A 57,671-nucleotide genomic window follows, 5' to 3' on the forward strand; every position below is an offset into this window, starting at 1 on the left:
TAATTAAAAACAGGCCGATAATTTTAACCTGATCCCAGGTCCGGGCATAGGTACTCCCTGTTAGCCAGATGTATCCACTACTACCGTATACCGCACCACGGACAATCAGAATCTGAATTCCTGCTCCTGCAATGGCAGACATCGCAATTCCCAGCAGCACAACCGCAGATGGGTTCAGCCCTTTTTTCCAAGAGAGGGAGAAAACAACTACTGCGGCGATGGCTGCACCGATGATTGCCGCGATCGGCAGCAAATACATAGGAAGACCCGGGAACAAAATGATGACCATCATTGCTCCAAGCCCTGCACCAGAGGATACCCCAACAATTGAGGCATCCGCCAGCGGATTACGTACCGCCATCTGAATGAGCACACCGCTGATCGCCAGTGCAGCCCCTGCACCTGCGGCAACTAGCGTACGCGGAATTCGAAGTTGAACCAACGCAGAGAATAGTCCATCTGATTGGAATAGACTTGGTAACAGATCAGCCAGCGGAATTCGCATACCGCCAAACATGGTACTTAGCAAGATCAGCACTACAGTGATGACCGAAAATATGACAGCCACTGGGCCGAATGCAAAGCGACGTGAAGGTGTTCCTGTGCTCATTGAAGTGGACATGCCCGACCCGTTCGCTGCCTTCATGCGTGTGAGTACAAGCCAGATCAGCCACGGTGCACCAATAATCGCCATTACAGCACCTGTCGGCAGCTCCATGCTGGAGTTATGCACCATCTTGGCGAGTACGTCCGCACCAACCAGGAGAGCCGCTCCCCATATAAAAACACCGGGCAGCACTAACCGATTGGAGCGTACTCCACTCAATCGGACTAAATGTGGTGCCACTAGTCCCACGAAGCCAATTGGCCCGATTACACTGACAATCACCGCAGCCAGCAATACCGCGATAATCAAACCACCGGCACGAGCGAGTCCAACCTTTTGTCCCAATGAGGACGCCGTTGATTCATCCAGCTCCAGCATATCCCACTGTCTGGACAAGATTAGCGCGAGAATAGTAATACCAATCACCCATGGCCATGCATAAGCTACGCCACTCCAGTCATTCTGGACGAGTGTTCCTGAACCCCAAAGAAACAGCCCCTGCGTTTCCATGGAGAAAAAAATATGCAGTGCGCTTGTAAATGAACCAAGCACCATAGACACAATCATACCGGACAATGCAAGTCGTACCGGGCTGGATCTTCGTCCGCCACCCATGAAATAAGCTGCGAATGCTGCCACCAGACCACCAAGAGCTGCAAATAGAAAAGGTGACTGACCGAGCAAGCCCGGAAAAAGAATGGTTCCCAGCACCACGATAAAGTACGCTCCTGCATTAATGCCCAGCGTGTCTGATGCAGCGAGCGGATTTCGAGTAATCGTCTGTAACAGCGCTCCCGCTACAGCCAAAGCCCCTCCTGCAATAATACCAATAACCGTACGTGGCATACGCAAATCCCAAATCATATTGTGCTCTAAAGTATTCTGTCTGCCAGTAAGTGCGTCCCAAACGGTGTGTAATGAAATGGCTGCTTCACCATAACAAAGGCTTACAAAAAAAAGCACGATGAGAGCGGATAGACCGCCCCCATATATGCTTATTGTACGCCAGTTCATTGCTGGCCTAGTTGCCTGAACCGAACTCATTTGGTAATCGCCTCAACAACGCCATCAACCAACGCTTTGGAGGAAATGGGTCCACCAAATGTCCATGTCGTGCTATCCAGTTGATATGTGCGTTTTTCCTTGACAAAGTTGAGTCCGTTCCACACCGAATTATCTTTCATTGCTGTGCCAAAAACATCATCGTCTGGCTGTGTAATATAAATGAAGTTACTATCCTGTACATCAGATAAGGATTCAATCCCCACTGTAGAGAAACCATAACCTTCTAATTTTTCCGGCTGCCAATCGTTAACCAAACCAATCTTGTTCAACGTTCCAATCACGACCGAGTTATCGGTAAACATGCGCAGACTGGCCGCATTTTGATACGTGAATGCCTGTGTCAGAGCAAAGTGGAAATTATCTTTACCTGCAGCAGCCAGTTTTTCTTTGGCTTCTGCATAATGCTGATCCAGTTCATCTAGTACTTGCTTCGCTTTGTCCTCTTTACCAAGGGCAGTTGCGATGTTATTAAAGATCTCTGTCATTTTGTCATAATTATAGCCATCGCCATCATACGGGTCGTATTCGATCGTTGGTGCAATTGCATTAAGCTGATCGTAAACCGCATTATTATTGTCTGCATTGGCAATAATGAGATCCGGCTTCAATGCAGCGATGGCTTCCAGATTCGGCTCACTCCGAGTTCCAATATCCGTTACACTGTCATCCAGCCCTGCTTCGGATGATACATATACTTTGTAATTGGCGTTATCTGCATTACCAACTGGTTGAACGCCCAATGCAACCACATCTTCGGTGTATGTCCATTCCAACGTAACCACTCGCTCTGCAGGCTTGTCCAGCGTTAGCTCTCCGCGTTTATGCTTCACCGTCACAGGACCTGCTGTCTCTTCTGCCGGAGCACTACCGGAATCAGCATCCTTACTTGCATCTGTAGTAGTATTGGCTTTACCGCATCCTGCCAGGACTAGCACAAACGTCAGCATGATCAAAAGTCCTTTTAATCCTTTTTTCATATCTCTTTTCTCCCCTATTTATATGTATTTATATGATAACAATTATCATTATCACTAATGGATTATCCAGTAGAATTGCGATTTTGTCAATTCAAAAGAGTTATTATTTTTCATGTTCAAAACCTTCCCTGTCATCGCATGAACAGGAAAAAATGAAAGAACCCGCAATTCAAGGCGGGTCTGGATCACATCGAAAGTTTTGAAAAGATGATAGAATGCACCGTACGACGTTTTAACTCAACTGCATCGTTGTGATGCACGTATTATCTTCTTCATAGGTAGATAGCTGTGTCTCTGCAACCTTTCCATCATGCACCACACGAATGAGGTATGATTTATCTCTGGCTAGCCAAAAATCCATAAAACCGTTGGAGCCGGCCTTCATCTCAGCATCCTTCATGAGCGTATTCCCTTCGGAATCATGAATCGTCACAATGAACTTCTTATTTTTCATTTCGCCCTGACATCCGGTTAGGCTATGAATTGCACAAGGATGAGTCTGTTCCACATAGGGTGCAATGGAAAGGAAAAATTCATTTTGAGGCAAGTCGTAGGTTGTCGTTTGGTTACCTTTATCCGTGACGATTAACTGGGTGGCATTAATGGAGGCCGATTCCGGTGTCTCCTTGCCTGTACTGATATCTTCTACTATTTTCTTGATATTGGGCGCTTCCGCCTTATCTGCTTCTTCTTTCCCCACAAGGTTTGCTATCAGATAGGCCCCCAACACAATTACAACTACAAAGCCGGTAATGATCCACATTTGTTTTTTCAACTGGAGTTCATCTCCTCGTCCGTTTTGGTTTATTATAATGTAGAACGAACCATCATGGACTGAAAGCGCATGTAATTCACCATTTATTCACATATTTGTATGCTTCTTTCGCATCATGTTAGATGTATCATTGATCAGCAAAGGAGGATGTGTATAATGCATAAATCCCTATCTATACCCGACATGGATCGCAGAGTCCACAGATCCAAACAGGCCCTGAAAGCCTCATTGTTAGAATGGATGTCGCGTAAGCCGTTCGAGAGTATTACCATCACCGATATCGTGAAATTGGCCGATGTGAACCGCAGTACCTTTTACAAACATTATGTATATAGAGAAGACTTGCTCAACGAAATTTTGAAAGACGTGATGGCAGATCTGATCTTCGCCTACCGTGCCCCTTACCAGCACTACCGGGATTTCGGAATCATGGACCTGAACGCTTCAGCTATCAAAATTTTCGACCATGTTCTTGGCCATGCCACCTTCTATGCCTTGCTGGTTAACACAAACATGCTTTCAGGTTTTCGGGATACACTCTATGAAACGCTCAAAACTCTGTATCTGGAGGATGTAACCGATATGTCGCCAGACCCCCGAGTGAACAAGGAGCTTCTTGCCTGTTACCAGGCCAATGCAGTTCTTGGTTTAATTACAGGATGGGTGCAAAGCAACTTCAAATACAGTGCCTCCTATATGGCGGAGCAGCTGCTGGAATTTACACGCATGAATCGCTCCAATGAAGTTTACCGTTCGAATTTGAATCCATCATTGGATGAAATGGAAAGAGGCACCGCCTCTCATGACAACTGAGAAACCAGTACCTCTTTGAATGCTTCGATCACTTTGCTATTAGTTGCTGATCCAGCCACCATCCACTGGCAGCTCCACACCTGTGATAAATTTGGATTCATCAGAAGCTAAGAACAAGTAGGCATAGGCGATATCCATGGACTCTCCGGCATGCGGAGGCAGTGGGGCGAGATTTTTGTAATGCTCTCCCATCTCCACTTGGGACTTGATGCCCGCTTTTTCCACCATGCCGGTAAACACAGCCCCTGGATGTACAGAGTTCACACGAATGTTATCTTTGGCGAACCATTGTGCACCATGTTTGGTCAGTGAACGCACAGATCCCTTGGAAGCACTGTATGCTGCGCCCTGGGCATCGGCGATTCCGCCAATGATGGCAGCGATGGAGGACGTATTTACGATGGAGCCTTGTCCATTTTGCTGCATATAAGGGATAACCGCCTTCATTCCCAGCCATACACCTGTACCGTTAATGGACATGACCTTGTCCCAATCTTCCAATTCTGCTTCCAGAATGCCTTTGGCGATGTGAATGCCGGCATTGTTGACCAGAATATCAATTTTTCCATAGTTTGCGATGGTTTCTTCCACAACTGCATTCCATGATTCCGGACTGGATACATCCAGCTTTACTGCAATCGCTTCGCCGCCGTCAGCTTCGATCTGTTTCACTTGCTCCTGCAAAGCGTCAATCGCTACATCGGTAGCAACTACCTTCGCTCCTTCTCTGGCAAACAATTGAGCCCCAGCCAATCCCATACCACTCGCGGCACCGGTTATAATTGCAACTTTTCCAGTTAATCTTCCCATGTCCAATCATCCTTTCCAAATGAAGATGGATGCTCTATAAGACACATCCGACCTTGTTGACACCTTTAGTATACGGATGAAATGAAAGCTCTTTCAATCAGCAAACGAGCAGGCTTTTGTAGGATAACCGATAGTTGTGTGCGGCTCTGTTCATTCCCTGTAAGTAATCCCACAGATGAAGGGTTATTTGTTGTTTAACATCGAGGTGATCCTTCTGCATCTTGGTGACATTGTAAACCTATCATGGCTTGTCCCTGTGCAATCCTATATAATAGACGTAAATTATGGGAATCATTTTGAATATTTGAATTCATTTTACGAGTCTAACTCATTCTAGCTTGAGGATCAGGAGGAAGTGCCATTGAAATGGAACCGTATACATAAAGAAAAACCTAATACCATCCATTCCATCGACTGGAACGGATTCATCCCGAAGCATATCGCAATTATGATGGATGGAAATGGAAGATGGGCGACGAGAAGAGGACTGCCTCGAAGTGCCGGGCACTATGCAGGAATGCAGACGATGCGGGAAACGATAAGCATGTGCCACAAAAACGGGATTGCTTCGCTCACTCTTTACGCCTTCTCTACGGAAAACTGGAAAAGGCCCAAGGATGAGGTCGACTACATCATTAGTCTGGTGGTCGAATTTGTACAGGATACAACTGTTCAGGAACTGAATCAGAATAATATCAAAGTTAATTTTATTGGAGATATCTCAAAATTCCCAGACGAAACACAGGAAGCGATGCGCAAAGTGGTGGAACTAACCCAAACGAACAGTGGGATGGCTGTGTATTTTGCGATGAATTATGGGGGTAAAAACGATATTGTGCAAGCGATCAAAACGTACATCGTTGAAAACAATGAAGAAAACAAAGAAACCCCGGAAATCTCCGAGGCGGAATTCGAAAAGTTTTTGTATACCGGACTCAATCCTGCCCCCGATCTGCTAATCCGAACCAGTGGGGAGAAACGGTTAAGCAATTTCCTATTATGGCAAGCCGCTTATTCCGAGCTCTGGTTTACGGATGTGATGTGGCCGGATTTCAACGAGCAATTGTTATACGAATCCATTCTGGATTATCAGCAGCGCAAACAAAGAGCATTAGACGATGTAACGCAGTAATCCAACATTGTTTCTGCTGATCCTCAGCTTAAATGAGCTTTTAACCAGGGAAGGATAATAGGGAGAACGGTACTGGGCTGCATCGCTTTGGTGTGATCCATATCCGCTCCCTTGATGATGTCGACGGTCCAGCCGAGGTTTTCAAGAACGGGTTTATGCTTTTGCAATCGTCCAGCGATATCCACCGTCACACTGCCAAATTTCTCACCATACACAATCGTATCTCTCTCTCCTGCAAAAGCCAATCTGGGGATATTCAACTGAGTTTGAATACGTTGGTCATCGAAATCAATTAAACCTTGATACAAGGTCGCAAATTGTTTCGTTTGAGCCGGATCGATCTTTAACTCCACGTTGTCCCAATCCAATTGATCCGGACTCAATTCTTCTACTTTCATTAGAGCTTCTGCTGAGTGTATTTCTCCCGATTCTTCATGCTGCTTCAATGCTCCCTCATATGTCTTTGTGGTCACTACTCGCATTTCATCATACGGCCCTTCGTATGGCGGGAATCCTCCCATAATGAGACTTTCCATGCGGTCAGTCCGTAGGGCTAACTGAAGCCCGACAAGAGCCAGCCAGGAGTATCCATAATAACTAAATCGATTCACATTCATCTGATCCGCAATTCGTAACAAATCCTGAGCGATATATTCAGGCGTAAAATGTTCCGGATGGGGATGTGCCATGTAGTGGCCTTCATAATCAAAATGCAGGATCTGAAATTCACCGGAAAGTCCGTCGATAAACTTTGCACTCAATTCAGGATCAACCCCCCATAACTTTAGGGTTTCGGCTTCTTGTCCGGTTACGGGCTTTTTGGCTGTGGGCAGCATAATGACGCTACGATCTTGCGCTCCCGTCAGACCCACTTCAAGCTGCGAACCATTTAACAAAGTAATCATTTTCTGCAATTGAACCAGTCCTTTACTGTTGATATCCTCAGTGTATAACATGGATGCAATCTTCCGGTTTTCAATATAAAATGTGGATAAAATATGGACTTTGGCGGGTTGTATGTTAGTGTAGCACTTGAAGGTTTTACTTGAAGCATGAGGAGAAGAAACATGAACCGAGCATATACACCTGGGCAGATTGCCACAAGGCTGGATGTAAGTACGACTACACTGCGACGGTATGAAAAGGAGAACCTCATTCCCGACGTTCCACGGACCGTCAGTAATCACAGGTACTATACCCCTGTTCATCTTCAGTCTTTTGTTGCCATTCGTTTATTATTGAAAGGATATGAGATTCCCGTTGTATACGAGGTTATGAGAAAAGTAAAACAGGGCGATACGATGGATGCTCTCTGGCTTATGAACCAGCAGCTGTACAACAGCCAACTGGAGAAGCAACGAATGGAAGACATATGGAAGATGGTGCAACAGGTGGATTTTGCTAACGATCAAAAGAGGGGAACGACGGAGGCGATGACGATTGGAAAAGCTGCCGAAGCAGCCGGGGTCAACACTTCTGCTATCAGGCATTGGGAAACCGAAGGCTTAATTTGCTCCGAAAGAGACCCTAACAACGGTTATCGAATGTATACCCGAGCCGAGTTAAGAAAGATATTGGTCATTAGCAGTTTAAGAAAATCCGTCTACTACATTGAACATATGAAAGAGCTTCTGAACACTGTCGGCACGCAGGATTATACACAGATCAATAAAGCCTTCCAGCTGGCCCTGCAAAAGCTTAACAACCAACTGACTCTGCAATTTGCAGGCGTGAAGGAACTTATGACATATATTGAGTTACTTCAGGAATCACAAGGATAACCTATTGGTTAGTTCTGGTTGGAAGTTTTAATGAAAGAAGCCCGACCATATCCGAGAAATTCTCAACACGGGTCGGGCTTCTTACTATTACTTCACGTTCTACACATGCTGATTTACAAGGTAGAAATAGCTTTGTTTTTCTCAAAGAACCTTGCATTATGGGACGATACCCCTGCCATATCGGAAGCGGTCGGCTCCAGATAGAGCTTGGCACTGTTTACTGCCAGTACGGCATCATTAAATGCACCAGCAATCAGACGGACTTTGCTTCCATAGGTAATGAAATCACCTGCTCCGAATATTCCCGGCTGACTTGTGCACATTCGCGGATCAACCGAGATACCGTAATCTTCACGTTCCAGTCCCCAATGGACCAAGTTACCGAAATCACGATCGTATCCATGGCTTACAACCACTTCATCCACTTCAATTGGCATGATTTCTTCATTGTCTACATGGACCAGTTCAACACGGCCTATTTTGTCTCCTGTACCATATAGGCGCGATATGCTGTAAGGGGTCAAGACTTGGGCAAAAGCTTTCATCTGGGCAACAGGCAGCTCATGTGCCGTAAACTCCTGTCGTCTGTGCACTACGATGACCTCTCGTGCCAATCCCTCCATTTCATTCGCCCAATCTATTGCGGAATCCCCGCCTCCAGAGATCAGCACACGCTTATATTTGAATCTGGACAGATCCGTAATGGTATAGTGCAGGTTCGTCAGCTCATACCGATTTGCGCCCTCAATGTCCAGCTTCTGAACCTGCGTCATGCCTCTGCCTGCACATAACAAGATCGTACGCGTGTAATGACGCTCTCCTGTCTTTGAGGTGAGTACAAACACTTGATCATCGCGTCGTTCCATCTGAGCAATTTCCTGGCCGAATACAATGGTTGGATCGAAGGTTCTTGCCTGTCTTTCCAGGGAATCGATCAATTTCTCACAACGAATCGGATCAACTCCACCTACATCCCAGACCAGTTTCTCCGGGTACGTACGCATAAATCCGCCCAATTCCTGTTTGGCTTCAATGATTTTGGTACGCATGGCTCTCATCCCGCTGTAAAATGCAGCATACATTCCTGCAGGTCCACCACCAACAATCGTAATATCGTAAATGTCCAATTGCTGCTCCGCTCCAGTATTCATTTAGGGCACCAACTTTTCAACGACATAATCCAACAAATTGGCCGACCCAATCGGACCCACACCTGTTACAAAATCACTCGTTTTCAGCGGAAAGACATGATTGTCTTTCACTGCGTTCAAGCTTGCCCACACTTTGCTTTCTTTCAGATTATCCATGGATTCCTTCGTATCATAGCCTTTCAGCGTCCTGTCTTCTAGAAAAATATAATCCGGGTTCATTTCCGGCAAAAATTCCAGGGAAAACTGGCTAAACCAATCTGTAGTGTCTTTGATGACTTCAGGGCTGTTCAGACCCAAGGTTTCATAGAAAAAGACACTGCTGCTTCCTCCTTTGGGACCCATGAAACGGTAACGATTGTGCTCCACTCGAAGAACCAGCACGGTTTTGTCGCCGATGGCTTGAGAAATTTTCTCCTGTGCCTGCTTCGCCTTCTCATCAAATTCAGCCAGCACTTTGGCAGATTCCTCTGTCTTGTCAAAGACCGCAGCCAGCTTCGGCATGGCCATCTGCATTTCACTGTTGGAATCCAGAGCGACCGTTGGAGCAATCTTGGATAGTTCATCATATACGCCTTGTTCCATGCCTACGCCCGCGCTAACAATCATATCAGGTGACAACGTGAGCAATTGTTCATAATTATATTGATATTGTTCCGCTTCAATCATTTGGACCCCATGTTCCTCAAAATAAGACGCACGATATTCCGGTTCAATCTCCGGAACAAATATAACCATCTGCGGTGTAACGCCCATCTCAATTAAGTACTCGGCATAGATAGAATCCAGTACAAGCATATTTTGAGGATTCGTAGGAATCGTCACCTCTCCAAACTGATCCCGAACAACCTTCGTTTCATTTTTCCCTGCCGTTTTTGCTGAAGCTTCCACTTCCTTATCAGAAGTACCGGAACAGGCGGAAAGCACCAAACTTAGCGCCAACAGCACCATTCCAAAACCCTTAAACCTTCGTGACATGGTCTACTCGCCCCTTATGTAATATTGATAATGATAATTATTATCAAATACTAGCAAATAGGAAGCGTTCCTTCCATAGGAGATGGTGCGTATTCCGTTGGATTATTGTGCTCTATCATACATTGGTGACCAGACTATTCACAATTTCATTCAAAATCATTTGGTGTCCGATAATTCCACGGCCATCCACCCACAGGCGAGTATCCACGAGAAATACCCTGTTGTTTTTTACAGCCTTCAAGTCATTCCATTGGAAGCTCTCCACCAACTTCTTCATATTTTCTTCAGCACTAAAGTGCTGCATGACTCGTTTCTCCACAAAGAGGTAATCGGGATTGGCTTTGGCCAACAAGTCGAGTGAGCAAGGATTAAACCACGCCTCCCCTGATTGCAATGGCTGCGGCAGAGTTAAACGGAGCTGTTCGTACAGTAAATGGGATACCCCATTAGAATGACCACCCATATAACGATAACCAAACGGTTCTACCCTCAGTACCATCACGGTAGTGGAAGATTGGACAAGATGCTGTAGTTGCTGCTGTGCTTTGTTTACTTCCAATTTCATCTGCGTATGAAGTTTATGGGCAGTATCTTCTCGATGAAACACGCTTGCCAGTTGATGGAGCAGAGCCTCCACATCGTTATTTAAACCGGTTATAATAGGCGAAATTGTGCGCAGTCTTTGCTTGATCTCTTCTGTCCAAAAGTTTCCCACAATCCATTCGGGCTGAACTTGCCGAATCTGTTCCACATCCAGCTCATATTGCGACACTTCCATCATCTTCACCTGATGCATGTCAAATAGTTCATGTTGATGTTCAGGCAAAAGCAAAGGAGTTACCACAACGGCATGTGGAATAATCCCCAAGTGAATCATCATTTCCGCACAAAGCGGGGAAAGACATACGATTTTACGCTGGGGCAGCGTTTGTGCATAATTTCTCGGGGACACACCCGTTAACTGCTTGAAACGACGACTGAAATAATGTGCATCCTCGAATCCAGTCTTCTTCGCAATGTCCTGAGATGTCGCCGTTGTTAACAACAGCTCCTCTTGAGCACGATAGATTCGATAATAAGCGAGGTAATCCAGAGGCGGCTTTCCATAACGCTCACTGAATTTGCGGGAATAATGCCAGGGACTGATGCCTGCGATCTCAGCCAATTGCTTTCGTGTGATGACCTGTTCATAATGCTGCTGCATGTAATCCACAGAACGAAGAATGCCTTGTTCAACAGTCGGCTCCTCTTCCATCAACTCCCGGTATACATGTTGCAGCAGTTCATACACCAAAAGCTGATTTCTAACCCGGATGGCATTGGGATCAGGAGAACCCGCTTCACTCCAATGTAGGCTGAGACTCGCCAGTGTGCCACCGGTTAATTTCACTTTTTGATACGTGTCTCCTGACGGTACATGCCATTCATATTTTTCCACTTCACCTCGATCTGGGAACATCGTGTATGTATCAAACTGAACATGCCATCCGGCCAGATCCAGATTGCCACCCTCAATCACTTCAATCACAGAGTTTTCTTGTACAGCAATTAACTCCCCATAAGATACCTGGACCCTATGACCATTAATATTCCAGATCGCTTTCCCGTCGAGGATAAGTAGCAAGGCATGACTTGAAAAGTGATGCAGCTTGCCCCCAGTCATCCATTGCTCTGTCAGTGGCTGGGTTGACTTCCATTGAGCCATCCACTCTATGTTGTTGGGCATTTTTGTTATCCTTTCTGCGGCCGTCGTGTTATTAACTCTACAATACACGAAAACCCGCACCATCAGGTACGGGCTTTTCTTAATTTATACGTGTTTCCGTTCCTTTCCTAACATCCAGTAGGTGAATACACCTGACACACAGAAGGAAACAATTATACCCACACAGACATGCAGCAGATTCAGACTCCCTACTTCCATAAATAGCGGAAGTTCCAGTAGACTTCCGGACCCACCCAATGCAACTGCTTTGACGGACAACAGCCCGAAATACAGCCCTCCTGCAGCACCGCCCAGCAATGCCGAATAAAATGAAGCCCTCTTTCTCATATTGACCGCATACATCGCAGGCTCTGGAACACCTAATAGAGCTGTTCCTGTTGCCCAGAAAGCCAGCTTCCTGAATTCCCGCCGTTTGCTTCTCAGCCCAGTAGCCAGTGAAGCTCCTGCTTGTGCAACGAAGGCAACTAACATGACAGGAAGAATGAGGGAGTAACCATTCACCATCAATTCATTGATTATCATAGGTAAAAGCCAGTAATGTAATCCAGCGATCATCATTAGGGAATAAACCGCTCCCAGTAGCATAATGGCAACAACCGGGGCATCATTCAGTAATGAATCGACAACATCCGGTAACTGCTGATCAATCCAAGTACCGATTGGACCAAGTATGATTAGAACCAGTGGAACGAGAATCAGAAACGTCAACAATGGAGCAAGAATTCCTTTAAAGACTCTTGGGCTTATTCGCTCAACGACTCTTTCCAGATAGGACAACGCACATATCGTCAAAATCACCCAAATGGAAGCTGAAAAAAAGAACGCTTGTGACACGATGGGTACTCCCATAAAGTGAACATCCTCTTCACCTGACAATAAAGCGGTCATTTGCGGGTAGAACATTAGTCCACCAATCGCTGCGGCAACATAAACATTGCTTTTTAACCGATAGGCTGTACTGATGGCTACCAGGATGGGCAACAGATAATACACACTATCTCCAATGGATTTAAATATCAGGAATGTCTGACTGTCCATCAACGAAGAGGAATCTGTAGAACTGTAAACGTTAAATAACGTAATGATGGCTAGCACAATCTTGAGCACTGCAGCGCCCAGGATGGCGGGCATCAGAGGCCTGAACACATCGGAAATAAAATATAACAATGATTTTTTACGGGTACGCCTTATTTCTGGCAGTGCGCCCCCTTCTGCTTTCCCCACTCCCATGCCCTGTAGCGTATTATATAGTTGGGAGGATTCGTCCTCATGTGATATAGAGCAATACTCTCCTGTTATACGAATATCGACGCCAAGATCCAATACATCAGATACTGATATATCCATTCGATTGCGGTCACGCAATATCAACGTAGTGGTATCCATGTCACGCTGCACTTGACGAATATTTTCCTTTCCCCCTGCGAGTTTCAACAGTGCTTCGATTTGCTTGTCATTCATATGTACCTTCTCCTTATGCTGCGGTAAACCCGAGTTTTATGATGTGCCCTTTTCTATATACACATTTCCATGAAAAAACTTCAATAGGATAAAAAAACTAATTCCCCTTTTATTTCATGGTTTTTGCGCAAGGTATATTAGCCTAAATTCCTCATGGTACAACAAAGAGCCCGTTCAACGGGCCTCTTCATCTCACCTCTCAGAAGTTATAATTCCTTGTTTTGTTCACTACTGAATGCTGCTTCCTGAGTATCTAAACCATGTTGCGCCTTCGACTCCAAAGCACTAAAGAAATTATCCAATTCCTCATAATTTTGGTTCTCATTTTTCTGTACAAGTTCCCGATAAAAGCTAACAACATCAAGAGTGATATCTGAATTGGACTCCATTAAACTTTTTATTTTCTCAAAGTTATAAGTCCTTTCTTCATCTTCGCTGGAAACAAAGTATCCTTCGATATAATCTTTTACTGCATCCAAAGGTTTATCCATTTCTTCCAACACACCTGCCCGATTATTGAGAATAACTCTAACTGATGGTTCCCATTCAAGAGCCTTCGAAAATGCTGCCAAACTTTCTTCCAAATAATTCGAATGTTCCGTTTCGTTCGTCGAATTTTTCATAAGTTGTGAGTAACAAATACCTTTATTATTATACAACCATGCCAAATTTTCTCTATTTTTATCTTGTATAAATATTCTTCTGGCTATTGATTCTTCTAATAGAGAAAGGCTTTTAAGTAACCAACCATGCCTTTCTTTTTTACTGCCTTTCGATATTTTAGCTTGCTCTAGATATGCTGTTCCAGCGTTTCCTGTATACAAAAAATCATTACTCGTGTCAATCTCAATCGCAGTCTCAAACATAACGGTAGCATCCATAAGAAGTCCTAAATGAAAATAACAGACTCCCCTCCAATTATGATATTTAGCCGGAATAAACGTATTCCCGGCTATACCAAAGGCTTCATCATAATACAATCTGGCTTTATCGTATTTTTGCTTCGATCCAAATTTTTGTGCCAAACTCATAAGCGGCTGAAAATCTGTTTTTTTGAGTTTCAGCAACTGTCCTTCTTTTCTCTGAAGCAATAAATCACGCTCAGGTTCCTCACGTTGGTCCAATACATCAATGATCTCCTCCACAAGATCCAGCACCTTCTCTTCATCATCAAACGATGGTATCACATCAATCATGCCATCCTCTGATATAATTACAATTACACATTTCTTTCCTTCTGACTCCAATTTGGAATAATATCTATAGGCAGAATTGAATCTTGCCCCTCGACTTGCATCTCCGAGTTCCGGCTGTGCAATCCCATCAAGAATGACTCCAATCGCATGACACTTAGCCTCCGTGTCGAAATAAATTGCGCCATCAATAGCGGTGAGGAACTTGATATGATCGGGATGTACTACACACGGTTCAATCAGAGTAGATTGTTTTCTCAGAATATCAAGCTCTTTCTCTGCAGTTGTAGAATCCGTTATGACTACCATCGTTCCATGACGCTGCTCACGTGCTTTTCGTATAATCTGTTCTAACATGGGAATATTGTCTGAAGCTAAGGGGGCACCCTCCCCCTGAAACGTCTCTCTCAAAATGGCGACCATACGCTCAGAAGTATACCCTTCTTCTCCAATTTTAGGATTTTTAAACATAACCGAAACCAGAGTTTGGTAAGTGAGTTCATAGTCTGTATTGGAACGATATATCGTCTTTTCACCTTCAAGAATAAGTTCCCCAGCAACATTTGGAGATTGATCAAAATTGATCGAGACAAGATTGTATTTTGAGATCCCTTTGAAATCAATACGGAAACTAGTTGTTTCCTTGAGTTTGTCCCACTCGATTTCTCCCACACCATACACCCAGTTTCCATCGGAAATCAGATATAGATGTTTCTTCACATTGGTCATTTCGAGCAATTTTCGAATTCTTTTAGCATCTTCTATACTAATTAAATCATCAGCTTTGAATTCGATTGCAAATTTAACAGGTCCTTGCTTTACTTTGATATCGGAATTCCTCAAAAACAGCATGGAACCAAATGGACTAGCTCCTTCATAAGTTTGTGTGGAAATGTCGTCAATGTTCTCTAATAAATTGTTGATATAATATTCACTTTTTACTGTATTTGAATACTCACTTACAATATTACTACTGCTTTGTTGGAGGATCATTTGCATTTTCCCAAAAAATAAACGGTTAATTCTCCTTAAGAATTGGACTTCGTTCTCTTGATATTTCCTTATAAGTTCATACTTACTACTATTTTCAGATAGAACCTTTAGCTCAAGTTTACCTTCTGTAAAAAAATCCAAAAAGAAATAGTCCAGGACCATTCGTATAAACGAAACCTCTGGCTTGCTGTAATACGTATGCTGCACATTTGGCTCCAGATTTCTGATTCCCAACAAATAGATAACAGTATACGGACCCTCTGTCTGCTGGCTAACTTCGAAGGTTCCTGCGTAAAGTAAACGATGATCTTCTATGTATTCCTTTGTGAGTTGAGCAGATTCGTCATTTGAAGCAGATTCTATGGACCCGGATGAGATTGGTACCGAATGAAACTGCTCAGTATATTGCTGAACATAGCTTTGCTTGCTTGCAGTGATGAGTTCATGCAGACTTTCCTTCGTTAATGTGTCTTCCTGCTGCACAAGTAATCCAAGCTCACTGTATACTTGCTTAATCTCTTGCAAAGGATCATTTACATACTCATATCTGGTAGTACATTCTGTTGGGTTCTTGTCGTTTTTAGCTTGAGTAGATATCGTTTTTTTGACTCTGCGAATTTCATCAGCTTTGTTATTATTATCAATGGCAATCGAGTATAACCGAAAATGAATCCGGTGGTTTAACCTTTTCAAAATAGCTTCAATATGTTGATAGATGATCGTGTTGATCTCTTCAAGTTGATTATATTGCATTTCACAACTCCTATTTTGGTTTTTTAACCCATACATCCTATCACGTTAATCGTAACCTCCGCAAGACATATCACATATGCACCTTTCTCTTAACAATGTAAAAAAAACACCATTTGACGGGTATCATTCTAACATTGATCCGTTCGTCTTACGACAATGCCAGCATGGCGCTCATGTCTTCCTTTGCCGTTGTAATCAGCTTCAAGCCAAACATATCCACAAATACATCCAACACACCGGGCGATATTAACTCAGGAGGTTTTGGCCCAATCCGGATATTCTGAATGCCGAGACTGAACAGGCCGAGCAGGATGGCAACTGCTTTTTGCTCAAACCAGGACAGGACAATGCTGACTGACATTTCTTTCACAGTACAGCCAAAAGCATCAGCTAATGCCATCGCAATTTTCACTGTAGAACCAGAGTTGTTGCATTGCCCCAGATCGATAGGCCATATCCAGATGTTCCTGCACATTAAAGTTGGAATTGGTCAACGACATGTACGAAGCCTCATGTGTAATGCGATCGACCTCTGGATCGTGATAACCGAACTGCCGTGCATGTGTTGGTGCAACGCACAGAAGATACCACACGTAATCATAGCAAACGAATGAGATTCACCAGACGCGGAGATTCTACCTATGGAGTTCATCAATTTGATAAAGTTTCACTGATTCTTAGCCGCCTGCAAGGTTATATAGACAAAGAAATCTAATATCCGAAATCTATGATCCAAGGAGCTGGTCATTTGCAATATTACAGACACAGTGCAGAGGAGACGCTTCAGGACGTTCAGAGTTCCACGGATGGGCTCACAACTGCTGAAGCTGCGAAGAGACTGGGGACGGAAGGCTATAATGAGATAAAAGGAAAAGCTGCAACACCCGTCTGGAGACTGTTTATTGAAAATTTTAAAGATCCCATGGTGATCGTGCTGCTGATCGCAGCCGCTGTTCAGATCGTCCTTGGACACCTGATCGAATCGCTAATTATTTTTCTCGTCATTCTGTTAAATGCGGTAATCAGTGTTGTACAGACCAAAAAAGCCGAAAGTTCTCTGGATGCACTCCGGCAAATGTCTGCTCCCGAAGCCAAAGTCATTCGTGACGGGCAGAAAAAAACGATTCCCGCGCGGGAACTCGTTCCCGGCGATATTGTCTTGCTGGATGCAGGGGACTATGTCCCGGCAGACGGCCGCATTTTGGAATCAGGCAGCTTGCGAATCAACGAAGGCATGCTGACAGGAGAATCCGAAGCAGCGGAGAAACACGCAGATGCCATCCCGGAAGAAGCTCCGATCGGTGACCGTCGCAATACGGCATTCAGTGGATCACTAGTGGTGTATGGTCGGGGTACGCTCGTCATTACGGGTACAGCGCTGAAAACGGAAATCGGTAAGATTGCCGAATTGATTGAAAATGCAGAAGCGAAGGAAACCCCGCTGCAACGCAAATTGGAATCGTTTAGTAAGAAGCTGGGCTTCTTTATCCTGGGCTTGTCGATCTTGATTTTTGCCATCGAAGCAGGACGTGTCTGGTTAACCGAAGGGACGGAAAATATCGGGCCATCTATTGTGAATGCTCTAATGTTCGCAGTTGCCGTCGCTGTCGCCGCCATCCCGGAAGCCCTTTCCTCCATTGTAACGATTGTATTGTCTCTGGGAACGAATAAAATGGCCAAGCAGCACGCCATCATCAGACGTCTTCCTGCCGTGGAAGCTTTGGGTTCTGCCAGCATCATCTGTACCGACAAAACCGGAACGCTTACTCAAAACAAGATGACTGTGGTGGACTATTACATTCCCCATGGCACCAAAGACCAATTCCCCGATGATCCCAAACAGTGGTCTGCAGAGGAACGCCGTTTGTTACATATTGCAGTACTCTGCAATGATTCGAATATTAATCAGGAAGGCAAGGAACTTGGTGACCCAACCGAGGTGGCGCTCATTGCCTTCAGTAACCGGGTGAACAAGAATTACAATGAAATTCGTGACCAGTTTCCGCGTGAAGCCGAGCTTCCTTTTGACTCGGATCGGAAATTGATGAGTACCGTGCATACATTTGAAGGACAGACGGCTTTGCTGACCAAAGGTGGCCCGGATGTCCTGTTCAGTCGCTGTAGTCATGTGTTTATGAACGGAGAAGTTCAGCCATTGACACCTGAGATTCGCACCCAGTTTGAAGAAAAGAACGAAGCGTTCTCCAAACGCGCCTTTCGTGTGTTGGCCTACGCCTACAAAAAGTTTGATGACAAAGATCAGCTCACGATCGAGGATGAACATGATCTAACGCTTGTTGGTCTGACAGCCATGATTGATCCACCGCGTGAAGCGGTATATGGTTCCATCGAAGAGTCCAAAAAGGCGGGCATTCGCACCATCATGATTACAGGCGACCACAAAACAACAGCCCAAGCGATCGGTGTGGATATCGGACTTGCAGGCCCGGACGATCTGGCCCTTACCGGAGCAGAGCTGGACAAACTTTCCGATGAAGAACTCGATCAGCAGCTCGAACATATCTCGGTGTATGCACGTGTATCTCCTGAAAATAAAATCCGCATCGTGCGTGCGTGGCAGCGCAAAGGCAAGATTGCAGCCATGACCGGAGATGGTGTCAACGACGCACCTGCACTGAAACAGGCTGACATCGGCGTAGCGATGGGCAGCGGGACGGATGTCGCGAAAGACGCGGCAGCCATGATTTTGACAGATGATAACTTTGTCTCCATCGTGAATGCAGTCAGTGTCGGGCGGATGGTATTTGATAATATCAAAAAAGCCATTGCGTATCTGTTTGCAGGAAACCTCGGGGCAATTATCGCCATTTTGTTTGCACTAGTGGTCGGTTGGGTCAACCCCTTCACGGCTCTCCAGCTGCTCTTCATCAATCTGGTGAATGACTCCCTGCCTGCCATTGCACTGGGTACGGAAAAAGCTGAACCGGATGTCATGCGGCGCAAACCGCGGGATATCAACGAAGGCATTTTTGCCGGCGGAACGTTGCAGGCTGTTATCACACGTGGTGTTCTGATCGGGGTGGCTGTCATCGTGTCCCAATATATTGGACTTGGGATCTCGGAGGAAATGAGTGTGGCAATGGCCTTTACAACCCTAATTCTGGCACGGAGTCTGCAAACTTTTGCAGCGCGCTCCAACACACAGACGATTTTCCAGGTCGGCTTCACCACTAACAAATATGTCCTCGGCTCCATCCTGGTTTGTCTCTGCCTGTATGGAATCACGCTGATTCCAGGGGTTCGCAGCATCTTCGCCATCCCGGCAGCCTTTGGCTGGAATGAGTTCTTCATCGCAGGAGGACTCGCTCTTGCCGCGGTCATTCTGATGGATATGATCAAATGGATTCGCAATCGTGGCACACAAGCTACCGCGTCCTAAAATGAATACATGCAAATGGTCATATGCAAAAAACGGCGTCCTGGTCAGGACGTCGTTTTTGTATAGCCACTCAATGAATCCGTATGACATTATTGCCATATACATAGATTGAGCGTAAAATGGTTTATTGAATTCATAGACAGGAATGGTTACGTGAAAGATAAAATTGTAATGCCTCTCTGGACTTGCTGCCTGTTCATCGTTGTGATGAACACCACCATGTTTAACGTCTCTTTACCCGTTATTATTCATGATCTTCAGATTACATCGGACCTGGGATCCTGGGTCATTTCAAGCTACTCGATTGGTTATGCCTTGTCCACGGTGATTTACAGTCGATTGTCTGACCGTATTCCGATACGCAAACTGCTGACGGTGGGCTTGCTGATCTTAGGCTTGTCTTCATTACTCGGACTATTTGCGCACAGCTTTGCAATCCTTTTGCTGACACGCATTTTGCAATCTGCGGGTGCAGGGGTCATGGCCGGACTTGGGCTTGTCATCGCGAGCCGCTATATTCCAGTGGAGCGGCGCGGAGCTGCCATCGCACTGATCTCATCAGGCAGTGCCATGGCGTTTGGGCTTGGCCCCATTGTAGGTGGACTCATTAGTGAATACTGGGGCTGGAATGGACTTTTCGCCATTACGGTGCTTGTCCTGCTTGCACTGCCCGTACTGCTCTATTTTCTCCCGCGCGAGACGGCCAAACCAGAGAATCCTTTTGATATGATTGGTGCAGCATTAACCGTGATTAATGCAACCACCCTTCTGGTTGCCATCACTCAGCAGTCTTGGTTATGGCTGGCCATCGGTGTCATTTCACTTGTTGTGCACATTGTGTATATTCGCAGGGCGAGTCTTCCTTTTGTGAATCCACATGTATTCCGAACACCCGGGTTTACCCGGCTGCTGATCATCGGCTTCTGTGTTCTGGTCGTAAATCTGGGCAATCTGTTCCTGATGCCGCTAGTGCTCGCTGATCTGTTTGGCCGTTCGTCGCTGGCTATTGGTCTGCTGATTGCTCCTGGAGCTATCGTCTCGGCATTCTGTACCCGTTTCGTAGGTCGCTGGATCGACCGGTACGGCAATATGCGTTTTCTGATGATCGGGCACATTTTGCTAGCCGCAGTCCTTGCTCTGTTCATGCTGGGTCTGAATCAGTCTGCCTTGATTATCACCGGAGGATATCTCTTCTTCTCCCCGGCACTCTCTGCCTCGATAGCTTCACTGAATAATGAAGCGTCTCGGGTGCTGCCCAAAGCGCAGATCGGTTCCGGTATGGGCTTGTTACAGTTGATACAGTTTTTTGGCGGTTCGGTATCCGTGGCTGTCTGCGGGCTATTGCTGCACAGCATTCCGGGTGTTCGAGTAGAAGAATCCTATCATGTTGTATATGGATGTCTGCTCATAGTCTGTCTGATTTCGCTTGTCATCGTGGTCTGGCATAACAAAGCTGCACGATCAACTTCTACGGCTACAATGACTGAGACTGGATCGGTCGCAAACTAGGATGTATTCTATATATCATTTAATCAAAACATTCATGTATTCGATTGAGTAAAAGGCCCGCGTATAGCGCGAGCCTTTTGTCGTTCACGAGGATATTCAAACGGTGAATCACTCCACTGAATCACTCGGTCTGGCTTTTAAACAAGCTATGAACGCATTGAAATTGGAAGCGATCTCTCGTACATTTTCCTCCAGAAGTTGCTGGGCTTCCTCCGGCGTTTCTGATTCACACTCAGCATCTTCGCGCACCATCGCCTCTTCATGATCCATAACCAGTACGGCAGGAGATTCTGAATTCGTTCGGTAATCCAATAAATAGTTGTTGCCGCTGCTGACACTCCAAGCAATTGGAATAATCCGGAGTGGATCGGGATTCACGTCGTCTACCAGATTGATGTTATTCGCAATGAACTGATCATCGAGAGCAGAGAAGCGAATTTCCCAATCGACGACCTCTCCATTTTCAATCATATCAAATGCTTGACCGTCGGCCTGCTGTTGAAACTCCAGATATTCGTGCGGAAACACAATGCCGTAATGCTTCTGAATGTTATCGATCTGCATATTATTCACACGCTCCCTCCTATACAGCCCTGTCATCGCACATCATTTTCCACCCAATGCTGCTTTCCAGGCTTCCTCCACCGCTACAGGAGATTTGCTGCTGCTCTCGCCGCCGCCCTCCTCCGTCCAAAGCGGTGGATAATACGCAAATACTTGTCCTGTCTGAAGCTGTCCCACGTCGTTCTGCCACCCCTTCCAACGAAAGGTCTGATAGTACTGCTCCAGATCACCATTGGCCAACCAGTTGATGAAGCCTGAATAAGCCAGTTCTGTCGATTCCCATTCCAGCGTGTCAGGGGCAAAATAATATACATGTCCCGTACGGCCATACTTGCCCATATCCATACCGAAAAATCCACCCGCAGCATCGTAGGCGACGATCATCATGCCTTCCAATGCAGGTACACACGGCTGGTCACCCACACCATTCCAACGGGTCAGACTCCCGAAAATACGGTCACCACCCGATCCAAGTAACGTAATCCAGCCATCATCCAACACAATTCCCTCTGTCTCATAGGCAACGGCTCCCAAATAGGATTTGGTGCTTACTTGGAGGTGATAGAGCGCATCCTCTCCGGCCTCCCGCTGTGCAGGAACATAAGTGTATTTATTTTGTCCATGGTCCAACAGCTCCTTGAGCTCCCCCCAAGCATGATGTTCCCGATCCACTAATTCGCTTACGGATAATTTATGCATGATCATTTCTCCCTTCGATCTACTTTAAATCCAATAAGGCAGGCCGTAGTTGCTCCATACGTTCACACTATTCCTTTTAAGTTTCAAGCTTCACCCAGATATGCTTGTAATCGATTTTCCCCCATGCATTTAAGGCAATGCCTTCAAGCATGGGGTGATGCTGGGCTCTCTGAAGACTGTGATACAGAAAGATGACATTCGAAGAACTTTTGAGCTTTTCCTGAATGTCCAAAAGCAGCTTCATTCGCTCGTCCGAGCTTGGTTCTCCCATGCACACTGTTAACTTGTCATCCACATATGCGATCAATTCCGGGCTGAGGTGATTACGCAGGAAACTGAAACGGGATTGATACAGCTCGAGCAGGGTCAGGTCTGCCTGCTCACCAAGTACTTCTCCAGCCATGACCAGATCGGCCCGTGCCAGCACTTTCGGGTCAGCCAAATGCTCAATCGGGAGCTTCACCACATTCAGTTGAACCCCCATCTCCTTGCATCGCCTGCTAATCCATGCGGCCGTTTTTTCATTCTCCAACCATTCATACGTGTACAGGTTCAGAGACTCCCCGCTATAACCGGATGCCTGAATCCGTTTTTTTGCTTCATCCAGATCAGAACCCGGTATATAATCCTGCTCAGCTCCACTGAGCACAAACCCCTCCGATGCACACTGCCTGATACCACCCAGTTCCTTAATCATTCGTTCTCGATCCAATCCCAGATGAATGGCCTGACGAAATAGATTATTCTGCTGAATCCCTGCTTTGTTCAGGTTAAAGGTCATATAGGTGCTGCCATTCTCCAACTGGCTGAGAGATGGTTCACTCGCAGATCCACTGCTCGCACCCCAATATAACAGCTGCATATCCCTGCTTGTCTTGTGTGATCCAGGCTGTCCTTCATAGTCCGGCCACACCCACATCTCAATCCGATCCAGATGAGGACGCCCTTCAAAGTAATGATCATTCGCCTCCAACACAAGCAGGGATTCATTATTTTTGATTATGCGGAAAGGACCCGTGCCAATCGGCAGTGCTGAGAAATATGGAGCTTTGTCGGCCCCCCCAAAATCTTCAGGCACGATCGAACAGCGATCCGTACAAAGAAAAGCTGGAAATACCGCATTGGGCTGGGCAAAATAAAAATCAATACAATAACTCCCATGAGTCTCTATACCTGTGATTAAAGAAAACATCCACTCCGAGGATGTCCTTCCTGACATGCGGGCAAATGTAAATCTCACATCCTGTGCAGTCATTTCCTGACCATGGTGAAACCGTACTCCCTTACGTAAGTAAAATCGCCAGCGGCATGATGATTCGTCCCATTCCCAATGATGAGCTAGTCCGGGAAGAATTCGTTTTTCCTCCGGATCAAATTTGAGGAGTGTATCAAATATCTGTCTTACCCAATGCGATTCAGTACGCCGCTGAACCCACGCGGGGTCCAGATGAGGGACTGGCCTATAAAAGGGAAAACGCAGCACCTCCCGTTCCTCCTCCTCGGTGCGCAAGATGCCCAGCTGTCGTTCCAGCCAATCGGTAAAGTCATCCTTCATTCGCTGCGTCCCTGAAGAATCAATCAGACGCCATGCTTCATTCAACTGCTCATTCTCCACAAGCTGCTTCGCTTTGGCTGCAAGCAGATCGGACACCGATACGTGAAAAGACATTCGGGATACATTGCCTCGTCCACGACCGGGTATCCATGTCAAATAACCGGATTCCGTCAATTTGTTCAACACAAACTGTGCATTACGCCTCGAGCAATCCAGTAGTTCAGTAACCTGCTCCATCGTGACTTCAATCATCTCCTGCTCAGCCACAGCCTCAAAGTGGGTGCGCAAGATTAGATAATGCTCTTCTGCGTCCATCTTCACTCTCCTAAAAGGCGAAATCGAATTGGTGAATGCTTCGCTTTTTCTTCCTCTTTTCCAAAAGTATAATGGACCTCATTACCACACGTAAAGAGGAGATTGTTATTCATGTCTGAAATCAACGTACACACTACACCTGTCACTACGTCCGCCCCATCCGTATGGAGAAATCCAAGCTTTATCATTCTGTTTGCTGCCAGTGGCATCATTGCTCTAGGGAATCAAATCTATGAATTGGCCCTGCCTCTTATTTTATATGAACTCACAAAGTCTCCTGTAGCGATGTCCACCATGCGTGGCATTGAATTTCTGCCGAACCTGTTTCTTGCCATGTTTATCGGTGTACTGATGGACCGGGTGCATAAGAAATGGTGGTCTATTGGCTCCATCGTGTTACAGGTTATTCTTCTGCTCGCGCTGTTTCTGTCTTTTCAATATGGTCAACCTTCCATTTATGTACTCTACGGTTGCGGCTTTATTCTGATGACACTGAGTTATGCTTTTCGCAATGCATCAGCAGGCATGGTCAAACAATCGGTGCCCACGCCACTGCTAACGTCAGCCAACGCGGCCTTGGGTTTCACCACAACGTTAATTACCATTATGGGCGCCGCCTTATCAGGAATGCTGTTGATGTTATCCAACTTGTATACGGGACTGTTAATTACCGCCATTCTGCTTGCGATATCCTGTATCATTCTATTACCACTGCACTCCGCACCTGTGTCCAGAGGAACATCTCCTCAGGGCTTCTGGGTGGACTTTAAAGAAGGCTGGATCGAGCTGCGTCGTAACCATATGTTACTGGTTATCAGCATTACGGTCATTTTTCTTAATGCGACCTCAGGTATGGTGGATGCAACCGTCATCTTTTATGCCAAAGACACTTTGCAACTGCGTAATCTAGAGCTTGGACTTGTATTATCTGCTGCCGGAGTAGGCGGTTTAATCGGCAGTCTGGTGGTAAGCTCCCTGCGCCGCAAATATTCGGCTGGTGTGCTGATTGTGGTGACCACACTGCTTCAAGGTTTCGCCTTTCTGATCCTTGGTTTGTTCCACTCCACCTACGGACTTGCAGTGGGTCTGTTTCTGTCTGGTATTTTTCAAACTATCAGCACGATCTGCATCTGGACATTCCGCCAGGAGTCCACACCACATCACATGATTGGCCGGATCAGCGGGATTACCGGATCTCTGTTCAAGCTCGGCATGCCCTTGGCTATATGGGGGAGCGGCTGGATCTCCGAGCTGTCCAATCCAGCGTTGGTGTTTGGCATAGCCGCAGCAGCGAATGTCATCATTTTTATCTGCTGCCGCTATAGTGTACTCTGGGATCGAAAAGGAACATAACTAGCAGTATCTACAAACAGGTGGCGAGATCACACTCACCACCTGTTTCTCTGTTACTCTGTTTTTTCTGCGTTCTCTACCTCTACTGAAATTCTATGAGCATTTTACACCCTATTTAACCATTCAAATCTGTTATAATCAAACTTCGTAGCTATTTATGAAGGAGGAATCATCTTGTATCGTATAACTACAATTGCACTCCTGGCCCTGATCCTGTTCGCAACGGGTTGTCAGAAGGATGACGCTTCATCTGTCCCTTCTCCCGAGTCTGTGCAGGTACCGGATACCCAGAAGATATATTACATATCACCACAAGGAAACGATTCGAACAAAGGAACCCTTAAATCTCCCTGGAAAACGTTGCAGCATGCTGCCGACCATGCTACCCCGGGAAGCACCGTTTATTTGCGTGAAGGTGTCTATCACCAAAAGGTAAAAATCACTCGTAGCGGCAATTCATCGGGCAATCCAACCCTCTTTTCCAGCTATCCACAGGAGAAGGTCATCATTGATGGTGAAGGTCTGTCGGTACGCGGCATAGAGGGTTTGATTGAAGTTGACAATGCCAGCTATATTACGATTCAAAATCTCGAAATCCGCAACTTTACAACCTCACTCCGGGGACAAGTGCCTACTGGAATATATGTTCACGGGGCAGGAGAGCACATTCAACTCCTGGGCAACACGGTTCATTCCATTGCCAATGATGCTAAACCTTCAGGACCGGATTTACAGGGCAGGGACGCCCATGGAATTGCGATTTATGGTACGGAGCATCCCCAAGCATTGCGGGATATTATCATCAAGGATAATGAGCTGTATGATCTCGTGCTCGGTTCAAGTGAATCACTCGCAGTCAACGGGAATGTGGATACGTTTGCCATACTGGACAATACGATCCATGATACCGACAACATCGGCATTGATCTGATCGGATATGAAGGAACTTCGGAGGACGACACTTACGATCAGGCGCGAAACGGGATTGTACGGGGAAACGAGGTCTATAATATCTCTTCCAATCTTAATCCGTCTTATGGAACAAACCTCCCCAATGACAGCAATTCTGCCGGGGGAATCTATGTCGATGGAGGCAAAAATCATATCATCGACCACAATCGGGTATACCGTAACGATATCGGCATCGAGATTGCTTCGGAGCATGCCGGGCGTTCAACCAGTCACATTACGTTGCAGAATAATCTGATTTTTCATAACAGGCTTACAGGCATCGCCATGGGCGGCTATGATGAGGAACGCGGCGCTACCGAGGACAGTACGGTTATGTACAATACGTTAGTGAAGAACGACCTGCTGGATGCAGGTAATGGGCAGTTATTCCTGCAAGCTCGAACGAAGAACAATACATTCAAGCGGAACATTCTCGTATCGGGCAGCGCTGAAGTGCTCATTTACAATGAATACACCAGTAATTCGGGGAATGTGTTTGATTATAACGTGTACTACTCCCCTGCACTACAAGAAGAGGCGCTGTGGGTCTGGAAAAACACAGAGTATTCCGGCTTCACCTCCTACATGGAGGAATCAGGAAATGACGAACATTCATTGTATGTGAACCCCCAATTTGTGAATGAGGCCAACGAAGACTTCACTCTCCAAGCTGGTTCTTTCGCCGAAGGATATGGCTACCTTGCACCGCGATAATGAATACGGAGGAAGAACAACTAATTCAAGTCAGCTTCTCCCGTTTCACACTAAATAAAAGAGCTTGCGCCTAAGGGCATTTCCCTTATGATGCAGGCTCCTTAATGTTTTCCTGTTTAACTATATAACCCAGCCTTTAATTTCTTACAAGCTCTGCAGCATGGGTCACCCGATTTCTCCCGCCCGTTTTGGAGGCATAGAGCGCCTTGTCCGCTTTTTGAAACAAAGACTGATCTGTATCCTCCTGCGAAACCGTAGCCGCGCCAATGCTCACTGTAATGTTATACTCGCCCCAATCGGCAGAGGCGACCTGTGAACGATATCTCTCCGCTGTAGCCGCAGCTTGCTCTCGATCACAATCCGCAAGAATAATGACAAATTCCTCGCCGCCATAACGCGCCACCACGTCCGTGCTCCGTGACACCGATTGCAGCAGGCCTGCCAGATTGCCCAGCACCAGATCTCCAATTGGATGTCCATACGTATCATTAATATTTTTGAAATGATCAATATCAACGACGAGAAGGGAGAAAACATACTGAGTTTCCCGGAAGAGTCCGAGGCTTTCAAGCATTTTATCCTGAAAAAACCTGCGGTTCTTGAGTCCGGTAAGCAGATCCGTCGAAGCCAGCGTCTCCAACTGATCATTTACCTTGATTAGCGCCTGCTGCTTCACCTTATATTCTTCGTGCAGTCGTTCAAGCTCTTTGTTCGCCTCATTTGTAGCTTGATACAGTTCCTGAAGTTTGGTTTTGGTATTCATAATATCCTTTTCATGCTCAATTCGTTTGCGCATTACAACTACGACACAGTCGATGACACTTTCTCCATTGCGAGTCTGGCGAACCCCGTTCAGAAGAACCGGAACATCCTGCTGATCACTGGTGCGGAAGGAGAAGTACATCTCGTCCACATGTCCATATAACTGAATATAGGGGTAGAAGTACGTATGAAAAAACAGCTTGTTAGTCACCGACATGGTGGACTCGATATGCCGGCCCAACATCTCATTGCGTTCATACCCCAGCATGGTCAGCAGGGTTTGATTAGCCGTTTTTATGATGCCAGCGTCAGAAATGGAGAAGTATCCACAGGGTGCCATATCTAATTGTATATCCATGGATGAACTGCCTTTCTTCCGAGTTTTATGCAATCGTTAAATAATTCTTGATTAATCGGATCGTTTCTTCCGGTTGACTGAGATGCGGGTAATGCCCTTTCGCAGTCATCTGCTGAAGCCTGCTGTTTTTCAGATGAGCATGCAGGTAATTTCCTACTTCAACCGGAGCAATGCTATCATCGGAGCACTGGAGAATCAATGTCGGTACCGACGCCTGATCCAGATCGACACGACAGTCGGATAAAAATGTTACTTCTGCAAATTGTCTCGCAATGTGCGGATCTCTCGAACAGAAGCTCTTTTCCAACTCTTCCGCCAGATCTTTCCGTTCCGGGTTCTGCATCACGATTGGAGCAAGATAACTCGCCCAACCAATAAAGTTCATCTGCATCATATCCAGCAACTCATCAATGTCACGTCGATCGAAACCCCCATAATAACTCGGTAAATCATTTACATAACGAGGCGAAGGCCCCAGCATGACGATTTGCCTGAAATAGGTGGGTTCATGAATGGAAGCGAGCATACCAATCATGCTGCTGACCGAGTGTCCAACAAATATAACATCTCTCAAGTTGAGCGCTTCCATAATTTCCAGTACATCCTGGGCATATCCTTGAAGATTGCTGTATTTGTCTGCATCATAATAGTTAATTTGAGATTCACCCGAGCCTACATAATCAAATAAAACAACCCGGTAGTTCTCCGTAAAACTCGGTACAATATAGCGCCACATATCCTGATCACACCCAAACCCATGTGCAAACATAATCGTTTGGCTGCCTGTTCCCAGCACATTCACATTGTTACGCACGAGGACGTCAATCGTCATCCAAATCACCTCTCTGAGGTCGTATTCTTTTGCTTTGATCCATCTGGTTATTATATCGGAAATATTTGGGTTATGGATAGAAATATTAATTTTCATTACTTTGGATACATAAATCATCATGCACACTGTATGCCAAAAGGCCCTCTCATCACGAAAGGGCTCTTTGTTCTTATTTTTTTGATCCTTGGCTATTTTACAGTGAGAATCACACGTTGATAATGCTTCAACTGATGCTCTCCATCATCCTGTACTTCGGCTACAATATGAATTGTATCACCGGACTTGGCATCATCAGGCACGGTGAACGTTACAGCATTGGTGTCGCTGCCCGCTAATTGAATCGTATCCAGCTTCTCACCCTTGGCCAGTTCACGATGCAATCCAAGCTGCAGGTCACCCGCCATCTCAGGCTGGACCTTCTCCTCCTGGACATTGGAATCTTTGTACGTATCTGCTTCAAAATATCTCCACCATCTGTACGTCAGTTGATCCCCATCCGGGTCCTGACCTTCTGCATGAAGGGTTACTTTCTCGCCCGGGCTGACGGAAAGGTCTAATCCTTCCTTAATGGTGAGTGTCGGATTATGGTTGGCTCCTTCAAAGGTATCCGCGACGGCCCAATCGGCACGAGCCGCAAAATCATTCTGAATATCGTCAAACCATCTCATCAGAGAGTATTCAGCCTCATATCGTTTGGTATACGGATCGTAATCAAGAACGTTGTTCCTAAACAGCTTGTCATTTACCACACCGAAGCGACCACCCCATCCACCGTAGGAAGGGTCTTCCATACTGCGCAGGCCATTATCGATCAGATAGAAGAAGGATGGCGAATCACCTTCGGAGATAAAATCGTATTTGTCATACTGCGGATTTTTCTTCAAATATTCAGCACTACCGCGCTGCTCTTCGTCCAGCTCGCCTTCAATCATTTTACCATCACCCATGGTTGCATACATATCCAACAACTTGCCATGACCATCCAGAATGTTTTTGACCATCCAGTCGCCATGCAGCTTGCTATTGACTTCCTCTGTATGGAATTTCCACGCATAGGCAAAATGCCAGAAGTTCGATTGATCGTTCAAAATGCGAATGTCCGGCCAATTTTTTGCAATATAGTCGTTATAGCTGTCATCCTGATCGAGGATAATGTATAGCACCAGTTTATCACTGACCTTTTTGCGAATCGTTTCCCACTCCGCGGTGTCCTTGTACTGTTCTTCAATCGATTTCAGTGCTCTGGCTGTTGTATTCGTACCGCCCCAGGTCTGCACAATCAGATCTCTGGAATCATCGTCGAGGAAAAGCGTTTCGAGAAATTCGGAACCTTCCGTTTCTTTCGCCATCTCCCCTTTGTCAGAGATATTACCGATTTTGGTCATCTTGCGAAGCTGCTCCGGCTCCGGATATCCCTCTGCATGTCTGGACAAGTTGGGATAGATCTCACCATAGGCATCAATCATATCGTACACCCACTGTGTTCCTGTCCAGCGGAAAGGTTGGATTCCTGCTTCCTCGTCGCCTGCATAATGATACACTGAACTGGTCAGCACAATGCCCGCCAGATCCATTTCATTGGAATATAAGAGAAAACGAATAACCGAGTTCATATCATCCACTTCACCATCGGTTGTAATTACCGTTCTGGCTTTGGTTGCAGAATGATCTGCCGTTTCTACAGGTTCATTTTGTTCCTGTTCTGCCGTCTTGTTCGGCGTTTCAGTGGCCGTTTGCGGTGTTTTGGATGCGCACCCACTGACAATCAGAACCATACTGAGGCAGCCAGCCGCCAAAACGTTTAACCATTTTCCTGTACTCATGTTCGTGATGCTCCCCTTTCTTGTGTTCCACGCGATGTGTTTTGGGAATGTCTGCGATGTCGGCCTGCTACTTAATATGGACCGTAAAATGCAAAAAAACCCAAACATCAATATGAGCTGGACGAAGTCCACACATATCAACATTCAGGTTTTGCCTGCCAAAGCAGTAACAATCCTCATTTGAGAAAAAGTATAACATGTTCGCCGTTTAATGTAAACGCATTCAACATTAAGTATATCAATTGATCTACACATTTACACGAGAACCGGAGAGGACAGAAATAACCTGAAGAAGCGGAGAGGACAGAAATAACCTGAAGAAGCGGAGATAAAAGCTTTCTGAAAGAAAGCTACATCGGGAGCGTACGCTTCGCCTTTATTCCCGGATTTTCACCTTTAAAAGAGGAAATCAAAAAAATCTGGGGATAACAGCGATCGGAAGGTTGTTCTTCATCGGAGTGGCAAGTGTAAATATTCTTTAGTTCAATTTATATAACCAGAGGGTGTAAGCCTTTCCCATTTTGATATATGATTATGCTTATGACTATAAGGGAATGTAACTGCTTGAAAACAAGCCTAATACAAGGAGGAATCAGCCACCGATGGAACAGCTAAATGCCGCCCTTATCCGTTTGGTAGAGCAGCAAGATTTATATAATGAAGCATATGGACTTTTTAAAAATCATGATCTGCGTCCTCGTGAACAACACCGCCTGCCGGAAGTGGATGAACGAATCCCGCTCTCTCCAGAGCTTCAATATCTGTACAGCCACTACGAGATGATGGATGAACTGGCCAAAGGCACACTCAAAATGAAAAGTGCAGCCGTCGAGATCGGTGATGCGGCTCTGCTCTTCTTTGTTGCACCTGAACATCTCCATCGTCAGCAACTAGGTCACCGCTGGATCGGCATGAACGAACCCTATGAGGAGTCAGCCTCGTGGCCAAAAAATCATGTCGTCATTGCGAATTTTAACGATGATCCCTTAATCGTGGATACAGCAGCACCGAACTCGCCTGTATATGCGGCCTTTGCGGGTGAAGAACCTCAGCTTGTTGCCGATTCATTAACAGACTTTTTTAATGCACTGGCCATCCTGATTGAAGCTGCACGGGACTATGACGGCGAATTGAAGGACGAGGAAACGTATGAAACCAAACCCGAATATCTGGAGCATGTTGAACCTATATTGAATGATGTACTGGGAGAAGAGCATACTGCACATTTATTTGAGTATTTGTCATTTCGTTAGAAGTAAAGGATCACAGAATACGGAGGGTTGAATCATGATCTATGTTGCTCTGCTTCGGGGTATTAATGTGGGCGGTAATAATAAAATCAATATGAAGCAATTGAAAGAAACGTTTGAGCAAGCGGGCATGTTGGATGTGGTGACGTATATCAACTCCGGCAATATTATCTTTGCCGACCATCAGGAACGCTTGGATGCAAACGCTGAAATAGCCCAAATTCTTGAACAAGCCATAGCTGTTGATTTTGGCTTACAGATCAAGGTGATGGTACGTAATCTGGATGAAGTACGGACGGTTATTCAGGCACTGCCGGAGCAATGGACGAATGATGCCGCGGCCAAAAGTGATGTCATGTTCCTCTGGGATGAGGTAAATGACGTTTCAGTTCTGGACAAACTGCCCATCAAACCGGAAATCGGCACATTGCTATATGTTCCCGGAGCCATTTTATACTCCGTCAGTAAAGAACTTGTCACCCAAAGTGGCATGAACAAACTCATAGGCTCCAAGGTCTACAAATATATGACGGTTCGGAACGTGAACACCACCCGCCAGATTTACAAGCTGATGCAGGCAGCAGCAGAGAAGTAATGTGAATCAGCCGGGATCATGCTGTGCGCTTTGTGATGAAACTGAGGTCATCCAGCGAACAAGAAATGGACTGTACATGTCCAATCAGACCCGTTAAATGATGATGTAAAAAAATCCCCGGGCTAAGCGCCCCGGGGAATAACATCAGATACGTCTACTGCTTGCTGACTGCCATGAGGGAGGAAGAACGCCCCGTATTTACATGTTACATGTGTCAGTCAATCTGGATGCTTTTGCGGCTGTGATCTTCGCCCGGACGCTTCGGAATGTCGAGCTTCAACACGCCATTTTCCAATCTGGCCTTGATGTTTTCCTCATCAATATGCTCCACATAGAAACGTCGGATAAATTCACCTGAACGTCTCTCTTGCCGAATGATTCGATTCGTATCATCCTTCTGCTCAGTCATTTCATTCCGTTTGGCTCGGATGATCAGTTCATTACCTTCAACGTGAATGTCTATATCCTCTTTAGCGATGCCGGGAAGCTCGGCTTCTACCAAGTATTTGTTTTGTTCCTCGCGAATATCGGTCCGAAATGGCTGTAAGCCAGTTCCGAATGGAGAGAGGAATGGAGACTCAACCATGTCATTGAAGGATTTCAGCATGTGTCCGAACAGGTCTTCATTTCGTTTGCGAAACGGAATCAGATCAAACATCAAAATCAGCTCCTTATGTGTGGTTGGTTTAGTTGTTGCTTACATGTCTTATTATAAGAGCGACCCCAACATTGCTCAAAATTCGTTAAAGCTCAAAAAGAACGATTTTTCCACGCCACGATTCATTCCCTTAAAATAGATTCTGCTTTCTTTTATTTTGACCTTTTTTGACCTTCTGGCTTTATCTGACTATGATACAGAACGTATGGCTTCCTTTGCCTTCGCTGGACCAGATTGATCTTTTCTGATGCCCAGCATAATAATACCCATGATTAGAACCAACAGAGCTATCAGCATGAACGGAATATGTTGATCCACCTGATACAGTGTTGTTGTCAGTAAAGGGGTAATCACGGCTGATATGCCTTGAATCGCTGCAACCAATCCGGCTGCGCCACCCTGCTGTTCTTTGCTGACCGAAAGAGAAGCTCCTGCCATAAAACCAGGCATCATCAGACCCGAGCCCATGCCGAACAGGAAGAAGGATAGATAATAGACAACCAATTGACTGGAGATCAGAAACAATACCATGCTTGCGAGCAGAAAAAGGGACCCGAGCAAAATCATCGGCCGCGGCTGCCATTTCAACCACTTCATCTGGATCACCTGCATGATCAGCATCGCAGCTCCGGAGAACATGAGTCCGAAGGAGACCATTCTGGCTGTAGCTCCTGGAGATAATGCGAGCTGATCCTGAAAATAAAATCCACCGACAACCTGTAAAGTCATAATGCCCATCATTGTAACCAAACCAGCAGCAAGATACATCCGCAAACCGCGTTGAAGCGGGTTAACCTTGGGCGCTTTCTTCTGAATGACCGGCTTGGCAGCAGGAATGAGCAACAAAGCGATAATAAACGCCGCTAACGCAATAAAAATACCAAAATAAAGCGGCCACAGCAGGCCGATTATGGTAAAAGCACCTGCAATCGCAGGGCCTAATACAAGTCCCAGCCCATTGGCGGCACTAATAATCGCCATCCCGCTTCCCCGCTCTTCCCCTTCCGTCACATCGCCCATATATGCCTGAGAAGAGGATAACACTGCCGGAATGAACATACCGATCAAGCTCCGCGTTACAATGAGAAGGGTTAACAGCAGGCCTCCTCCGATCCACGCATTTAATCCACTATACATCGCCAATGCAAACAACGCACAGCTTATGGACATGCCTATGAATCCAATCAATATGATGGGTTTTCTGCCTTTCAGATCACTGAATCTGCCCCATACCGGACCCATTACAGCCATGGCGATGGACCCGAGTGAAATAATCAGCCCGGAATGACTTTCTTTCATCCCCAGCTCACGAATAAGCGGCGGCATAATGGGAGCAATAAGCATAAGACCCAACATGGCTGCAAATACGCTAAAAAAAATACTTCCTCTGATTCTGTTCACGCTCATACACTCCTTTATTTTTCAGTACAGTAACCACTGTACCTGGAGTATATAAGGTTGAAAGAATCTCGACTGCCTCCATACGGAACAATTAACGGTTAGACGGATTAATTATTAATATTTTTTTTCATTTCCGATGGCTTCACACCGAATTTGCGATAGAATTGCTGGGAAAAGGCACTGATATTGCTGTAACCAACTGCGATCGCTGCCTCAGTGACGTTGTTCTCTTGGCTGCGCAGCAATTTCATGGCGTTATCCAGACGAATCTGACGCAAATATTCAAAAACGGTAGTGCCGAACAGCGCTTTGAAGCCTTTTTTCAATTTGAAATCATTCAGACCCACCTGTTTGGACAACGCCAGCAGGGATGGAGGGTCCACCATACATGCCTCCATAATCTCCCGGGCGGTATGCAGCTTCCGTATATCCTCTCTGGAGAATCCTAAAGGGATAGGTGCCAGATCAAACAGCTGAATCATAAACCGATTCAATATCTCCAATGCAGTCGCTTCCATCATTAAGGAAGATCGGAAGGGGTTATTCAATTCGCCAATCAGACTGTCAATCATCGTTCGAATTCTGTGATCCAGCTGAAATATGATAGGCTTGAATACACAATGCCCCAAAATGTCCTGAAAACGAATGGACTTGCTGGTTGCCAATTGTGCACCCGCATAATTGAACAATGAGATCGGAATGCCGATGGCAAAAGAAGTATAATTCTCCTGCGCAGGCGGGTGGAACCAGGCTTCAAAATCACGCATCATAAGGAGTGCTCCCTGTCCAGTAGACAGCGTATATTCCTGACCGGATATGTCTACATAACGCGCACCTGACAAGGCAAACTGCAGCTCAATGATGGGAATATTCGACGCAAAGAATGTAGGACACGGCTCACTATAATTAATCTGAGAATACACAATTTCGATACCACTATACGTGGTAACTCTTTTGATATTGCCACAGCCCGCTTTAGCAGAGAGCAGGTACGTATGTTCATCCTGCTGACGGAATGGTTCCTGCGTTAAATAATGTTGGTATACAACGGCTAACGAATCGAAACCCATGAGTTTTCACCTCGCCTGTATTGATCATGATCCTCGAAAAGGAAATGGATTCAACCTTATTGAGAACTATTCTCAATTAATTTTACCGCAATTTCACATTTTCGACCAGTCCCATGACGAGATCGTTACCCTTCATATTGAAGCGGTCGTCCCAAGGGGCATTTTCACATTTTTTTCGCGTAATAATTGAATAGGAAGATGCCCAGCCCAATTTGAAAAATGAAAACACTCGCCAGTACAGTCACGACAATCGGTTCTACACCGATCAGACTAAATAGCACGGTTACGGCCATCAGAATATAAAAAATAGTAATATTTGTTTTCCAGCCTGCTTTTTCCTTCAACCGAATAGTGCGTTCATCTTGAACATCGATCTCCTTCTGTCTCAATCGCTCAGCATACATTGCCTGATTAGAAGACTTGTTCATCCATATGGAATGCACCGTATTGCCAAGCCCCAGAACCAGAAGCACCGAACCTGAACCGATCAACAAACCCGAGACTCCGCTTAATGCTTCACCTCTCAGAGCAAACCCACCAATACATGTCATAACCAGACCTGCCATTGCCAGTAGTACATGCACCCACTTATTGGTTGCTTTCATCATCCTGCTCCTCCTCGTAAATGAAAATTTCTTCGATGCTCATGTCAAAATAACGGGCAATTTTGAATGCAAGAATAATGGAAGGATTGTAACGACCGTTCTCCAATGATCCGATCGTCTGTCTGGACACCTCCAATCTGTCGGCAAGTTCCTCCTGCTTGATTCCATTTTTCTTTCGAATTTCTTCCAGTCTGTTTTTCAATATAATAGCTCCTTCAAAAATGGAAAGTTAACTTTCCGTAAATATATCAAAATTTCTTCAACATGTAAAGCGAGCTTTCCATTCCAGGGATTTGTTGTTGATTTCCCGCTATCTCAGCTGTTATTCAGATGAAAATCGTTCCTGTTTACGATTTTACACAACTCACTTTGTGTTTTTACCCTTCCGTAACATTTCATCCCTATACTAAAACAATTGTACATACCATCACACACGAAACGGTAAAGGGGATCTAGAACATTGAAAAAGAGAAATCAATGGCTCGCCGTTATGTCCATGACAGCCATACTCACTACAGGAGCAACAAGCTACACGCCGATGGCCTATGCGGCTAACACACTTGAACCTGCTAACGATCATGTCGTACTACGAACAGCGATACAAAATATGCAGGGAAAAGTCACTTGGGACGGAAGCAAGCAAAGGGTCGATATTCAGCTAGGAGACATACAGGCACAGCTCCCGGTCGGGACGGCCACAGCCACCATTAACGGTGTAAAAACTCCACTGGACAGCAAAAGCTATATCGCCAATGGAATAACGTATGTATCTCCCAAAACGCTAAAGCTAATCACGAATCAATTGATCCTGAACCAAAATAAAACCGGATTTGAACAGACTGCGGCCTTTCAGATGCCCGGAGGCAAGGCTGAAATATCAGCCTCTACTCCTGATGGTCAACGTCTGTTGGTAACCGAAGCGGACAATGGCAGCATTTCCGTGCTGGATATTGCAGACCTGAATAACATCAACGTTTTGAAGACCGTCAGCTTCCATGACCTCTCCGCCAAAGCGGAAGTAACGAGCGTAACGGTATCCAAGGATGGCAAATACGGGCTTGCCGTGATTCGTACAGGCGATACGGACACTGAAGCCAATAAGGGATTGCTGGCGATTGTTGACCTCACAACCTACAAAACCGTGAAGACGTATGAACTTGGCATCGGTCCAGACTCCATCGCGTTGTCACCTGACGGCCTGCATGCAGTTATTGCCATTGAGGATGAAGAACTTAACAAAGCCGCCGATGAGATTGATTATGCCAATGCGAAGCGTCCAGGCAGCATCATGATTGTATCTTTTGCTGGCGGAAACGTACTTGAAGGTGAGATCACCAACTTGCCGGTAGCCCTGGAAAATGTAGCTGGAGCAAGCTATCTGCATGATCCACAACCAGAGTATGTTGCCATTAGTCCTGACAGCAAAACAGCAGCCGTAACGTTGCAGGAGAACAATGCCATTGCTGTTGTTGATCTGGAGACGAAGAAGATCAGCTCGATCTTTTCGCTAGGCACCACTTCACATCAAGCCGATCTGAAAGATGACGGCATTGTCCAATTTACTGAGAGTTTAACCGCTCGTTATGAGCCGGATGGTATTGCTTTCTCTGCTGATGGCAAATACCTGTTGACTGCCAATGAAGGTGATTTGGGCAAGGATGAATTTGACGATGGGGTAAAAGCAGGCGGACGCAATATTGCGGTCTGGGATCTGCAGGGAAAGCGGATGTACGATAGCCAGAACCTCATTGACGAAGCAACGGCCAAGACTGGCTTGTACCCGGATGACCGCAGTCCCAACAAAGGCAGTGAAGTTGAGAATTTGACGGTAGCAACGATCGAAGGCAAGACCTACGCGGCAGTGGCTTCCGAAAGGGCAGATGCCATTTTGTTCTTCGATCTTGCTGATCCGGTAAATCCGGCTTACCTCGGGCTTATCCCCACTGCTGGTGAATCGCCGGAAGGCATCCATCGGGTTAATGGGCGCAGCCTGTTTGTAAGCGCGGACGAGAGCACAGGAACACTTAGTTTTTTCGCAAAAAAATAGGTCGAGCAACCTTTATGTAGAAGGAATTAGCTTCACAACCATAAATAAAAAGGACAAGAGAGTATGCTTTCTTGTCCTTTTTATTTTACTGACTCCTATATGCCGGACTTATTCCCAGAAGAATCGGCCTGCAAATACTTTTTCCGTCAACAGCTTGTACGTTTCTTCAGACAATTCTTTCTTCATCTTCGCCATTACCGCTTCCTTGCCTTCGTTATACTGTGAGGACATGCCAATCTCTGCTGTGGTATTGTTCGCATCCAGACGCATGATCGGAGTCTTGGCATCTTTCGTCCAAGGTGTCCATGCCGCCAGTTCAGTCGAGCCACCATTACCCGGGTTGCCCGTGTACAGAAACTGTTTCAGATAAGCTGCCATGGCTTCAGACAATTGCTCACGACCAGGTTTGTTCGTTTCACTGAAATAACCTTCCGGGAAATAGGCTGCTATACCGTCCGCATGCCCTGTATAAAAGTCCATGTCCGCTCCATGTGGTGCGCCAAGCAACGTTTGCAACCGTTCGGAGATGACGCCAGGCTGTGTGCCCCATGCAAAACGGTAAGCATATACCGGAGGTTGTCCCTCCTCACTGGTCAAACGTTCAGCTACACGCTCTGCATTAAAACCTGCATAAGCCTCGCTGCCGTATTTCAGGGCTGCAGCATACTGCTCCGCCTTGGTCTTATCGGTAAACAGGGTTCCATCGTCAATCGATGGAACAAAGTTCGGATCACCAAAGGCAAATCCGGAGAATTCGGTTTCCAGACTGCCCAGCAGTACAGGCACTTGTGCATAATTACCGCTGTTGATGGCGTCAAATCCTTCTTTTGGAATGACTGTACCATCACGGAACAGGTGAGGGAACGGCTCCATACGGATCGCCGTGGCACCGAATGCAGTGACCAGCTTGTCCGCAGGCAACTCGCGCAGATAGGTCTCCAGCTGTACCTGAGATTGTTCAGCAATCCATGTTTTGGCTTCTTCATCCGTAGTCGCTTTGCCCTCTGCCACGAGCAATTTTACGAGCGCATTCTCGGACCTCTTCTCTCCATCTTCCGGTGCCGCTGTGGTCAAGCCTCCACTGAAGGCGACGGCTTTCTGGTATAGCCCTTTGCTGAGTGGAGATATGAGGGTTGCGAGAACATCACGGGCTCCTGCAGATTGTCCGGCCAAAGTCACATTGCCCCTGTCTCCGCCGAAACCTTCGATATTATCCTGTACCCACTGCAATGCACGGAATGCATCCAGCAAACCGTAGTTGCCGGAATCATCCAGGGCATTGCCGGTTTTCAGCGCCGCGTTTTGAAAGAATCCAAGTGCTCCAAGTCTGTAGTTCACGGAAATGATGATGCTGTTCGTTTTACGCGCAAGCTGTTCACCCTGAAAATCCTTGCCTGATCCGGTCATATTCCCGCCGCCGTGCAGAAACACCATCACCGGAAGTTTCGAGCTGGTTGTATCGGGACGCCAGATGTTGAGGTACAGCGAATCCTCGCTTCCTGCTGTATTTTTACCGGATAACTGCAAGCTGTTCGCAGCAAATTGTTTCGCTGGTCTGGTTTCCGTCCATGCCTCCGCTTCACGCGGAGCTTTCCAGCGCAGTTCACCTACCGGAGGTGCGGCATAAGGAACACCAAGCCAGCCGAGCGTACCGTATTGTTCATAGGTTATGCCATCAATGGCGCCATATTTCGTCTGCTGCAACGTTTGAGGTTTGAATGCCTGAACCTGTTTATGTTTCATCCAGTGCTTCTCCAAGGTCTCGCTGCCATTCTTGAGCTGTGCCTGCAATGCCTGTGCGGTTGCCTCCGCCATCTGGCGATTGGTAAGTTCGCTCGTACCCTTACCTTGAAGCGCCTTCACCCCCTTAACGGATGCATAAGTGGAAGCTTCTCCTTGATTGTAGTCTGTACCTGCCTCATATCCAAGTACCTTCAGCAGCATTTCGGCATATCCTTCCGTTGTCAACGGTGCATTGGGTTCAAAACGTTCGCTTCCTGCTGCAATTCCAGACAGATACGGATGCAACTTCAAATACCCAACCACCGGTTGCAGCAGCTTGCCTGCTTGTGCAGCATCTTCATACGTATCCGTACCGTTGTAGGCGAGTGCCTCCTGTTCCAAACCTGACAGACGCAAGTAGAGCACAGCAGCCTGTATACGGGTTGCCTTTTTGTTCAGATAGGCTTCATTAACGCCCTGACCATTGCCACGAATCAGCTGGGATTGAATCAGTTTGTCCATGGCTGTGGAAGAAGCGGAACCTGACATTCCGGCCGCATACGCAGGCAGACCTGATACACATAAACCCAGAATGGTTGCTACGGCGATCGTACGTTTGATAGTTTTCATGTCTTAAATCTCCTCGCTGTCTAATAGTGTGTGATGGAATGAGTCAGGCGTTTTTTATATAAAAAAACCTGAATCAAAGGCAAACAGACGTCGCTTAACGCGGTCTTCTGCCCTCAATCCAGGTTTTGCCTGCAATCAGTAACAACCCTGAGGATTAATGAGGTTAGATCCATTTTTCAGTTGTAAACGCAATCAATAGTTTGATAATGAAATCATAAACGAATGAACCGTACAGGTATTGCCCGAGAGATCGGTTACAACCCTGTTGTTATGGAGATGTTAGCACGAAATGAAAGCGCTAGCAATATTTTTTTTAATCATACTCATTATGAACTCCCCTAGGGACCCAAAGTAAAGAGCCACCCATGACTAGGAAGTGATCCCTACATGTATGGCTCTTTTGAATGAAGCTCAATTAATCCAACGTTCGTGCCAATCTTTCCAGCAGTTCCACGGCCGAAGCCAATACCGCTTCATCGATATCGAATTCCGGGTGGTGATGTGGGGCAGGTAGTTCGCTGCCAACGATCATATACGTAGCTTGATCTTCAACTCCAAATGTTGCAGCGGGTAACGCTCAGTGGATTGTTCTCCTGCCTCATGCAGCCGATCGATCTCGATCATAAGCACACCGATCTGACTGTCCTTGAATGCGGAGCTGCGAATCTGTTCAATCAGCATGCGAACGGCCTGCACCGTCTCTAACTTGGTCGAGTCGATTTTGAAGACTGGAACCCCTCTCTCGAAAAGTCCTTCATATACTGCATACAGGCATGTAATCGCTGCCTTGGTGTGCCCTTCTGCCAGTGACGAACGTGGAATTCGATCATTTCCTGTACATCATAGTGTATGGAAAACACGTATTTGCGTAACTGCTCCTCCGAGAAATTCAGCTCTTCCAGGCTGTCCATCAGCCCCCAGCTCTCATTGTCAGTCATATCAATAGAGATGTCTTTCACGGGGCTGTCCAATGTATAAACGGCTTGGAGCATAGCTTTATATAAACTGGCCCCTGTAGGCGGACAGTAGATGGCATCTTCTTTTTCATGCAACACGGCTTGGGCTGTCAGATAGGGAATCGGACCCGTAAACACCCACCCGTGTACATTCTCTCGGTTCCTGGTAATAATGTCCCCCGTTTCCCTGGCGTGTTCATACGGGTATAGCTCAAAGCTCGCCCCCAGATTCTGCTCGTGCAAAGCACGCATGGTGCGCTCGATGGACGGCTTCGGCCCAACAATTCCGATACGGTAATACATTCGCACACCTCCTTGTCCACACACCGCTTCTTCAGACACATATTTCAATACAAAAATCATACCGAACTGAAGTTCCGCTGTAAACCTCTCCATAAACAACCAGTGTAAACCTTAATATATACAGAACGGTTCCAACCTTACTCATCTTCATTTTTTGATTCGATTCCTTCTCCCTAATCGTAAACTTTACATTTACTTAATCCAGTGCATACGCTCACTTATCATTCATTGTATACACTGGGTTTTGGATACCAAACTATACATATTATTAGGAGGATGTGTTCATGTTAAACCGATTCAATACCCGTGCGGCCAAAATGATGCTCGCGGTAACGACGATTGTTACGGCTACGCTGGGAGGCAGTAGTGCAGCTTGGGCTGTGGAAGACACCATCTCAACAACTTCTAGTTCACCAATCAAAAATGTCATCATACTCATTCCTGACGGTATGGCTAACGATGCCACCGCTCTGGCCCGTTGGTACAAGGGTTCCTCTCTTACATTGGACTCCATGGCTAGTGGCATGGTTCGTACACACTCTGCGGATGCGCCGATTGCGGACTCGGCCCCTGCGGGAACAGCCTTTGCTACAGGTCATAAATCACATACAGGGTATGTCGGAGTACTGCCTGATAAAGCAACGATGCCTGGACAAAAAGCCATCGCACCGGGAGATGCCAAAAAACCGGTCGCTTCTATCCTGGAAGCATCCAGACTTGCAGGCAAAGCAACTGGCATCATTGCGACATCTGAAATTATGCACGCCACGCCGGCTGACTTCTCGGCCCACTATCCAGATCGCAAAAACTATGATGCACTGAGCAAACAGCAGGTCTATAACGGTATGGACGTTGTTCTCGGTGGAGGAAGCAGCTATTTGGAGCCTGCGGGACGCAAAGATGGCGAAAATCTGGTCTCATCCATCAAGGCACTGGGCTACGACTATGTGACTACTCCGGCGGCGATGAAAGCTTCCGCTTCAGGCAAGCTATGGGGCATGTTTGCCCCGGCAGGCATGGCTTACAATATGGATCGTGATCCAGCTAAACAGCCAAGCCTCGCCGAGATGACAACTAAAGCGATCGAGGTTCTTTCCAAAGATGAAGATGGTTTCTTCCTGATGGTTGAGGGCAGCAAGGTCGACTGGGCAGCACATGCCAACGATCCAATCGGCATTATCAGTGACGTGCTGGCGTTCGACGATGCCGTCAAAGTAGCCACGGATTTTGCCAAAAAAGATCAAGAAACCGTTGTTGTCGCTGTTACGGACCACCAGAACGGTGGATTGACTATCGGCAATGCCTCAACTACAGGCACTTATGATAAAGAACCGTTGTCCACATTTATCGGACCTCTGAAAAAGGCCAAGCTGACAGGCGAAGGTTTGGAAACCAAGCTGAATGCCAAACGAACTAATATCAAAGCTGTGATGAAGCAATACTATGGCATTACCGACCTGACTTCCGAGGAAATCGCTACCATTAAAGCGGCCAGTCCTGGCAGCCTCAATTATACGGTTGGACCGATGATCAGCAAACGTTCCGGCATCGGCTGGACCACTGGCGGTCACACGGGCGGAGATGTTGTGCTATATACGTACGCTCCGAATAATGATCGCCCTTTCGGTGTTATCGACAACACGGATGTAGCCAAATACATGGCACGTGTGCTGGACCTTGACCTCGATAGCGTTAGCAAACAATTGTTTGTGCCTGCGAAACAGGCTTTTACTGCCAAAGGAGCAACGTACAAGCTGGATCTGACAGATGCCAAAAATCCAAAGATCCTCGTAACAAAAGGCAGCACCAAGCTTGAACTGCAAATCTACACAAATATCGCGCTCGTTAATGGTAAAAAAACAACCCTGGATGGCGTTATTGTCTACAATGGCGTAGAAGCCTTTGTGTCACAGGATGCGATTGAGCTGATTCAATAAAAAAAGTGCCTGCTCATTGAACGGCACTCTTAACTAAACTGCCCAAGAATATTCTTGGGCAGTTTTTCGATTTCACTTTTAAGTCCAACTTCTATATACAAAGGTAACGTGTATGGTAGGCCCATGCACAGGCTTATCGTATAATAAGTATAACGTTTATGAATATTGACGCCATAAAGGAGAGGTTCACCTATGTTGATCAGACTAAACTGGATCACACTGCGGGTACGCGATCTGGAAGCATCGCTCTGCTTCTACCACGACATGCTCGGGCTGCCGATTCAGCGCAGATTCGAAAGCCGTGGACGGCAGATTGCCATGCTGGGCCCAGAAAATGAAACGAAGCTGGAACTGATTGAGGGCAGCGAAACCACTCTCAAGCCAGAGGCCGGCGTTTCAATTGGCTATGAGGTAAGGTCACTGGACGAAGCCATGGAGCAGCTCGCTACATTAGGCATCCCGATTGCACGAGGCCCCGTCCAGCCCAATCCGCATCTGCGGTTTATTTACATTACCGACCCAGATGGCTTCGAAGTGCAGTTGGCCGAACATGCATGATTAAGGCTCGAGCATGTGGGGAGCGGTTCCAAATAAGTGTACGTTTCAGGATGACTGACCTGTTGTGTGTGGAGTCAAACCTACACGTACACCCCACATAGTACGGCGTCAGCGTGCTGTTGTACAAGTTTACAGCTTCATCCGACGCATTAGCGGTACACCCATGCGATTCAAAAGCCGTTCAAGCAGCAGCCAGCACCAACGTCTGCTCATTGGCAGATGGCGCTCATACACAGCGGAATACTCGAAATTGGGCACAGCCCCACGGTTGCGCTTGAACTGCGCAGCACCAGCACTCTCATGCAACAGATGGCCGTTCTCACGGGCCTGTCTAATCAGGCAAGCTGACAGCATGCGGTACAGCCCGATGGATTGGGGTAGCGCCGTATCGTAACCGAACAACGGCGTTGTCATCACCCCATTTCGACAGAAGTATCCCATAACCGCATCTAAGCGTCCTTCCTTCCGCAGACCATACAGGGCCAGCGCTCCAGAAGCTTTTGCTGTGGCGATGAACTGTTCACTGAATTGCGGATTATTATAAGAGTATTTTTCAAGGTATAGCAGCTTGTACAGCTCCGCAATTCGTGGAATATCTTCCTCCGTCAGATTCGCTTCGGAAACGAATTCATATCCGTGCTTGGCCAATAATTCGTAATCCCGCTTCAGCAGCCAGCGCGACTTCGCATTACCAAAATTCGGATCATTCGGCTGGTACAAATAGATTTGACGGCTCGGAATCAGTTGACAACCTGCTTGCTTCAGCTCTTCCGTCAGATCAGAGTGAAGCCCGGGGCACAAGGAGCGAAATACGACGGCATGCTCAGGATAACGCTCCTTTACTGCTGCAAGCAGACAAACCGCCTGCTCTCCTGACATGGCTGGATACAGGTTTGTTGAGAACAGCCAGTTGTTGACATGTACAACCTTGTTTATTTGTGAATGCCGCATTCCCCACCCCACTACACTCAGCAGCGCGGAGAGCCCTTTTTCCAGTAATGGTTTCTGAAGCAGTATCAACTCCTGCTTGGCATACCGTACATAATGCGTATAAGGCGAACAAACGTAAGAATTTTCATACTCTGCCTCATTTACCGTCAACGGAAGCACAAGATCGTCGATCCGTGCGATAAGCAGGTTTGTGCTTACATTTATCATGAAGCCCCGCGTCCCTTGCAGCATCAGGGGTTCCAAATATGCTCTTGCATATCTGCCGTCCCCGGTGTTAGGCCAGTCCATATCTTCAAGCGAGTTCCGATCATAGAAGCGAACGCGACTACCGTAATTTTCATTCATCGATTCATCTGTCTGGTCGCATCTCGCCTGCTTTTGTTCCGTTATTCCAATCTTCACGTTCTGCTCCCCCACGAGATAATATTGGCGCTTCATTGATAAATATCGTTCTGCCTCCTTATGTAAGTAAAGAATCTCGTTCTCTCCAACGTTTTTATGTATTCCTATTCCTCCCATTATAGTGGGCCTGGATGAACATCCACAATGATTTCGTTGTTAACAGCCAGAGATAGATCATCCCATCCAAAAAAAACAACCAAGCCTGCCCCACATCATGGTTGGAGACAGGCTCAGTAACTGAACTTCGAATATAAATTGGTGTAATCAGATGACTCCGATGCAGTAATCCAGCTTCGGCCCTGCTTTATTTTACAACGTATCAGTTGTAGAACGTATCTCGTTCTTGTCCGATACCAAATCGCTCAGGTCCACAATCAGTTGCTCTAATTCTCCGAAGCTGTCCACCATCTTCTGGGTCAGATTGCGCTGTTCTTCCATACTGGCAAGAATTTCTTCCGTTGCAGCACTCGATTGCTGGGTCACACTTGAAATTTCCGAAACCTCATTAACCACTTTTGTAGAAGATTCTCTCATGGTGACTGAACTGCTCTCGATATCTGCGGCCTGATTCAATACTTGCTGCGAATTGCTGTTGATCATACGGAAAACCTCTTCTGCCGTTTCAACACTGTCTTTCCCTGCTTGCAAAGCGAGGCGAATGCGTTCGAATCGATCCGTCAACGCCTGAGTCTGTCCTCTCAAACGGAACAAAATGACTGCAATATCATTAGCCGATTGACCGGAGTGTTCCGCCAGCTTGCGAACTTCTTCCGATACGACTGCAAACCCACGTCCATGCTCTCCTGCACGGGCTGCTTCAATCGCTGCATTAAGCGCAAGCAGATTCGTCTGATTTGCAATATCCGAGATGCTGTTCAGCATTAGAGACATGGACTCACTTTCCTCGTTAAACTTGCTCATATCGCTGGCTGTGGTATCAATCGTTTCATACAGCTCCTGCATCTGGACATTCAGTTGCTCCATCTGTGTACTGCCTGTTTCCGTGCTCGTTGCCATGCTCGCAGACAGTTCTTTCATCTGATGCGAGTAGGAAGCTACATCGCGTATATGCTGATCCGACAAGGACAAGGACTCTGAAATTTCAGCCACACTGGTGGCCTGGAATTCGACCCCTTTGGCCACCTCGCTGAATCCAAGCGTCACTTCATGGGTAATGGAGCCGGTGTCGGTTACTTTTTGCTTCAGTTGGTCCGTATAACGAGATAGCCCCTCTACAGATTCTTTGACCCTTACAAGCATGGTTTCCACTCTCATTTTGGAATGCTCCACCTCTTGCCAACGGGCTTCGCTATCCCAAAAGAGTCTTTGATTTAACTGGGAAACCATCATCAGAATAGCTCCGGTAAGTGCAAACAATCCTACATCAACAATATGGCCAATAAATTCCTCGGAGCTCTTTGTCTCCACCAGAACAACCTGAAGAATACTAATGGCAAGCAGAACGAGAAATCCGGTTGTGAACAGTTTCTTGTCAGGATAGAGCAATAACACTGAAGTGATAACCAGACTTAAAGTGATGTTAACACTTCCCCAGCCTGCATAAACTCCACAGACCGTAATCAGGAGCGTACAAAGCCACGGGATCACATGGATATATTTCTTTTTGATGTTTGCGTAGGTTACCCAACCCGCGAATAAAATAGCTACCCCATTCGAAACGAGCAGCTTGGGTTCCAGAAAGGCCATACCAAAACCGATGGCAACAATAACCCACAGGATGATACAGATCAGCTTGTTCCTTTTCCAGATGATTTCATCATAACGATTCATGAATTTCCCGTCCTTTTTATCAATTAAATACCATGGCGAAACATTTTCTGTACTATCTTTTATCAGTCTATGGTCCTTGCTTATGAACGAATCGCAAAATCCTAGGGCTTTGTTATAGTACATTAGGTCTTCATAAACATGAAAACACACTTAATGTATATCGGATTTTTATTATAAATTTTTAATATATGAAGGAATATAATATGTACTAATATTTCAGGGATTTTATTTGGTTTTCTCCATAGTAAAAACATAGTAAAAACCCGCATCAGGGATACGGGCTTTTACATGCTAATCTATTCAATCCACATCATCATTGGGGGCCATGACTTCTAATCTGTTATTCCAGAAGGAGATCAGCTACCTTTCATTTCCCGAACACAAGTGTGTTGTTAGACGAACCTGCATACTTGGTGACAAACTCGCGGGCATAACTGGCTGTCTGCACTTCATAGCTGTAGTTGGAGCTTGGTCTCCAGTTCGTTTTTGGAGAAGACGGACTGCTTAAAGCAGGTGTACTGCCTGTATCCGTAAATTCCCCGTTTCCTTTATCATCCAGAATACCGCCTTTTTCAGCACCAGCACCGAAATAATTGTTTTCGGAATAAATACGAGCTTTCTCTCCAATGGTGATCGCCTGGTTAAAGTTGTTGGCGTAATTGTTTTTGATATGGAAATAACCGTATCTCATGAGACCAGGACCACGTACATACAGATTTTCAAAATAATTATTAGCCATAGTTACATGAGGTACACCATTATAGCTGCTGTTGCCATCATTCGGATATCCGAGAATAATTCCGTATTTGTGGTTTGCAAATTTGGAATTGCTGATCGTAATATAATCTGCGCGATCCCCAATGTACAGCAGCTTGTCCAGATCACTACCGCTTGAGCTGTAGCTATGGCCGGAGAACGTCACGTGATCGATCCAGTAGTTGGAGCCTGAAGTAATATACATCTGGATATCGTCGTTAGCATTAATATTGGAAGCGTGTTCAAAAGTCAGGTTCTGAAAAATAACATTGCTTGAGCTGGACGTCGATCTGAAATGAATGTTTGTCAGCGTGTGTTTATCAAAGGAACCGACCAACGTTTTGTTCGATCCAAATTCGACTTTTTGCAACGTAGAAGAAGAAATATTTTGTTCAATAACTACAATCTTGGCAGTTGAGCCTGCCATATGCGTTCGCAAATCATTCAGATTGCTGACGTAGACAACCTGACCGTTCTTGCCACCTGTCGTGGCTGATTTAGATACACCACTCTCATTTTTGGCGTTACCGGCAAAACCCGTTAAACCATTCGTGCCTGTGTTGGGATAACTGGCCGCACCATATGTAGCGGGTGCCGTGGAGACTGCTAACAATAACAGTGTTACAGCGAGTAAAAGAATCGAAAATTTCTTCAAAATTTCACCATCCTTTATAATTTTATCCTGCAAGACAAGTAGATTATATCGTGTAACATCGGATGTGACAATACAAAAATTGCAATTTAACCATTATTTTTATTTTTTTGCAACAGCAGTCCCCGTATAAGAAAAATGAAAGGACGACACAAAGTCATCTGCAAAAACCATGAATTTGTATCGCCCTTCTTCTGAATCCTATTTGATTCTCAGTTCCAGCATATGTTTCTCGGCTTCCTGCCAATCATCGTAAACTTTGCCGGGTTCACCGCGAAGTTTTAATACCAGAGATTGTGGGCCATCCAGCAGATTACTACTAAAGGAATAGATCATTCCATCTTCCGTCCCATTACCTGATACACCGGACAATTTGGTCTTCTGCCCGTCCTTGGTCGTGGATACAATCTCGATAGGGTTAACCACATCACTGACGGAGAGTTTAGTTTTATAATCAATTTTTTGATTAGGTTCATAGATAAATCTTACCCGTGTCATAAGTGGTGATACCTCTGCTTCAGATAACAATACCTCATGACCCCCAATCGTAAATAACTGATTAAGTTTGATCTTTTCTGTCTTGGGTACCGAAAATTTAGGGTCCAGATCGAAGCTCACTTCCATCGGTTTCGAGAATTGGTATTTGGGATCTTTTTTAACCTTATTCGTGTCAGCCAACAGATCAGGAACTACAGATGAAATGCGAAAATCGAACTTCACTTGATCAGGAAGCGGTGTATTCCCATCCATTTCAACGGTGCTGCGTCCGTAAAGTGTATACTTTCCATTTGGGGTGTACAAGCTGCTTATACCGCTATAGCCAAGCGATTGGTTCGTCATGCCATTGACCACATTCGTTTTGGGAACTGAATATATCTCCTGGGAAGCATCCGTCTGGGCTGTGTACAATACGATCATCTTGTTTTCATCCGCCATCACTGCATTGACGGTTAACTGATATATTCCTGATTTCACAGAACGATTCACGAGCTGTACATAACCATTGTTAATTGCGGATGAAATCGTGTTTCCGTCTACCTCTTTTCCAGCCAACTCCCGAAAAGGTTCAAGAACTCCCCAATTCTGTGCGGGCTGGCTGTACATTGCCTGTTGTGGTGTAGAAGCGCCAAGTGGACCCATCAGCAGCCAACCGGCTGCCAGAGCTGTTACGAGCACCGCCGTAATCCACTTTAATTGCACATGACCTGTCATTCGCCGAGTTCTTGCCTTTGCCAGACCTCGCTGAATGGCAAAGGCCGTGTCCGCCGGATTCAATTGCTGTCTCTCCAGCTTAGCCTGGGAAGCATCTGCGAAAAGTGCCTGTTCCTCCGGACTAGTTGTCATGCCAATCCCCCCTGTTCTTCATCTGTTTCCGTAACAGTTCCAACCCTTTATGCTGCCAGGTCTTGATGGTGCCCTCCGGTTTGCCAAGAATGGAGGCAATCTCAATCGACGTCATGTCATTATAGTATTTCAGCAGTAATACATGGCGATATTTAGGTTTGATTTTCTCAAGCATGGTCCACATCGCAAGTCTGTTGTCGCTGCATTCTGCACTGCCAGACTCGGATATCGCCTCTTCCAACCCTTCGCTTGGCAGTGGTGTGGCCCGTTTGCGACGTCTTTGTTCATCAATGCACACGTAGATCAGAATACGAATAATCCACGATTTGAACGCCTTCTCATTTTTCAGAGAGCGACGCTTGATCCAGGCCCGGCATGTCATCTCCTGTACGGCTTCGAGCGCATCATGACGATTACGCAGGTAACTGTAGGCAATGGAGATCAGCGTGTCCTGATGCTCCATGATGGATTGGACAAATGCCGTCTCGTCTTCGCTCTGTACAAACAGCATCTTTTTCATCTCGGCTTTGGTTTCCACCCCGCAATCCCCTCCTTCTCTCTTTCTGTGGTTTAAGACGGATGAACAAGCCAAACCGTTTTTTATTTATTTTCCATCACAAAAAAGCCCCGCCTAATCCTGAGGAGGAAGCTCTTGTATGGATTTCCGCATCATTATTTAAAGTTCAAACCATTCCAGCTCAGTGTCTTCCTGATTCGCAGCTGCTTCCATCTGCCTTAGCCAGTTTGCTGCGATGTCACCCCAAGTATGGAACAGACAATAGATGTACAACTCTCCCTCCACAATCTCATCCATTCCCGATGCCACTTCAATCGAGACTTGTAGAGCTTCAGGCCAGGACGAATCCTCCTGTAGCAACGCAAACCCATCTTCATAATGCTCCAGCTTATACAAGTCGGAGAAGGTTAAGGAGTCCGCCAGTCGCTTCACAATCCGAGGTAAAATGACAGGATTTGTTGTTCTGATGCCATATTCCCAGCCCATCAGGGTACCTCCTTCCATCTAAAAGTTAGCTAAAAACCACTAATCTTCCTCATTCAAGTCATTGATCGAGCGGTCCAGCCACAATTCATACCAGTCCAGAAAACCCAGCCGCTCCGTGTTGCCCATATAATGATCCGGATAAATCCCATTACTGTTCGCTCGATCATCGGTCCAGATCTCTCCGTAGGACAATCCCTTCACAATCAGATTAAGTGACACGCCACATCCAAAATCACTGATTCGCAGCATCCCTGCCGACCATTTCGGATCATAATACTCATGTTCAAGCGCTGCCCACTCGTCCTCTTCCTTGCTGTCGTCGTACCAGTCAACATCCCAATTCCAGGATTCCACATGTGGGAACGGCTCGGAAATCGCATTCAACTCATCCTCATAATCCATCACCAAATATATGCCGTTTTCAGGCTTTTCCAGCCCATAATAGGGACCTGTTCCACCACTGCCAACCCCAAGCAGAAAAGCTTGATACTCTTCAGGCAGCTCTATCTTCCATTTCTGTTCAAATGCCTTAATCTCATCCAATGTCCATACCGGAGCCATATCATATTGATGATTCTCTGCCCCAAACAGATTCCGCTCCGGGTCCAGAGTCTGAAGTTTGTTCAACTTTCCCTGTATGCGTTCCAACTGGGCCTTGTACATTTCCATTTCCATTTCCATTTCCATATGCCTCCTTCCATTGCGTACCCATAATATTAGATCCGGATCAAGTCATTCAAACTATTTTCGCTTTGCAGACTGGGTGTGATGTTAATCGAAATTTGGTTGTCTTCCTTCGTTACCGTACATGCATAATTTCCAGGTTTCAACTGGAGCAATACACCGCCACATGACTCATCCGGCTCCAACTCACCCCCAGTTACATCATCGGCAGCTCCCAGATACACGTTACCGGAAGGGACACGTAAATGGTATACCTGTGCAGTCTCCAGTTCCTTCCCCGCATCATCCAGACTCCATGTCACCTCATACTGTCCATCTTCACCCAGGTTCAGAAACAAACAGTTGCCTGCATTTACCTCAGTCAGTTCATCCTCTGCAATAGACCACCAGTCCGGTGTATCTTCAACACGATGTTTTAGCGCCGCCAGATCATACAGGCACAATGCTGCCGTATCCGTGAAGAACTGAAATTTCCCGTTCATTCTATATCTCACTTCCTTATTCAAAATAAACAGCTTGACCTTAGGTCAGACCTAAGGTTTATAGTGAACCTATTCCATCAAATCAGACAGGAGTGAGCACGATGAACAACTACATCACAATTCGCGAACTATCCAAATTAATGCATGTTTCAGTCCATCAAATTCGATATTTCGAGGAAAAAAAGATACTTTTCCCAGCTTATGTGGATACCAACCACTACCGTATGTATGGAATGGATGAGATCTACCAGCTTTCTCACATCCTTTTATTGCGTAAGCTGAATGTCCCTGTTCAGCAAATCAAAGAGTGCCTGCTCTCCTATTCCGCAGATGACTATTACGGATTATTAACCGATTCGCTTCAAGATGTACAATCACAGATTGATTCGTTGATCCATATGAAGCAATTTATTCAGAGCATATTGCAGGAGCAGCAGGAATGGATCAGCCAATCACAGCAGGATCAGCGTATACCCATATATGTGATGAAGGAAATTCCCGTTCGGCACTTCACCACTTGGATCACCATCCAACCAAACGAATCTTTGCATGCCCGTGCACTGTATCAGCATCGTACGGAACAACATGCATTGTTTGAAACTGATTTTCACTACCTGTATAGCTCAGATCAGGTTGCTGTCTGTGTACCGTCTTCTAATGCTATCAGCGATTCTTTTGTGGAAAAAGGTTTGTATCTAACCAGATCCTTCACAGTGACATCCGAAGAAAATATTGCCCAGGAAATTCATCACCTTAACGAACACGCATTTCAAGCTGCTTATGTGCTGGTAGACCCAATAATTTTAATTGAAAAGTCCTATCTCTCCATGTTAGGAACTGATCAATTACACTATGAGATCCAGGCCAGAATTGAGGTCACTCACGCTGAAGTGAAAGAAAGGAACCAATCATGAACCTCACGACTCCGATTCAAATTGTTGACTATGATGATCACAATCAACATCAACTGGCTGTCCGAACGTTAATAGTCCATTCTTTTGCAGCCAAGTTTGAGGCTCTTGTGCCGCTCGCCCCAACAGAGATAGTTGACTTGCTTGGCGCTATATGGGTTGAGCAGGGAAACTCACTATCCAGTAGGCAGTTCATTGCTATGGATGGAAATCAGGTTGTGGGGGTTCTATACCTGAAATGGTACCTCAAAAAAAAACTACATATAAAAAAAGAGATCCACCAAATTCCATTCCGTAAGCTTTGCAAGCAATACGGACTACGCAATGTCTTCACATTTATGGTCGGGATGATTGCCTTGGACTATAAGCCGGGTCCACAGGAATGTTACATTGAGCATCTGGCTGTAGCCACAAGTCACCGAAAGCGTGGAATTGCCAGACAGCTGCTGATTACAGCTCAAAAATTCGCAAAACAACGTCTTCATTGTGAATATATATCTTTGCATGTATCCAGCAAAAACACGCCAGCCATTCATCTTTATAATCAAATGAACTTCAGAGGGAAATCATCACATACCAGCCCTTTCAGAAAATTCCTGTTCCGTGAACCCGAATGGATTTTCATGATCAGCCCTATCTCAGACATCGAGGAGGTATTCCATTGTTCAAACATTTATCCCCTAGATTAAGATTATTCACACTCCCACTTTTCAGATGGCTGATCACTGCGCTGATCATCATTCTGTTCATTGTGTCTTGGGTGCTCGTTCAGAACACATTCAACATGAAAGAAACACGCATCTCCATTCCAACCGCACATGGACAATTAACGGGTATACTCGCACTGCCCAAACATCATTCAGATAAGGTTGGCCTTGTCGTTTTTGTACATGGAGATGGTCCAATTAATGCCAGTTATGACGGTGGATACCGACCTTTGTGGGAAAAGCTTGCCATGGCGGGATATGCCTCCCTCTCGTTGGATAAACCTGGTATTGGTGGTTCCTCGGGGAACTGGCTTGACCAAACCATGGAGGATCGTGCACAGGATGTCTTAACCGCCCTTGAATGGGCCAGAAAAGAAGCCTCTATTGATCAAGATCGAATTGGTTTGTGGGGTGCCAGCCAGGCTGGATGGGTCATTCCATACGTCGTGAAACAAGATGCGGGTATTGCATTTAGCATTTTGGTTTCCCCCGCCATCAACTGGATTACACAGGGCAGATACAACACCCGGCAAGAAATGCTCCAGGAAGGATATACCAGGGAAGAGATCACTGCAAGACAGCTCTATAATGACCAGGTTCTGCAGCTGATTCGAAACAAGGCCACCTATGATGAATACCTGCACATGGCTAATAAGGAGCAGCTCATTTCCAAGGAGCGCTGGACGTTTATCGTCAACAATGTGGAATCGGATGCCACAGATGGGCTAGCTTCGTTTCATAGCCCTGTTCATCTTGTGCTTGGAGGTAGAGATATAAATGTCGATGTTCAAGAGACAGAACGTGTGTATCGTCAGATGATTCCACAGTCACTGCTCAGTGTAACCAAACTACCGGATGCAGATCATTCGATGCTGCCCTCTTCACTGGTGCATTCTACGTTCAAAACCTATGCAACCGCCTTGTTCTCTCCACGAAAGCTTATGGACGCACACTATTTGGACGATATCGTTCAATTTTTGAACTCTATTAGGGATAAATCTTAAGATTGATTACATTCATTGTATAAGCCACTCCAGCCGACGGATCAGGTCGTTGTCCAGTTCAGGTCGACACCATTCCAAATATTGATGAAGGCGCTCCAGCTGTACAATGGTCAATCTAATGCCATAACTGCGATTTGGGAATTCAACCCAGTTGTGTAATTGACGAAGAAGCGTGTGCTTCACCCATTCAGGTTGGGCTGTTGGTAGCAGTCGAAGTAGGAGACCGAGTTGAGTCCATCTATCCATAACAGAAATGATACGTAGCACATTTCGGATTACATGAGGCTTGGCAGCTTTATCCCCCAACAGCTCTGCGACTTCATCTGGAGGAATGAGATGAGGATGACGCCTCAATGCTCGGCAGGCTTCACGCGAAATACCTGGTTGAGGATCTTGCAGCATATTTATAAAATAAGGACCGTAGGAAGAAGGGTTTAGCCGCGTCAGTCCTCTTATGACAGCCTTCCTTACCGCAACTACTGAGTGCTGCGCATAATCAAACACAACCTCAGCGTCTGCCTTTTCCCCTGTCTCTCCAAGACCGGCAATAGCAGCAGCCAGGTGGCCTCGCTCCTCACTCCAGATCATATCAAGGTACCACTCCGCATAACTCCCCTTCATCCATTGCTTCCCGTGCCTTCGAGCTGTATCCCTTACCGAGAGGTCCGGGTCCAACAGCCGATCAGCTATAATCTCTTTCGCATCCTCAGGAAACATGGTAGCCAAAGACGCCAGACTTTCCCGGCGGATTGAAGGTATACTGTCCTGTTGCATGCGAAGAAGCGCTTCTTTCAGATTCTGTCCTGACAATATACCATCCACCTGCCACGCCGCCCACCTACGGATGGATGGATCGTCGTCACGCAGTGCCTGCTCTATAATCATGCCGTTATCTGTTCCATTTTCTTCAATCGAGATGCGAAACGCCAGGCGACGAATATAGGCATCCGGTGATACCCTTGCCGAATGAATGACATACCTGCATTCCTTTTGACGCAGCAAGTTATGAATAGATTCAATCCACTCCTCGAACAAATCCCGGCCACAGATTCGAAGTCGTTCCACCAATATGATATTTTCCATCCATAGCTTAGCATATTCGGGCTTGCGCTTGCGCTCGAGTGCCAATTTGGCCAAATCACGGATTTCGGGCACCCAATCATTTAAACGAAGCAGCAAATAAGGAAAGGTATACGGTTGATCGTTCTCGATCATTTTTCGAACCGCTGCCTCTCTAATGTATCCACTCCAATGCATCGTCAACACAGAAAGTCGGGTAGCACTCGCTAGATCCATGGTACGCATTTCTCGTTCGACAGACTTCTTCCATTCCAGTGGAGAAGGACGCCATTCCCTTACATGTTCATTCAACCAAACCAGTTCCGTAAGAGGACACACTGCAAGCAAAGTGGCGACCGCCTGCTCCGCTGCTTGAATAATGGCTGAATGACGATTATCCATCATCCGTATTATGGCCGGAATTGCTGCATAGACCCTGGACATGCCCACTTCACGCAGTTGTTCAACTGTTTGTTGAACATTTCCGGTTCCCAATCGATTAATTTTTTCCTGAAATTCCGAAGAAAATTGACGCAACCTAATCCGCTCCTTCCCATTCTGATCCAGGTGAAAAATCAGAACCATATCCAACCATTATATCAAGCCCGGCACACTGGTTAAAGGCATTCAAGAGCTAACTAGGTTCATGTTATATATGTGAAAACTGAAGGTGTTAGAAAACAGCTTAATCTCTTCATTTTTTTAGCAAAAATGACGATATAATCATAACTGACTTTTTTTGATTTTGTGGAGGAAACCATGGCTATCAACCTTAGAAGAGAACCTTTTCGCTATACTTTAAAAGAACCAATAACGTTTGAAATTTTTATACTCAGCATTAACGGCGCCTCTGCACCACCCAAACCCATTCAAGCGGAATTATGCGATATCAGCCGATCCGGCTGTCAGCTTTCTTTCCCGTTAAATCTGCATGTGGAGTCCAATAACATCCGAATCGGCATGAACTTGCTGCTTTTTGAAGACCCCTTGTATTTGGAAGGAACGCTGCGTTGGGGCAAAGAAGAGAATAACCAATGGCACTACGGGGTACAGCTGGAGATCCAGCAAGGCAATCATGAGCGTTTATCCAGAGAAATGAGAATGCTTGCGGGGCAAGGCAAAATTATGGTGAAGTAACCGGGAGAG

The 57,671-nt window shown here is 46.1% G+C and carries 49 protein-coding genes and 1 pseudogene (1 of these 50 running past the window's edge); 16 read left to right on the forward strand and 34 right to left on the reverse strand.

Going from position 1 to position 57,671, the window contains the following annotated elements; translation table 11 throughout:
* From MKY42_RS24200 to MKY42_RS24210, 3 genes are all read right to left on the reverse strand, one after another.
* Positions 1–1,651, reverse strand: the 5' portion of a protein-coding gene (locus MKY42_RS24200) for an iron ABC transporter permease (protein WP_090903711.1). It extends 398 nt beyond the left edge of the window; 1,651 of the gene's 2,049 nt are visible here — the first part of the coding sequence; its start codon is at positions 1,649–1,651; the stop codon falls past the left edge of the window.
* Entirely contained in the window at positions 1,648–2,649 is a 1,002-nt protein-coding gene (locus MKY42_RS24205) for an iron-siderophore ABC transporter substrate-binding protein (protein ID WP_090903712.1), read from the reverse strand. The genes MKY42_RS24200 and MKY42_RS24205 overlap by 4 nt, the downstream gene beginning before the upstream one ends.
* Positions 2,650–2,881: 232 nt before the next feature.
* Positions 2,882–3,424 carry a CueP family metal-binding protein gene (locus MKY42_RS24210; protein WP_090903713.1) on the reverse strand — a complete coding sequence of 181 codons (543 nt, stop codon included), beginning with the start codon at positions 3,422–3,424 and terminating at the stop codon, positions 2,882–2,884.
* Positions 3,425–3,580: 156 nt separating this feature from the next.
* On the opposite strand from MKY42_RS24210, the gene MKY42_RS24215 reads away from it, so the two are divergent.
* Complete coding sequence (locus MKY42_RS24215) at positions 3,581–4,237, forward strand: TetR/AcrR family transcriptional regulator (RefSeq protein WP_179263578.1); 657 nt, start codon at positions 3,581–3,583, stop codon at positions 4,235–4,237.
* A gap of 39 nt (positions 4,238–4,276) precedes the next feature.
* Here MKY42_RS24215 and MKY42_RS24220 read toward each other — a convergent pair whose 3' ends face one another.
* Positions 4,277–5,047, reverse strand: a complete 771-nt coding sequence (locus tag MKY42_RS24220) for a glucose 1-dehydrogenase (RefSeq protein ID WP_090903715.1) — start codon at positions 5,045–5,047, stop codon at positions 4,277–4,279.
* Positions 5,048–5,408: 361 nt separating this feature from the next.
* Here MKY42_RS24220 and MKY42_RS24225 point away from each other — a divergent pair, with 361 nt between their 5' ends.
* Positions 5,409–6,179, forward strand: a complete 771-nt coding sequence (locus MKY42_RS24225; protein ID WP_256222323.1) for an isoprenyl transferase — start codon at positions 5,409–5,411, stop codon at positions 6,177–6,179.
* Between the two features lie 23 nt (positions 6,180–6,202).
* On the opposite strand, the gene MKY42_RS24230 is transcribed toward MKY42_RS24225, so the two are convergent.
* Positions 6,203–7,135: an alpha/beta hydrolase gene (locus MKY42_RS24230; protein ID WP_339845274.1), complete on the reverse strand. Its 933-nt coding sequence runs from the start codon at positions 7,133–7,135 to the stop codon at positions 6,203–6,205.
* 111 nt (positions 7,136–7,246) lie between these two features.
* Here MKY42_RS24230 and MKY42_RS24235 point away from each other — a divergent pair, with 111 nt between their 5' ends.
* The gene (locus tag MKY42_RS24235) at positions 7,247–7,960 is read left to right on the forward strand and encodes a MerR family transcriptional regulator (protein WP_090903716.1); all 714 of its coding nucleotides are present in this window, start codon (positions 7,247–7,249) and stop codon (positions 7,958–7,960) included.
* Between the two features lie 113 nt (positions 7,961–8,073).
* Here the strand turns inward: MKY42_RS24235 and MKY42_RS24240 are convergent, their stop codons facing one another.
* The 6 genes and pseudogenes from MKY42_RS24240 to MKY42_RS24265 form a co-directional block, all read right to left on the reverse strand.
* Entirely contained in the window at positions 8,074–9,111 is a 1,038-nt protein-coding gene (locus tag MKY42_RS24240; RefSeq protein ID WP_090903717.1) for an NAD(P)/FAD-dependent oxidoreductase, read from the reverse strand.
* Complete coding sequence (locus MKY42_RS24245; protein ID WP_339845276.1) at positions 9,112–10,086, reverse strand: ABC transporter substrate-binding protein; 975 nt, start codon at positions 10,084–10,086, stop codon at positions 9,112–9,114.
* A gap of 115 nt (positions 10,087–10,201) precedes the next feature.
* On the reverse strand, positions 10,202–11,812 hold the full coding sequence (locus MKY42_RS24250) for a helix-turn-helix domain-containing protein (RefSeq protein WP_339845278.1): 1,611 nt from the start codon (positions 11,810–11,812) through the stop codon (positions 10,202–10,204).
* An 84-nt stretch (positions 11,813–11,896) separates the two neighbouring features.
* Positions 11,897–13,273 carry a PTS transporter subunit EIIC gene (locus tag MKY42_RS24255; RefSeq protein WP_339845280.1) on the reverse strand — a complete coding sequence of 459 codons (1,377 nt, stop codon included), beginning with the start codon at positions 13,271–13,273 and terminating at the stop codon, positions 11,897–11,899.
* A 206-nt stretch (positions 13,274–13,479) separates the two neighbouring features.
* Positions 13,480–16,212: a diadenylate cyclase gene (locus MKY42_RS24260; protein WP_179263572.1), complete on the reverse strand. Its 2,733-nt coding sequence runs from the start codon at positions 16,210–16,212 to the stop codon at positions 13,480–13,482.
* A gap of 148 nt (positions 16,213–16,360) precedes the next feature.
* Positions 16,361–16,660: pseudogene (locus MKY42_RS24265) on the reverse strand (hydroxylamine reductase); the annotation flags it as partial.
* Between the two features lie 300 nt (positions 16,661–16,960).
* Between MKY42_RS24265 and MKY42_RS24270 the strand changes: the two are divergent.
* Together MKY42_RS24270 and MKY42_RS24275 are read left to right on the forward strand one after the other, a co-directional pair.
* A complete protein-coding gene (locus MKY42_RS24270; protein ID WP_339845287.1) occupies positions 16,961–19,612 on the forward strand; it encodes a cation-translocating P-type ATPase in 2,652 nt (883 codons plus the stop codon).
* Positions 19,613–19,765: 153 nt separating this feature from the next.
* Positions 19,766–21,121, forward strand: a complete 1,356-nt coding sequence (locus tag MKY42_RS24275; RefSeq protein ID WP_179263568.1) for an MFS transporter — start codon at positions 19,766–19,768, stop codon at positions 21,119–21,121.
* 108 nt (positions 21,122–21,229) lie between these two features.
* Here the strand turns inward: MKY42_RS24275 and MKY42_RS24280 are convergent, their stop codons facing one another.
* The 3 genes from MKY42_RS24280 to MKY42_RS24290 all read right to left on the reverse strand — a co-directional run bounded on the left by MKY42_RS24280 (position 21,230) and on the right by MKY42_RS24290 (position 24,254).
* Positions 21,230–21,685 (reverse strand): SMI1/KNR4 family protein, encoded by a 456-nt coding sequence (locus MKY42_RS24280; protein ID WP_179265814.1) that lies wholly within the window; start codon positions 21,683–21,685, stop codon positions 21,230–21,232.
* 42 nt (positions 21,686–21,727) lie between these two features.
* Entirely contained in the window at positions 21,728–22,384 is a 657-nt protein-coding gene (locus MKY42_RS24285) for a DUF2625 family protein (RefSeq protein WP_179263566.1), read from the reverse strand.
* A 76-nt stretch (positions 22,385–22,460) separates the two neighbouring features.
* Positions 22,461–24,254 (reverse strand): ABC transporter substrate-binding protein, encoded by a 1,794-nt coding sequence (locus MKY42_RS24290; RefSeq protein ID WP_339845293.1) that lies wholly within the window; start codon positions 24,252–24,254, stop codon positions 22,461–22,463.
* 111 nt (positions 24,255–24,365) lie between these two features.
* On the opposite strand from MKY42_RS24290, the gene MKY42_RS24295 reads away from it, so the two are divergent.
* A complete protein-coding gene (locus tag MKY42_RS24295) occupies positions 24,366–25,607 on the forward strand; it encodes an MFS transporter (RefSeq protein WP_090903724.1) in 1,242 nt (413 codons plus the stop codon).
* A 174-nt stretch (positions 25,608–25,781) separates the two neighbouring features.
* The gene (locus MKY42_RS24300) at positions 25,782–27,272 is read left to right on the forward strand and encodes a right-handed parallel beta-helix repeat-containing protein (RefSeq protein ID WP_339845297.1); all 1,491 of its coding nucleotides are present in this window, start codon (positions 25,782–25,784) and stop codon (positions 27,270–27,272) included.
* Between the two features lie 136 nt (positions 27,273–27,408).
* Here the strand turns inward: MKY42_RS24300 and MKY42_RS24305 are convergent, their stop codons facing one another.
* From MKY42_RS24305 to MKY42_RS24315, 3 genes are all read right to left on the reverse strand, one after another.
* Complete coding sequence (locus MKY42_RS24305) at positions 27,409–28,392, reverse strand: sensor domain-containing diguanylate cyclase (RefSeq protein ID WP_090903726.1); 984 nt, start codon at positions 28,390–28,392, stop codon at positions 27,409–27,411.
* Between the two features lie 25 nt (positions 28,393–28,417).
* Positions 28,418–29,224: an alpha/beta hydrolase gene (locus tag MKY42_RS24310; protein ID WP_090903999.1), complete on the reverse strand. Its 807-nt coding sequence runs from the start codon at positions 29,222–29,224 to the stop codon at positions 28,418–28,420.
* Between the two features lie 188 nt (positions 29,225–29,412).
* Positions 29,413–31,047 carry a nucleoside hydrolase-like domain-containing protein gene (locus tag MKY42_RS24315; RefSeq protein WP_339845302.1) on the reverse strand — a complete coding sequence of 545 codons (1,635 nt, stop codon included), beginning with the start codon at positions 31,045–31,047 and terminating at the stop codon, positions 29,413–29,415.
* A 602-nt stretch (positions 31,048–31,649) separates the two neighbouring features.
* On the opposite strand from MKY42_RS24315, the gene MKY42_RS24320 reads away from it, so the two are divergent.
* Both MKY42_RS24320 and MKY42_RS24325 read left to right on the forward strand, forming a co-directional pair.
* Positions 31,650–32,300, forward strand: a complete 651-nt coding sequence (locus MKY42_RS24320; protein ID WP_339845305.1) for a hypothetical protein — start codon at positions 31,650–31,652, stop codon at positions 32,298–32,300.
* 34 nt (positions 32,301–32,334) lie between these two features.
* Entirely contained in the window at positions 32,335–32,892 is a 558-nt protein-coding gene (locus MKY42_RS24325) for a DUF1697 domain-containing protein (RefSeq protein ID WP_090903729.1), read from the forward strand.
* 214 nt (positions 32,893–33,106) lie between these two features.
* Here the strand turns inward: MKY42_RS24325 and MKY42_RS24330 are convergent, their stop codons facing one another.
* The 5 genes from MKY42_RS24330 to MKY42_RS24350 all read right to left on the reverse strand — a co-directional run bounded on the left by MKY42_RS24330 (position 33,107) and on the right by MKY42_RS24350 (position 36,828).
* On the reverse strand, positions 33,107–33,550 hold the full coding sequence (locus MKY42_RS24330) for an Hsp20/alpha crystallin family protein (RefSeq protein WP_090903730.1): 444 nt from the start codon (positions 33,548–33,550) through the stop codon (positions 33,107–33,109).
* 189 nt (positions 33,551–33,739) lie between these two features.
* A complete protein-coding gene (locus MKY42_RS24335; protein WP_339845310.1) occupies positions 33,740–34,951 on the reverse strand; it encodes an MFS transporter in 1,212 nt (403 codons plus the stop codon).
* A 107-nt stretch (positions 34,952–35,058) separates the two neighbouring features.
* Entirely contained in the window at positions 35,059–36,021 is a 963-nt protein-coding gene (locus tag MKY42_RS24340) for an AraC family transcriptional regulator (protein WP_090903732.1), read from the reverse strand.
* A 164-nt stretch (positions 36,022–36,185) separates the two neighbouring features.
* The gene (locus tag MKY42_RS24345) at positions 36,186–36,629 is read right to left on the reverse strand and encodes a hypothetical protein (RefSeq protein WP_179263555.1); all 444 of its coding nucleotides are present in this window, start codon (positions 36,627–36,629) and stop codon (positions 36,186–36,188) included.
* Positions 36,610–36,828, reverse strand: a complete 219-nt coding sequence (locus tag MKY42_RS24350; RefSeq protein ID WP_062325685.1) for a helix-turn-helix transcriptional regulator — start codon at positions 36,826–36,828, stop codon at positions 36,610–36,612. The genes MKY42_RS24345 and MKY42_RS24350 overlap by 20 nt, the downstream gene beginning before the upstream one ends.
* 258 nt (positions 36,829–37,086) lie before the next feature.
* On the opposite strand from MKY42_RS24350, the gene MKY42_RS24355 reads away from it, so the two are divergent.
* On the forward strand, positions 37,087–38,673 hold the full coding sequence (locus tag MKY42_RS24355; protein ID WP_339845323.1) for a stalk domain-containing protein: 1,587 nt from the start codon (positions 37,087–37,089) through the stop codon (positions 38,671–38,673).
* Positions 38,674–38,781: 108 nt separating this feature from the next.
* On the opposite strand, the gene MKY42_RS24360 is transcribed toward MKY42_RS24355, so the two are convergent.
* From MKY42_RS24360 to MKY42_RS24370, 3 genes are all read right to left on the reverse strand, one after another.
* Positions 38,782–41,025 (reverse strand): carboxylesterase family protein, encoded by a 2,244-nt coding sequence (locus MKY42_RS24360; RefSeq protein WP_339845326.1) that lies wholly within the window; start codon positions 41,023–41,025, stop codon positions 38,782–38,784.
* Positions 41,026–41,553: 528 nt separating this feature from the next.
* Positions 41,554–41,721 (reverse strand): hypothetical protein, encoded by a 168-nt coding sequence (locus tag MKY42_RS24365; RefSeq protein ID WP_339845329.1) that lies wholly within the window; start codon positions 41,719–41,721, stop codon positions 41,554–41,556.
* A gap of 5 nt (positions 41,722–41,726) precedes the next feature.
* Entirely contained in the window at positions 41,727–42,377 is a 651-nt protein-coding gene (locus tag MKY42_RS24370; RefSeq protein WP_339845332.1) for a hypothetical protein, read from the reverse strand.
* A 191-nt stretch (positions 42,378–42,568) separates the two neighbouring features.
* On the opposite strand from MKY42_RS24370, the gene MKY42_RS24375 reads away from it, so the two are divergent.
* Both MKY42_RS24375 and MKY42_RS24380 read left to right on the forward strand, forming a co-directional pair.
* Positions 42,569–44,221 carry an alkaline phosphatase gene (locus MKY42_RS24375; RefSeq protein ID WP_339845335.1) on the forward strand — a complete coding sequence of 551 codons (1,653 nt, stop codon included), beginning with the start codon at positions 42,569–42,571 and terminating at the stop codon, positions 44,219–44,221.
* A 192-nt stretch (positions 44,222–44,413) separates the two neighbouring features.
* Positions 44,414–44,779 carry a VOC family protein gene (locus tag MKY42_RS24380; protein ID WP_090903737.1) on the forward strand — a complete coding sequence of 122 codons (366 nt, stop codon included), beginning with the start codon at positions 44,414–44,416 and terminating at the stop codon, positions 44,777–44,779.
* Positions 44,780–44,908: 129 nt separating this feature from the next.
* On the opposite strand, the gene MKY42_RS24385 is transcribed toward MKY42_RS24380, so the two are convergent.
* From MKY42_RS24385 to MKY42_RS24420, 8 genes are all read right to left on the reverse strand, one after another.
* The gene (locus MKY42_RS24385) at positions 44,909–46,132 is read right to left on the reverse strand and encodes a GNAT family N-acetyltransferase (RefSeq protein WP_339845339.1); all 1,224 of its coding nucleotides are present in this window, start codon (positions 46,130–46,132) and stop codon (positions 44,909–44,911) included.
* 309 nt (positions 46,133–46,441) lie between these two features.
* Positions 46,442–47,923 (reverse strand): methyl-accepting chemotaxis protein, encoded by a 1,482-nt coding sequence (locus tag MKY42_RS24390; protein WP_177185848.1) that lies wholly within the window; start codon positions 47,921–47,923, stop codon positions 46,442–46,444.
* A gap of 367 nt (positions 47,924–48,290) precedes the next feature.
* On the reverse strand, positions 48,291–49,334 hold the full coding sequence (locus tag MKY42_RS24395) for a pectate lyase (protein ID WP_339845343.1): 1,044 nt from the start codon (positions 49,332–49,334) through the stop codon (positions 48,291–48,293).
* Positions 49,335–49,532: 198 nt separating this feature from the next.
* Entirely contained in the window at positions 49,533–50,675 is a 1,143-nt protein-coding gene (locus tag MKY42_RS24400; protein WP_090903740.1) for a DUF4179 domain-containing protein, read from the reverse strand.
* The gene (locus MKY42_RS24405) at positions 50,665–51,213 is read right to left on the reverse strand and encodes a sigma-70 family RNA polymerase sigma factor (protein ID WP_244192776.1); all 549 of its coding nucleotides are present in this window, start codon (positions 51,211–51,213) and stop codon (positions 50,665–50,667) included. Before MKY42_RS24405 ends, MKY42_RS24400 begins: the two co-directional genes overlap by 11 nt.
* A gap of 138 nt (positions 51,214–51,351) precedes the next feature.
* Entirely contained in the window at positions 51,352–51,678 is a 327-nt protein-coding gene (locus MKY42_RS24410) for a hypothetical protein (protein WP_109998890.1), read from the reverse strand.
* A 39-nt stretch (positions 51,679–51,717) separates the two neighbouring features.
* Positions 51,718–52,359 carry an SMI1/KNR4 family protein gene (locus tag MKY42_RS24415; protein WP_339845354.1) on the reverse strand — a complete coding sequence of 214 codons (642 nt, stop codon included), beginning with the start codon at positions 52,357–52,359 and terminating at the stop codon, positions 51,718–51,720.
* Positions 52,360–52,394: 35 nt separating this feature from the next.
* A complete protein-coding gene (locus MKY42_RS24420) occupies positions 52,395–52,844 on the reverse strand; it encodes a DUF6386 family protein (RefSeq protein ID WP_090903742.1) in 450 nt (149 codons plus the stop codon).
* 101 nt (positions 52,845–52,945) lie between these two features.
* Between MKY42_RS24420 and MKY42_RS24425 the strand changes: the two genes are divergently transcribed.
* Genes MKY42_RS24425 through MKY42_RS24435 form a run of 3 tightly spaced genes read left to right on the forward strand, consistent with a single transcriptional unit; the run spans position 52,946 to position 55,466 of the window.
* Positions 52,946–53,758: a MerR family transcriptional regulator gene (locus tag MKY42_RS24425; RefSeq protein ID WP_339845357.1), complete on the forward strand. Its 813-nt coding sequence runs from the start codon at positions 52,946–52,948 to the stop codon at positions 53,756–53,758.
* On the forward strand, positions 53,755–54,444 hold the full coding sequence (locus MKY42_RS24430; RefSeq protein WP_179263541.1) for an N-acetyltransferase: 690 nt from the start codon (positions 53,755–53,757) through the stop codon (positions 54,442–54,444). The genes MKY42_RS24425 and MKY42_RS24430 overlap by 4 nt, the downstream gene beginning before the upstream one ends.
* Positions 54,417–55,466, forward strand: a complete 1,050-nt coding sequence (locus tag MKY42_RS24435; protein WP_256222331.1) for an alpha/beta fold hydrolase — start codon at positions 54,417–54,419, stop codon at positions 55,464–55,466. Before MKY42_RS24430 ends, MKY42_RS24435 begins: the two co-directional genes overlap by 28 nt.
* 12 nt (positions 55,467–55,478) lie before the next feature.
* On the opposite strand, the gene MKY42_RS24440 is transcribed toward MKY42_RS24435, so the two are convergent.
* Entirely contained in the window at positions 55,479–57,110 is a 1,632-nt protein-coding gene (locus MKY42_RS24440; protein WP_339845363.1) for a hypothetical protein, read from the reverse strand.
* 174 nt (positions 57,111–57,284) lie between these two features.
* On the opposite strand from MKY42_RS24440, the gene MKY42_RS24445 reads away from it, so the two are divergent.
* A complete protein-coding gene (locus tag MKY42_RS24445; protein WP_090903747.1) occupies positions 57,285–57,662 on the forward strand; it encodes a PilZ domain-containing protein in 378 nt (125 codons plus the stop codon).
* The last annotated feature ends 9 nt before the right edge of the window (positions 57,663–57,671 follow it).

Source organism: Paenibacillus sp. FSL W7-1088, assembly GCF_037969855.1.
Taxonomy (GTDB): domain Bacteria; phylum Bacillota; class Bacilli; order Paenibacillales; family Paenibacillaceae; genus Paenibacillus.

What these genes read in the sequence shown, in the direction of transcription:
- MKY42_RS24205 (WP_090903712.1), bottom strand. Translation starts at nt 2,649, where the DNA reads ATGAAAAAAGGATTAAAAGGACTTTTGATCATGCTGACGTTTGTGCTA.
- MKY42_RS24215 (WP_179263578.1), top strand. Translation starts at nt 3,581, where the DNA reads ATGCATAAATCCCTATCTATACCCGACATGGATCGCAGAGTCCACAGA.
- MKY42_RS24220 (WP_090903715.1), bottom strand. Translation starts at nt 5,047, where the DNA reads ATGGGAAGATTAACTGGAAAAGTTGCAATTATAACCGGTGCCGCGAGT.
- MKY42_RS24230 (WP_339845274.1), bottom strand. Translation starts at nt 7,135, where the DNA reads ATGTTATACACTGAGGATATCAACAGTAAAGGACTGGTTCAATTGCAG.
- MKY42_RS24235 (WP_090903716.1), top strand. Translation starts at nt 7,247, where the DNA reads ATGAACCGAGCATATACACCTGGGCAGATTGCCACAAGGCTGGATGTA.
- MKY42_RS24240 (WP_090903717.1), bottom strand. Translation starts at nt 9,111, where the DNA reads ATGAATACTGGAGCGGAGCAGCAATTGGACATTTACGATATTACGATT.
- MKY42_RS24245 (WP_339845276.1), bottom strand. Translation starts at nt 10,086, where the DNA reads ATGTCACGAAGGTTTAAGGGTTTTGGAATGGTGCTGTTGGCGCTAAGT.
- MKY42_RS24250 (WP_339845278.1), bottom strand. Translation starts at nt 11,812, where the DNA reads ATGCCCAACAACATAGAGTGGATGGCTCAATGGAAGTCAACCCAGCCA.
- MKY42_RS24255 (WP_339845280.1), bottom strand. Translation starts at nt 13,273, where the DNA reads ATGAATGACAAGCAAATCGAAGCACTGTTGAAACTCGCAGGGGGAAAG.
- MKY42_RS24260 (WP_179263572.1), bottom strand. Translation starts at nt 16,212, where the DNA reads ATGCAATATAATCAACTTGAAGAGATCAACACGATCATCTATCAACAT.
- MKY42_RS24280 (WP_179265814.1), bottom strand. Translation starts at nt 21,685, where the DNA reads ATGCAGATCGATAACATTCAGAAGCATTACGGCATTGTGTTTCCGCAC.
- MKY42_RS24285 (WP_179263566.1), bottom strand. Translation starts at nt 22,384, where the DNA reads ATGCATAAATTATCCGTAAGCGAATTAGTGGATCGGGAACATCATGCT.
- MKY42_RS24290 (WP_339845293.1), bottom strand. Translation starts at nt 24,254, where the DNA reads ATGGACGCAGAAGAGCATTATCTAATCTTGCGCACCCACTTTGAGGCT.
- MKY42_RS24295 (WP_090903724.1), top strand. Translation starts at nt 24,366, where the DNA reads ATGTCTGAAATCAACGTACACACTACACCTGTCACTACGTCCGCCCCA.
- MKY42_RS24305 (WP_090903726.1), bottom strand. Translation starts at nt 28,392, where the DNA reads ATGGATATACAATTAGATATGGCACCCTGTGGATACTTCTCCATTTCT.
- MKY42_RS24310 (WP_090903999.1), bottom strand. Translation starts at nt 29,224, where the DNA reads ATGACGATTGACGTCCTCGTGCGTAACAATGTGAATGTGCTGGGAACA.
- MKY42_RS24315 (WP_339845302.1), bottom strand. Translation starts at nt 31,047, where the DNA reads ATGAGTACAGGAAAATGGTTAAACGTTTTGGCGGCTGGCTGCCTCAGT.
- MKY42_RS24320 (WP_339845305.1), top strand. Translation starts at nt 31,650, where the DNA reads ATGGAACAGCTAAATGCCGCCCTTATCCGTTTGGTAGAGCAGCAAGAT.
- MKY42_RS24325 (WP_090903729.1), top strand. Translation starts at nt 32,335, where the DNA reads ATGATCTATGTTGCTCTGCTTCGGGGTATTAATGTGGGCGGTAATAAT.
- MKY42_RS24330 (WP_090903730.1), bottom strand. Translation starts at nt 33,550, where the DNA reads ATGTTTGATCTGATTCCGTTTCGCAAACGAAATGAAGACCTGTTCGGA.
- MKY42_RS24340 (WP_090903732.1), bottom strand. Translation starts at nt 36,021, where the DNA reads ATGGGTTTCGATTCGTTAGCCGTTGTATACCAACATTATTTAACGCAG.
- MKY42_RS24345 (WP_179263555.1), bottom strand. Translation starts at nt 36,629, where the DNA reads ATGATGAAAGCAACCAATAAGTGGGTGCATGTACTACTGGCAATGGCA.
- MKY42_RS24360 (WP_339845326.1), bottom strand. Translation starts at nt 41,025, where the DNA reads ATGAAAACTATCAAACGTACGATCGCCGTAGCAACCATTCTGGGTTTA.
- MKY42_RS24370 (WP_339845332.1), bottom strand. Translation starts at nt 42,377, where the DNA reads ATGGAGAGGTTTACAGCGGAACTTCAGTTCGGTATGATTTTTGTATTG.
- MKY42_RS24375 (WP_339845335.1), top strand. Translation starts at nt 42,569, where the DNA reads ATGTTAAACCGATTCAATACCCGTGCGGCCAAAATGATGCTCGCGGTA.
- MKY42_RS24380 (WP_090903737.1), top strand. Translation starts at nt 44,414, where the DNA reads ATGTTGATCAGACTAAACTGGATCACACTGCGGGTACGCGATCTGGAA.
- MKY42_RS24390 (WP_177185848.1), bottom strand. Translation starts at nt 47,923, where the DNA reads ATGAATCGTTATGATGAAATCATCTGGAAAAGGAACAAGCTGATCTGT.
- MKY42_RS24400 (WP_090903740.1), bottom strand. Translation starts at nt 50,675, where the DNA reads ATGACAACTAGTCCGGAGGAACAGGCACTTTTCGCAGATGCTTCCCAG.
- MKY42_RS24410 (WP_109998890.1), bottom strand. Translation starts at nt 51,678, where the DNA reads ATGGGCTGGGAATATGGCATCAGAACAACAAATCCTGTCATTTTACCT.
- MKY42_RS24415 (WP_339845354.1), bottom strand. Translation starts at nt 52,359, where the DNA reads ATGGAAATGGAAATGGAAATGTACAAGGCCCAGTTGGAACGCATACAG.
- MKY42_RS24420 (WP_090903742.1), bottom strand. Translation starts at nt 52,844, where the DNA reads ATGAACGGGAAATTTCAGTTCTTCACGGATACGGCAGCATTGTGCCTG.
- MKY42_RS24425 (WP_339845357.1), top strand. Translation starts at nt 52,946, where the DNA reads ATGAACAACTACATCACAATTCGCGAACTATCCAAATTAATGCATGTT.
- MKY42_RS24430 (WP_179263541.1), top strand. Translation starts at nt 53,755, where the DNA reads ATGAACCTCACGACTCCGATTCAAATTGTTGACTATGATGATCACAAT.
- MKY42_RS24440 (WP_339845363.1), bottom strand. Translation starts at nt 57,110, where the DNA reads ATGGTTCTGATTTTTCACCTGGATCAGAATGGGAAGGAGCGGATTAGG.
- MKY42_RS24445 (WP_090903747.1), top strand. Translation starts at nt 57,285, where the DNA reads ATGGCTATCAACCTTAGAAGAGAACCTTTTCGCTATACTTTAAAAGAA.